Source organism: Pseudomonas sp. NPDC088322 (genome assembly GCF_044740745.1).
In the GTDB taxonomy this organism is placed as follows: Bacteria; Pseudomonadota; Gammaproteobacteria; order Pseudomonadales; family Pseudomonadaceae; genus Aquipseudomonas; species Aquipseudomonas shirazensis.
Genome location: NZ_JBIURK010000004.1, coordinates 516,343 through 571,563, shown reverse-complemented (window position 1 = coordinate 571,563; position 55,221 = coordinate 516,343). Strand labels below are relative to the sequence as shown.

Annotated in this window: 52 protein-coding genes, 4 tRNA genes and 2 pseudogenes (2 of these 58 cut by a window edge); 23 read left to right on the top strand and 35 right to left on the bottom strand. The window is 62.0% G+C overall.

The window, feature by feature from the left end:
- The 4 genes from acnD to ACIOAU_RS13380 all read right to left on the bottom strand — a co-directional run.
- Window positions 1-294, bottom strand: the 5' portion of a protein-coding gene (gene acnD, locus ACIOAU_RS13395; RefSeq protein ID WP_150569850.1) for a Fe/S-dependent 2-methylisocitrate dehydratase AcnD. Its footprint begins 2,295 nt before the window's first position; the window shows 294 of its 2,589 coding nt (coding positions 1-294); its start codon is at window positions 292-294; its stop codon lies off the left edge, out of view.
- Window positions 295-449: 155 nt separating this feature from the next.
- Window positions 450-1,577 (bottom strand): 2-methylcitrate synthase, encoded by a 1,128-nt coding sequence (gene prpC / locus ACIOAU_RS13390; RefSeq protein WP_401182442.1) that lies wholly within the window; start codon window positions 1,575-1,577, stop codon window positions 450-452.
- A gap of 66 nt (window positions 1,578-1,643) precedes the next feature.
- Window positions 1,644-2,534: a methylisocitrate lyase gene (prpB, locus tag ACIOAU_RS13385; protein ID WP_401182439.1), complete on the bottom strand. Its 891-nt coding sequence runs from the start codon at window positions 2,532-2,534 to the stop codon at window positions 1,644-1,646.
- The gene (locus ACIOAU_RS13380; RefSeq protein WP_101321020.1) at window positions 2,531-3,247 is read right to left on the bottom strand and encodes a GntR family transcriptional regulator; all 717 of its coding nucleotides are present in this window, start codon (window positions 3,245-3,247) and stop codon (window positions 2,531-2,533) included. The genes prpB and ACIOAU_RS13380 overlap by 4 nt, the downstream gene beginning before the upstream one ends.
- Window positions 3,248-3,553: 306 nt before the next feature.
- On the opposite strand from ACIOAU_RS13380, the gene ACIOAU_RS13375 reads away from it, so the two are divergent.
- The 5 genes from ACIOAU_RS13375 to ACIOAU_RS13355 all read left to right on the top strand — a co-directional run bounded on the left by ACIOAU_RS13375 (window position 3,554) and on the right by ACIOAU_RS13355 (window position 8,925).
- Window positions 3,554-4,090: an ATP-dependent zinc protease gene (locus tag ACIOAU_RS13375; RefSeq protein WP_101321022.1), complete on the top strand. Its 537-nt coding sequence runs from the start codon at window positions 3,554-3,556 to the stop codon at window positions 4,088-4,090.
- 5 nt (window positions 4,091-4,095) lie between these two features.
- Complete coding sequence (locus tag ACIOAU_RS13370; RefSeq protein ID WP_101321024.1) at window positions 4,096-5,631, top strand: inactive transglutaminase family protein; 1,536 nt, start codon at window positions 4,096-4,098, stop codon at window positions 5,629-5,631.
- The gene (locus tag ACIOAU_RS13365) at window positions 5,631-6,614 is read left to right on the top strand and encodes an alpha-L-glutamate ligase-like protein (RefSeq protein ID WP_101321026.1); all 984 of its coding nucleotides are present in this window, start codon (window positions 5,631-5,633) and stop codon (window positions 6,612-6,614) included. Before ACIOAU_RS13370 ends, ACIOAU_RS13365 begins: the two co-directional genes overlap by 1 nt.
- A 132-nt stretch (window positions 6,615-6,746) precedes the next feature.
- On the top strand, window positions 6,747-8,090 hold the full coding sequence (pabB, locus tag ACIOAU_RS13360; RefSeq protein WP_181108129.1) for an aminodeoxychorismate synthase component I: 1,344 nt from the start codon (window positions 6,747-6,749) through the stop codon (window positions 8,088-8,090).
- 100 nt (window positions 8,091-8,190) lie between these two features.
- Window positions 8,191-8,925: a phosphoadenylyl-sulfate reductase gene (locus tag ACIOAU_RS13355; protein ID WP_101321028.1), complete on the top strand. Its 735-nt coding sequence runs from the start codon at window positions 8,191-8,193 to the stop codon at window positions 8,923-8,925.
- A 48-nt stretch (window positions 8,926-8,973) separates the two neighbouring features.
- Here the strand turns inward: ACIOAU_RS13355 and cysB are convergent, their stop codons facing one another.
- Window positions 8,974-9,948 carry an HTH-type transcriptional regulator CysB gene (cysB, locus tag ACIOAU_RS13350; protein ID WP_101321031.1) on the bottom strand — a complete coding sequence of 325 codons (975 nt, stop codon included), beginning with the start codon at window positions 9,946-9,948 and terminating at the stop codon, window positions 8,974-8,976.
- 127 nt (window positions 9,949-10,075) lie between these two features.
- On the bottom strand, window positions 10,076-10,573 hold the full coding sequence (locus ACIOAU_RS13345; RefSeq protein ID WP_103437954.1) for a universal stress protein: 498 nt from the start codon (window positions 10,571-10,573) through the stop codon (window positions 10,076-10,078).
- Between the two features lie 285 nt (window positions 10,574-10,858).
- Here ACIOAU_RS13345 and ACIOAU_RS13340 point away from each other — a divergent pair, with 285 nt between their 5' ends.
- The gene (locus tag ACIOAU_RS13340; protein ID WP_401182433.1) at window positions 10,859-11,935 is read left to right on the top strand and encodes a 3-deoxy-7-phosphoheptulonate synthase; all 1,077 of its coding nucleotides are present in this window, start codon (window positions 10,859-10,861) and stop codon (window positions 11,933-11,935) included.
- Between the two features lie 57 nt (window positions 11,936-11,992).
- Here the strand turns inward: ACIOAU_RS13340 and ACIOAU_RS13335 are convergent, their stop codons facing one another.
- Window positions 11,993-12,274: a GNAT family N-acetyltransferase gene (locus ACIOAU_RS13335; RefSeq protein WP_101321037.1), complete on the bottom strand. Its 282-nt coding sequence runs from the start codon at window positions 12,272-12,274 to the stop codon at window positions 11,993-11,995.
- Between the two features lie 507 nt (window positions 12,275-12,781).
- Between ACIOAU_RS13335 and oprI the strand changes: the two genes are divergently transcribed.
- A complete protein-coding gene (gene oprI, locus ACIOAU_RS13330) occupies window positions 12,782-13,033 on the top strand; it encodes an outer membrane lipoprotei OprI (RefSeq protein WP_003259780.1) in 252 nt (83 codons plus the stop codon).
- A 136-nt stretch (window positions 13,034-13,169) separates the two neighbouring features.
- Here the strand turns inward: oprI and ACIOAU_RS13325 are convergent, their stop codons facing one another.
- The 3 genes from ACIOAU_RS13325 to ACIOAU_RS13315 all read right to left on the bottom strand — a co-directional run bounded on the left by ACIOAU_RS13325 (window position 13,170) and on the right by ACIOAU_RS13315 (window position 15,218).
- Window positions 13,170-14,147, bottom strand: coding sequence for a L,D-transpeptidase family protein (locus ACIOAU_RS13325; protein ID WP_101321039.1), 978 nt, complete (start codon window positions 14,145-14,147; stop codon window positions 13,170-13,172).
- Between the two features lie 125 nt (window positions 14,148-14,272).
- Window positions 14,273-14,554: a hypothetical protein gene (locus ACIOAU_RS13320; RefSeq protein WP_101321041.1), complete on the bottom strand. Its 282-nt coding sequence runs from the start codon at window positions 14,552-14,554 to the stop codon at window positions 14,273-14,275.
- A 58-nt stretch (window positions 14,555-14,612) separates the two neighbouring features.
- Window positions 14,613-15,218, bottom strand: a complete 606-nt coding sequence (locus tag ACIOAU_RS13315; protein ID WP_178080780.1) for an arylesterase — start codon at window positions 15,216-15,218, stop codon at window positions 14,613-14,615.
- Between the two features lie 10 nt (window positions 15,219-15,228).
- Between ACIOAU_RS13315 and ACIOAU_RS13310 the strand changes: the two genes are divergently transcribed.
- From ACIOAU_RS13310 to greB, 3 genes are all read left to right on the top strand, one after another.
- Entirely contained in the window at window positions 15,229-15,912 is a 684-nt protein-coding gene (locus ACIOAU_RS13310; RefSeq protein ID WP_103437957.1) for an ABC transporter ATP-binding protein, read from the top strand.
- A complete protein-coding gene (locus tag ACIOAU_RS13305; RefSeq protein ID WP_401182428.1) occupies window positions 15,912-18,419 on the top strand; it encodes an ABC transporter permease in 2,508 nt (835 codons plus the stop codon). Before ACIOAU_RS13310 ends, ACIOAU_RS13305 begins: the two co-directional genes overlap by 1 nt.
- Window positions 18,420-18,588: 169 nt before the next feature.
- Complete coding sequence (gene greB, locus ACIOAU_RS13300) at window positions 18,589-19,065, top strand: transcription elongation factor GreB (RefSeq protein ID WP_101321050.1); 477 nt, start codon at window positions 18,589-18,591, stop codon at window positions 19,063-19,065.
- Window positions 19,066-19,097: 32 nt separating this feature from the next.
- Here greB and ACIOAU_RS13295 read toward each other — a convergent pair whose 3' ends face one another.
- On the bottom strand, window positions 19,098-19,406 hold the full coding sequence (locus ACIOAU_RS13295; RefSeq protein ID WP_101321052.1) for a hypothetical protein: 309 nt from the start codon (window positions 19,404-19,406) through the stop codon (window positions 19,098-19,100).
- A gap of 206 nt (window positions 19,407-19,612) precedes the next feature.
- Window positions 19,613-21,022 (bottom strand): transglycosylase SLT domain-containing protein, encoded by a 1,410-nt coding sequence (locus ACIOAU_RS13290; protein WP_150569843.1) that lies wholly within the window; start codon window positions 21,020-21,022, stop codon window positions 19,613-19,615.
- Window positions 21,023-21,170: 148 nt separating this feature from the next.
- Between ACIOAU_RS13290 and ACIOAU_RS13285 the strand changes: the two genes are divergently transcribed.
- The 3 genes and pseudogenes from ACIOAU_RS13285 to ACIOAU_RS13275 form a co-directional block, all read left to right on the top strand.
- The gene (locus ACIOAU_RS13285; protein ID WP_150572407.1) at window positions 21,171-21,980 is read left to right on the top strand and encodes a TatD family hydrolase; all 810 of its coding nucleotides are present in this window, start codon (window positions 21,171-21,173) and stop codon (window positions 21,978-21,980) included.
- A gap of 108 nt (window positions 21,981-22,088) precedes the next feature.
- Window positions 22,089-23,567: a methyl-accepting chemotaxis protein gene (locus tag ACIOAU_RS13280; RefSeq protein ID WP_150572406.1), complete on the top strand. Its 1,479-nt coding sequence runs from the start codon at window positions 22,089-22,091 to the stop codon at window positions 23,565-23,567.
- A 75-nt stretch (window positions 23,568-23,642) separates the two neighbouring features.
- Window positions 23,643-23,864, top strand: a pseudogene (locus ACIOAU_RS13275) (terminase); the annotation flags it as partial.
- A gap of 2 nt (window positions 23,865-23,866) precedes the next feature.
- Here ACIOAU_RS13275 and ACIOAU_RS13270 read toward each other — a convergent pair.
- The 3 genes from ACIOAU_RS13270 to ACIOAU_RS13260 all read right to left on the bottom strand — a co-directional run bounded on the left by ACIOAU_RS13270 (window position 23,867) and on the right by ACIOAU_RS13260 (window position 25,836).
- The gene (locus ACIOAU_RS13270) at window positions 23,867-24,664 is read right to left on the bottom strand and encodes an acyl-CoA thioesterase II (RefSeq protein ID WP_181108120.1); all 798 of its coding nucleotides are present in this window, start codon (window positions 24,662-24,664) and stop codon (window positions 23,867-23,869) included.
- Between the two features lie 111 nt (window positions 24,665-24,775).
- Complete coding sequence (locus ACIOAU_RS13265; protein WP_150569839.1) at window positions 24,776-25,543, bottom strand: CHAD domain-containing protein; 768 nt, start codon at window positions 25,541-25,543, stop codon at window positions 24,776-24,778.
- 14 nt (window positions 25,544-25,557) lie between these two features.
- Window positions 25,558-25,836 (bottom strand): hypothetical protein, encoded by a 279-nt coding sequence (locus tag ACIOAU_RS13260; RefSeq protein ID WP_101321064.1) that lies wholly within the window; start codon window positions 25,834-25,836, stop codon window positions 25,558-25,560.
- A gap of 154 nt (window positions 25,837-25,990) precedes the next feature.
- Here ACIOAU_RS13260 and ACIOAU_RS13255 point away from each other — a divergent pair, with 154 nt between their 5' ends.
- Entirely contained in the window at window positions 25,991-27,031 is a 1,041-nt protein-coding gene (locus ACIOAU_RS13255) for a patatin-like phospholipase family protein (RefSeq protein WP_101321066.1), read from the top strand.
- A gap of 73 nt (window positions 27,032-27,104) precedes the next feature.
- On the opposite strand, the gene ACIOAU_RS13250 is transcribed toward ACIOAU_RS13255, so the two are convergent.
- The 12 genes from ACIOAU_RS13250 to ACIOAU_RS13195 all read right to left on the bottom strand — a co-directional run bounded on the left by ACIOAU_RS13250 (window position 27,105) and on the right by ACIOAU_RS13195 (window position 37,801).
- On the bottom strand, window positions 27,105-28,976 hold the full coding sequence (locus ACIOAU_RS13250; protein WP_401182420.1) for a SurA N-terminal domain-containing protein: 1,872 nt from the start codon (window positions 28,974-28,976) through the stop codon (window positions 27,105-27,107).
- Window positions 28,977-29,156: 180 nt separating this feature from the next.
- A complete protein-coding gene (locus ACIOAU_RS13245; protein WP_101321070.1) occupies window positions 29,157-29,429 on the bottom strand; it encodes an HU family DNA-binding protein in 273 nt (90 codons plus the stop codon).
- Between the two features lie 170 nt (window positions 29,430-29,599).
- Window positions 29,600-31,996: an endopeptidase La gene (gene lon, locus ACIOAU_RS13240; RefSeq protein WP_101321072.1), complete on the bottom strand. Its 2,397-nt coding sequence runs from the start codon at window positions 31,994-31,996 to the stop codon at window positions 29,600-29,602.
- A gap of 153 nt (window positions 31,997-32,149) precedes the next feature.
- Window positions 32,150-33,433: an ATP-dependent Clp protease ATP-binding subunit ClpX gene (clpX, locus tag ACIOAU_RS13235; RefSeq protein ID WP_101321075.1), complete on the bottom strand. Its 1,284-nt coding sequence runs from the start codon at window positions 33,431-33,433 to the stop codon at window positions 32,150-32,152.
- A gap of 108 nt (window positions 33,434-33,541) precedes the next feature.
- A complete protein-coding gene (clpP, locus tag ACIOAU_RS13230) occupies window positions 33,542-34,183 on the bottom strand; it encodes an ATP-dependent Clp endopeptidase proteolytic subunit ClpP (protein ID WP_101321077.1) in 642 nt (213 codons plus the stop codon).
- A gap of 91 nt (window positions 34,184-34,274) precedes the next feature.
- The gene (gene tig, locus ACIOAU_RS13225) at window positions 34,275-35,588 is read right to left on the bottom strand and encodes a trigger factor (protein WP_103437967.1); all 1,314 of its coding nucleotides are present in this window, start codon (window positions 35,586-35,588) and stop codon (window positions 34,275-34,277) included.
- Window positions 35,589-35,822: 234 nt separating this feature from the next.
- Entirely contained in the window at window positions 35,823-36,128 is a 306-nt protein-coding gene (locus ACIOAU_RS13220) for a DUF6388 family protein (protein WP_150569837.1), read from the bottom strand.
- A 202-nt stretch (window positions 36,129-36,330) separates the two neighbouring features.
- On the bottom strand, window positions 36,331-37,110 hold the full coding sequence (locus ACIOAU_RS13215; protein WP_150572403.1) for a class I SAM-dependent methyltransferase: 780 nt from the start codon (window positions 37,108-37,110) through the stop codon (window positions 36,331-36,333).
- Window positions 37,111-37,347: 237 nt separating this feature from the next.
- A tRNA-His gene (locus ACIOAU_RS13210) sits at window positions 37,348-37,423 on the bottom strand.
- Window positions 37,424-37,456: 33 nt separating this feature from the next.
- Window positions 37,457-37,541: transfer RNA gene (locus ACIOAU_RS13205), tRNA-Leu, on the bottom strand.
- 57 nt (window positions 37,542-37,598) lie between these two features.
- Window positions 37,599-37,674, bottom strand: a tRNA-His gene (locus tag ACIOAU_RS13200).
- 50 nt (window positions 37,675-37,724) lie between these two features.
- A tRNA-Arg gene (locus tag ACIOAU_RS13195) sits at window positions 37,725-37,801 on the bottom strand.
- A gap of 269 nt (window positions 37,802-38,070) precedes the next feature.
- Between ACIOAU_RS13195 and folD the strand changes: the two genes are divergently transcribed.
- A complete protein-coding gene (folD, locus tag ACIOAU_RS13190) occupies window positions 38,071-38,925 on the top strand; it encodes a bifunctional methylenetetrahydrofolate dehydrogenase/methenyltetrahydrofolate cyclohydrolase FolD (RefSeq protein WP_101321083.1) in 855 nt (284 codons plus the stop codon).
- Window positions 38,926-39,003: 78 nt separating this feature from the next.
- On the opposite strand, the gene ACIOAU_RS13185 is transcribed toward folD, so the two are convergent.
- The gene (locus ACIOAU_RS13185) at window positions 39,004-40,707 is read right to left on the bottom strand and encodes a putative bifunctional diguanylate cyclase/phosphodiesterase (RefSeq protein ID WP_401182412.1); all 1,704 of its coding nucleotides are present in this window, start codon (window positions 40,705-40,707) and stop codon (window positions 39,004-39,006) included.
- 401 nt (window positions 40,708-41,108) lie between these two features.
- Between ACIOAU_RS13185 and ACIOAU_RS13180 the strand changes: the two genes are divergently transcribed.
- The 4 genes and pseudogenes from ACIOAU_RS13180 to ACIOAU_RS13165 all read left to right on the top strand — a co-directional run.
- Window positions 41,109-42,419, top strand: a complete 1,311-nt coding sequence (locus tag ACIOAU_RS13180) for a C4-dicarboxylate transporter DctA (RefSeq protein WP_101321087.1) — start codon at window positions 41,109-41,111, stop codon at window positions 42,417-42,419.
- 69 nt (window positions 42,420-42,488) lie between these two features.
- The gene (locus ACIOAU_RS13175; RefSeq protein WP_101323070.1) at window positions 42,489-43,196 is read left to right on the top strand and encodes a FadR/GntR family transcriptional regulator; all 708 of its coding nucleotides are present in this window, start codon (window positions 42,489-42,491) and stop codon (window positions 43,194-43,196) included.
- 16 nt (window positions 43,197-43,212) lie between these two features.
- Window positions 43,213-43,908 carry a GntR family transcriptional regulator gene (locus ACIOAU_RS13170; RefSeq protein ID WP_101321089.1) on the top strand — a complete coding sequence of 232 codons (696 nt, stop codon included), beginning with the start codon at window positions 43,213-43,215 and terminating at the stop codon, window positions 43,906-43,908.
- A 74-nt stretch (window positions 43,909-43,982) separates the two neighbouring features.
- Window positions 43,983-44,957, top strand: a pseudogene (locus tag ACIOAU_RS13165) (hypothetical protein); the annotation flags it as partial.
- Between the two features lies 1 nt (window position 44,958).
- On the opposite strand, the gene ACIOAU_RS13160 reads toward ACIOAU_RS13165, so the two are convergent.
- Window positions 44,959-45,387 carry a PACE efflux transporter gene (locus ACIOAU_RS13160; protein WP_101321091.1) on the bottom strand — a complete coding sequence of 143 codons (429 nt, stop codon included), beginning with the start codon at window positions 45,385-45,387 and terminating at the stop codon, window positions 44,959-44,961.
- 107 nt (window positions 45,388-45,494) lie between these two features.
- Between ACIOAU_RS13160 and ACIOAU_RS13155 the strand changes: the two genes are divergently transcribed.
- From ACIOAU_RS13155 to ACIOAU_RS13145, 3 genes are all read left to right on the top strand, one after another.
- On the top strand, window positions 45,495-46,373 hold the full coding sequence (locus ACIOAU_RS13155) for a LysR family transcriptional regulator (RefSeq protein ID WP_188036398.1): 879 nt from the start codon (window positions 45,495-45,497) through the stop codon (window positions 46,371-46,373).
- A gap of 176 nt (window positions 46,374-46,549) precedes the next feature.
- A complete protein-coding gene (mcpA, locus tag ACIOAU_RS13150) occupies window positions 46,550-48,436 on the top strand; it encodes a methyl-accepting chemotaxis protein McpA (RefSeq protein WP_150570771.1) in 1,887 nt (628 codons plus the stop codon).
- A gap of 168 nt (window positions 48,437-48,604) precedes the next feature.
- Window positions 48,605-49,390, top strand: coding sequence for a sulfite exporter TauE/SafE family protein (locus ACIOAU_RS13145; RefSeq protein WP_101321097.1), 786 nt, complete (start codon window positions 48,605-48,607; stop codon window positions 49,388-49,390).
- 33 nt (window positions 49,391-49,423) lie between these two features.
- On the opposite strand, the gene ACIOAU_RS13140 is transcribed toward ACIOAU_RS13145, so the two are convergent.
- On the bottom strand, window positions 49,424-50,470 hold the full coding sequence (locus tag ACIOAU_RS13140) for a DUF1176 domain-containing protein (protein WP_401182405.1): 1,047 nt from the start codon (window positions 50,468-50,470) through the stop codon (window positions 49,424-49,426).
- A 100-nt stretch (window positions 50,471-50,570) separates the two neighbouring features.
- On the bottom strand, window positions 50,571-51,110 hold the full coding sequence (locus tag ACIOAU_RS13135) for a histidine phosphatase family protein (RefSeq protein ID WP_401182403.1): 540 nt from the start codon (window positions 51,108-51,110) through the stop codon (window positions 50,571-50,573).
- Between the two features lie 104 nt (window positions 51,111-51,214).
- Between ACIOAU_RS13135 and ACIOAU_RS13130 the strand changes: the two genes are divergently transcribed.
- Window positions 51,215-51,784 (top strand): biliverdin-producing heme oxygenase, encoded by a 570-nt coding sequence (locus ACIOAU_RS13130; protein WP_401182400.1) that lies wholly within the window; start codon window positions 51,215-51,217, stop codon window positions 51,782-51,784.
- Here the strand turns inward: ACIOAU_RS13130 and ACIOAU_RS13125 are convergent, their stop codons facing one another.
- The 4 genes in view from ACIOAU_RS13125 to ACIOAU_RS13110 are tightly spaced (at most 23 nt apart) and all read right to left on the bottom strand, a layout consistent with a single transcriptional unit that may run on beyond the window.
- Window positions 51,785-52,117, bottom strand: a complete 333-nt coding sequence (locus tag ACIOAU_RS13125) for a DUF3325 domain-containing protein (RefSeq protein ID WP_220634047.1) — start codon at window positions 52,115-52,117, stop codon at window positions 51,785-51,787. It lies immediately after the preceding gene.
- On the bottom strand, window positions 52,114-53,649 hold the full coding sequence (locus ACIOAU_RS13120; protein ID WP_188036401.1) for a PepSY domain-containing protein: 1,536 nt from the start codon (window positions 53,647-53,649) through the stop codon (window positions 52,114-52,116). Before ACIOAU_RS13120 ends, ACIOAU_RS13125 begins: the two co-directional genes overlap by 4 nt.
- Complete coding sequence (locus ACIOAU_RS13115; protein ID WP_101321110.1) at window positions 53,646-53,933, bottom strand: iron transporter; 288 nt, start codon at window positions 53,931-53,933, stop codon at window positions 53,646-53,648. The genes ACIOAU_RS13120 and ACIOAU_RS13115 overlap by 4 nt, the downstream gene beginning before the upstream one ends.
- A gap of 23 nt (window positions 53,934-53,956) precedes the next feature.
- Window positions 53,957-55,221, bottom strand: partial view of a TonB-dependent siderophore receptor gene (locus ACIOAU_RS13110; protein ID WP_150572396.1) — the 3' portion only. The gene runs 976 nt beyond the window's last position; 1,265 of the gene's 2,241 nt are visible here — the last part of the coding sequence; the start codon falls outside the window, past its right edge; its stop codon occupies window positions 53,957-53,959.

Sequence of the window (55,221 nt, the reverse complement as noted above, 5' to 3'; positions counted from 1 at the left end):
GATCGCGTCGCGCAGGCCTGCCAGGTCGACCAGGGCGGTCTGGCCAAGAATGTCGTGGCACACCACCCGCGCCGGGAACCAGGGGAAGTCGAGATCGCGTTTGCGTTCGATCAACTGCTCCAGCGAGGCATTGAGGGTGGCTGGGTCACAGCGGCGCACCAGGTTTTCGGCCAGTACGCGGGAGGTGTACGGCAGACCTGCGTAGGCGCCGGGCTTGATCGCCTCGACCGCTGCGCGGGCATCGAAATAGTCCAGGCCGGAGCCTGGCAGGGCCTTGCGGAAGGTGCTGTTCATATAGTTATCAGGCTCACGGTATTGGTTGGTAAAGCTGGGGGCGCTGCGCGCCCCTTTCGCGACGCAAGGCCGCTCCTACAAAAGCACCGCAGTCCACTGTAGGAGCGGCCTTGTGTCGCGATAGGGCTGCAGAGCAGCCCCCGACACCCGCAGCCTCAACGCTGCTCTATCGGCACATACTCACGCTGCTCGACCCCGACATACTCCGCACTCGGGCGAATGATCCGGTTGTTGGCACGCTGCTCGAACACATGCGCCGCCCAGCCGGTCAGCCGCGAGCAGACGAAGATCGGCGTGAACAGCTCGGTCGGAATGCCCATGAAGTGATACGCCGAGGCATGGTAGAAGTCGGCGTTGGGGAACAGCTTCTTCTGCTCCCACATGGTCTTGTCGATCGCTTCGGAAACCGGATACAGCACGGTGTCACCGGCTTCATCAGCGAGCTGTTTGGCCCAGCCCTTGATCACCTCGTTGCGCGGGTCGGACTCTTTGTAGATCGCATGGCCAAAGCCCATGATCTTGTCCTTGCGCTCGAGCATCTGCAGCAGCTCGGCGGTCGCTTCCTGCGGGCTCTGGAAGCGCTCGATCAAGGCCATCGCCGCTTCGTTGGCGCCGCCATGCAGTGGGCCGCGCAGCGAGCCGATCGCCGCGGTAACGCAGGAATACAGGTCAGACAAGGTCGAGGCACAGACCCGGGCGGTAAAGGTCGAGGCGTTGAACTCATGCTCGGCGTACAGAATCAGCGAGACGTTCATCACCTTCACATGCAGTTCGCTCGGCTTCTTGCCGTGCAGCAGTTGCAGGAAGTGCCCGCCGAGGGTGTCTTCATCGCTGTTGCAGTCGATGCGCACGCCATGGTGGCTGAAGCGGTACCAGTAGCACATGATCGCCGGGAACAGCGCGAGCAGGCGATCGGTCTTGTCCTGTTGGGTGTCGAAGGTCAGCTCCGGCTCAAGCGTGCCGAGCATCGAGCAGCCGGTGCGCATGACGTCCATCGGGTGGGTATCACGGGGAATGCGCTCAAGCACCTCCTTGAGCGCCTGAGGCAGATCACGCAGCGCCTTGAGCTTGCGCTTGTAGTCGTTGACTTCGGCTTTGCTGGGTAGCTCGCCGTACAGCAGCAGGTAGGCGACCTCTTCAAATTCGGCATGCTTTGCCAGGTCACGCACATCGTAACCACGGTAGGTCAGGCCGGCACCGGCCTGGCCAACGGTCGACAGCGCGGTCTGGCCGGCCACCTGGCCACGCAGGCCTGCGCCACTGAGTACTTTTGCTTCGGCCATGGGGCTTCTCCTTTATTGAACTTGTTATGGAATTGCTGGCTAATCCGGGCGACTGCTAACTGAGTGTCAGCCTTTTTTCTGGGCAAACAGCTCATCGAGGCTCTGCTCGAAGGCGTGGTAGCCGATGGCATCGTAGAGCTCCATGCGAGTCTGCATGGTGTCGATGACGTTTTGCTGAGTGCCATCGCGGCGCAGTGCGGTGTAGACGTTTTCCGCTGCTTTGTTCATGGCGCGGAACGCCGATAGCGGGTACAGCACCAGCGACACGTCGACCGCTGCCAGCTGTTCGGTGGTGTACAGCGGGGTAGCGCCGAACTCGGTGATGTTGGCCAGGATCGGCGCCTGCACGCGCTCGGCAAAGGTCTTGTACATTGCCAGTTCAGTGATCGCCTCGGGGAAGATCATGTCAGCCCCCGCCTCGACACAGGCGGCGGCGCGGTCCAGCGCGGCGTTGAGGCCCTCTACTGCCAGCGCGTCAGTGCGCGCCATGATCACGAAGCTGTCGTCCAGGCGCGCATCGACGGCTGCCTTGATCCGGTCGACCATCTCCTGCTGGGTGACGATCTCCTTGTTAGGCCGGTGGCCGCAACGCTTGGCCCCAACCTGGTCTTCGATATGAATGGCCGCGGCGCCGAACTTGTTCATCGAACGCACGGTGCGCGCCACGTTGAATGCCGAAGCGCCAAAGCCGGTGTCGACATCCACCAGCAACGGCAGGTCGCAGACGTCGGTGATGCGCCGCACGTCGGTGAGTACGTCATCCAGACCGGTGATACCCAGGTCTGGCAGGCCAAGCGAGCCGGCGGCGACGCCACCACCGGACAGGTAGATGGCCTTGAACCCGGCGCGTTTGGCCAGCAACGCGTGGTTGGCGTTGATCGCGCCGACCACCTGCAAAGGATGTTCAGCGGCAACCGCGTCGCGGAAACGTTGGCCTGGCGTGCTCTTCACAGTCATGACTCACCTCGTGGGCTGTTGTTGTCTACGCCTTCATAGTGGCGCGCGATATTGCGTTTGGAGGCGCCGATATGGCGGCGCATCAGCAGTTCGGCCAGCTCGCCGTCGCGGTCGGCAATCGCATCGAGGATGCGGTGATGCTCGGCGAAGGCCTGATGCGGGCGGTTAGGCGTGGCGGAAAACTGGATGCGGTACATGCGCACCAGCTGGTACAGCTCGCCGCAGAGCATCTGCACCAGGGTCTGGTTGCCGCTGCCCTGAATGATGCGGTAGTGGAAGTCATAGTCGCCTTCCTGCTGGTAGTAGCCCACCCCGGCCTGGAACGCGGCATCGCGCTCGTGGGTGTCGAGCACCCGGCGCAGTTCGTCGATCTCGGCCGCACTCATGCGCTCGGCGGCCAGCCGACAGGCCATGCCCTCGAGCGATTCGCGGATCTCGTACAGTTCGATCAGTTCGGCGTGGCTCAGCGATACCACGCGAGCACCAACATGCGGCACCCGCACCAGCAAGCGCTGGCCTTCGAGGCGGTGGATGGCCTCGCGCAATGGGCCCCGGCTGATGCCGTAGGTGCGCGCCAGCTCCGGCTCGGAGATCTTGCTGCCTGGGGCGATTTCGCCTTTGACGATGGCAGCCTGGATACGCCGGAAGACGTTTTCCGAAAGCGTCTCGCTTTCTTCCACTATGGTCGGCGGGGCTTGGCTGAGGTCCAGCATATTGTCGACACCTTGAACTTCAATAGCCACAAAACTAGCTAAACCGACTTGAATAGTCAAAGCCAAAATGCACATTGTCGACAATCGTCTAACGGCGAACTTAAAGCGCGCCAGCACTGTCAGATTGCGACGCGCTGGCGTCAAGACGTCGCCGTGGTAGAATGCCGCGCTTCCCTGAGGGGGCATCAACAGTCCGCCTGTCGTCGTATGTCATTTGTGTAGTCATTTGTATAAGTGTCGACAGATCAAAAGGATGCTTGGCCAGTCGCCTTGCCCTGAACCCAGCACAGCACCGCGCCAGGATTTATGAGACTTACACCCGTTCTATTGTTGTTCTGCCTTGCCCTGCTGCCGACCTTCGGCCACGCAGCCGAGAAGACCGTGTACGGCCTGAACGAGTACGCCCACTTGAATGACCTCGACCTCGAGGTTGCGGCCAAGCTCGATACCGGCGCCAAGACAGCCTCGCTGAGTGCCCGTGATATCAAGCGTTTCAAGCGCAACGGCGAGAGCTGGGTGCGCTTCTACCTGGCCATCGATAGCGCTCACTCGCACCCGATCGAGCGGCCACTGGCCCGGGTCAGCAAGATCAAGCGGCGTGCCGGTGATTACAATGCCGACGAAGGCAAGGCCTACACTGCCCGCCCGGTTATCGAATTGAACATTTGCATGGGCCGAGCCCTGCGCACCATCGAAGTCAACCTTACCGATCGCAGCACGTTCCAGTTCCCGCTGCTGATCGGCTCCGAGGCCTTGAAAGACTTCGACGCGCTGGTCGACCCCAGCCTCAAATACGCGGCCGGCAAACCTGCCTGTGCCACCGACGCTCCCAAAGCAGAGTAATCCCGATGCGCTCTCTCACCCTTCACCTCAAAGTCCTCATCACCGTGCTGGTGTTGCTGGGCGTGGCGGTCACGGCCTATCAGATCTTCTTCCTCGGCATCCCGATGACCGAAGACGAAACCGACGACTTGTGGAACATCGACGCCAAGGTCGAGTTCGTCGCCAGTGCCAAGGATCCAGTCAAGGTGCAGATGTTCGTGCCGCCGCTGAGCCGCGATTACGTCAGCCTCAACGAGAGCTTCATCTCCAACAACTACGGCGTCAGCGTCAACCGCGCCGATGGCAACCGCAAGGTGACCTGGTCGGCGCGCCGCGCCAATGGCAATCAGACCCTGTACTACCGCCTGGTGCTGACCAAGCGCTACAGCAACGAGAAGATCGCCATCAAAGGCCCGACCTTCCGTGACAGCAAAGCTGTCGAGGGGCCTGAGAAGATTGCTGCCGAAGCGTTGATGGCGCCGATTCGCCAGCACTCGGCCGACGTCGAAACCTTTGTCGGCGAGACCATCAAGCGGGTCAACAACCTCAACGACGACAACGTCAAGCTGCTGTTGGCCGGCGACACCTCGGCCATGAACAAGGCCAAGGTCATCGACCTGCTGCTGTCCATCGCCCACGTACCGATGGAAAAGGTCCACACCATTCGCCTGATTGCCGACACCCCGCAATCGCCTGAACTGTGGCTGCGCAGCTTCAACGGCAACGACTGGCTGTACTTCAACCCGGACACCGGCGAGCAAGGCCTGCCCAGCGATCGCCTGCTGTGGTGGACCGGCGATGACAACCTGATCACCGTCGATGGCGGCAAGAAGGCCAACGTCACCTTCAGCATGAACAACAGCGAGATGAATGCCATCCGCCTGGCCAAGCTGACCGACGAAAACACCGACGCCGACTTCCTCGAATACTCGCTGTACAGCCTGCCGCTGCAAACCCAGCAGACCTTCATGATCATGGTCATGATCCCGATTGGCGTGCTGGTGATCCTGGTGCTGCGCAACCTGATCGGCCTCCAGACCCTGGGTACCTTTACCCCGGTGCTGATCGCCCTGGCCTTCCGCGAGACTCAGCTGGGCTTCGGCATCATCCTGTTTACCGTGATTACCGCCCTGGGCCTGTCGTTGCGCTCATACCTTGAGCACCTCAAGTTGCAGATGCTGCCGCGGCTGTCGGTGGTGCTGACCTTTGTCGTGGTATTGATCGCTGCCATCAGCCTGTTCAGCCACAAGCTGGGGCTTGAGCGCGGCCTGTCGGTGGCGCTGTTCCCGATGGTGATTTTGACCATGACTATCGAACGCCTGTCGATTACCTGGGAAGAACGTGGCGGTGGCCATGCCATGAAAGTTGCCATCGGCACCCTGTTCGCCGCCTCGCTGGCGCACCTGCTGATGATGGTGCCGGAGCTGGTGTACTTCGTCTTCACCTTCCCTGCGGTGCTGTTGATTCTGGTGGGCTTCATGCTGGCGATGGGTCGCTACCGCGGCTACCGCCTGACCGAGCTGGTGCGCTTCAAGGCATTCCTGAAGAAGGCTGACGCCTGATGTTCGGACTGATCAAGACGTGGAAAGCCCTGGAGGCCCGGGGCATCATGGGTATCAATCGGCGCAACGCGGACTACGTCCTCAAGTACAACAAGCGCAACCTGTACCCGATCGTCGACGACAAGATCATCACCAAGGAACGCGCCATCGCGGCCGGCATCCATGTGCCGGAAATGTATGGCGTGATCGAGACCGAAAAGCAGATCGACAAGCTGCACGAGATCATCGGCGGGCGTAGTGACTTCGTCATCAAGCCCGCTCAGGGCGCGGGCGGTGACGGCATCCTGGTCATCGCCGACCGCTTCGAGGACCGCTACCGCACAGTGTCGGGCAAGATCATGAGCCACGAGGAAATCGAACACCAGGTGTCGAGCATCCTCACGGGCTTGTACTCGCTTGGCGGCCACCGTGACCGGGCGCTGATCGAGTACCGGGTAACGCCGGACCAGATCTTCAAGAGCATCAGTTACGAAGGCGTGCCTGACATCCGCATCATCGTCCTGATGGGCTACCCGGTGATGGCCATGCTGCGCCTGCCTACCCGCCAGTCGGGCGGCAAGGCCAACCTGCACCAGGGCGCCATCGGCGTCGGTGTCGACCTCGCCACCGGCGTCACCCTGCGCGGTACCTGGCTGAACAACATCATCAGCAAGCACCCGGACACCACCAACTCGGTAGACGGCGTGCAGCTGCCCAACTGGGACGGTTTCATGAAGCTCGCCGCCGGCTGCTACGAGCTGTGCGGGCTGGGTTACATCGGCGTCGACATGGTGCTGGATCAGGACAAGGGGCCGTTGATTCTCGAGCTCAACGCCCGCCCGGGCCTGAATATCCAGATCGCCAACGACTGCGGCCTGACCCAGCGTACCCATGCCATCGAAGCGCATATCGAAGCGCTGGCCAAAGACGGCATCAGCGAAGATGCCGAGCAGCGCGTGCGGGTTGCGCAAAGCTTGTTTGGCCACGTCCCTTCGCACAACTGAGTAGTGCCTGCGCATGGGGCTGCGAGCAGCTCCACTGCGCTACCCAGGCTGCGGATGTCGCAGCCGGGACTAGGCCGCTCGGCATCAGCAGCCTACAATCGCCTCCTCGTTTTTTCAGCGCTGTTCATTCGCATGCCGACCTGTACGCTTCACCCCCTGCCCTATCAGGCCGACCCGGCCGTGTGGTTCGCTCGCCTGCGCCAGGCGCCGGGCGCGATCCTGCTGGACAGCGCCCGCCCCGGTGCTGAGCGCGGCCGCTACGATCTGCTCAGCGCCTGGCCAGTCGAGCAGCTGCAAATCCAAGCCGATGAAGATGGCCGGGCGTATCTGCAACGGCTGCGCGCCAGCCTCAGCCGGCTAGGCCGCGCCGAGCTGCCGGACGACGTCGAACTGCCCTTCGCTGGCGGCCTGATCGGCTACCTCAGCTATGATTTTGGCCGCCGCCTCGAGCAGCTACCGAACCAGGCTCGCGACGACCTCGGCCTGGCTGACGCGCAACTGGGTTTGTACGCCTGGGCCTTGGTCAGCGATCACCTGCTGGGCACCAGCCAACTGGTGTTTCATCCAAGCCTTGCGCCAGGCGAGCAGCAGCGGCTGATCGCGCTGTTCAGCACCGCGGCCGAGGCTGCGCCCGGCACGTTCAGCCTGCTCGCGCCGATGCGCGGCGATCTGCAGCCCGACGACTATCGCCAGGCGTTTGATCGCGTGCAGCAGTACATCAAAGCCGGCGACTGCTACCAGATCAACCTGACCCAACGTTTTCGTGCGCCCTGCCAGGGTGACCCGTGGGCCGCTTATCAAGCGCTGCGCAAGGCTTGCCCTACGCCGTTCTCTGGCTACCAGCAGTTGGCAGATGGCAGTGCCCTGCTGAGCTTCTCGCCGGAACGGTTTGTGCGAGTGAGCCAGGGCGAAGTGGAAACCCGCCCGATCAAGGGCACCCGGCCGCGCTCCAGCGACCCGACGGAAGACGCACGCAACGCCGCCGAGCTGCTTGCCAGCAGCAAGGACCGCTCAGAGAATCTGATGATCGTCGACTTGCTGCGCAACGACCTGGGGCGCACCTGCGAGACCGGCACGGTCAAGGTACCCGAGCTGTTCAGCCTGGAGAGCTACCCCAACGTGCACCACCTGGTCAGCAGCATCACTGGCCGCCTGGCCGCAGGCAAGGACTCGCTCGACCTGCTCGGCGATAGTTTCCCTGGCGGCTCGATCACTGGCGCACCGAAGATCCGCGCCATGCAGATCATCGACGAACTGGAACCCACCCGCCGCGCACTGTACTGCGGCTCGCTGCTGTACATCGATGTACGCGGCGAAATGGACAGCTCGATCGCCATTCGCAGCGTGCTGATCAAGGATGGTCAGGCCTGCTGCTGGGGCGGCGGCGCGGTGGTGGCGGACTCGCACTGGGAGGCGGAATACGAAGAATCGATCGCCAAGGTGCGGGTATTGCTGCAGACCCTGCAAAGGCTCTGAGCTGCGGCGCGGGGCATCACAAGCAGTCCGTCCTGCCAATTTTTGTTACCATTTGCCGATTACGAGCGCACAGCGCCATAAACCCGATGGAAACCGCCTGATGAGCCAAGCCTTCGACGTTGCCACCCTGGCTGCAAGTTACGCCAGCAAGTCCCCCCAGGACATTCTCAAACTCGCCTTCGAGCACTTTGGCGATGACCTGTGGATCTCTTTCAGCGGCGCCGAAGACGTGGTGCTGGTGGACATGGCCTGGAAGCTCAACAAGCAGGTCAAGGTGTTCAGCCTGGATACCGGTCGGCTGCACCCGGAGACCTACCGCTTTATCGATCAGGTCCGCGAGCAGTACAACCTGCCGATCGAAATCCTCAGCCCCGACCGGGCCAAGCTCGAGCCGCTGGTCAAAGAGAAAGGCCTGTTCAGTTTCTACAAGGACGGCCATGGCGAGTGCTGCGGGATTCGCAAGATCGAACCGCTGCGCCGCAAGCTGGCCACAGTCAGCGCCTGGGCCACTGGCCAGCGTCGCGACCAGAGCCCTGGCACCCGCAGCCAGGTTGCCGCACTGGAAATCGACACCGCGTTTTCAACGCCCGAGCACACTCTGTACAAGTTCAATCCGCTGGCGCAGATGAGCAGTGAAGAAGTGTGGGGTTATATTCGCATGCTCGAGCTGCCGTACAACAGCCTGCATGAGCGCGGCTTCATCAGCATTGGTTGCGAGCCGTGCACACGGCCGGTACTGCCCAACCAGCATGAGCGCGAAGGCCGCTGGTGGTGGGAAGAGGCAACGCAGAAGGAGTGCGGGTTGCATGCGGGGAATATCATTTCCAAGGCGTAGTGCACGGCGCCTGGATCGGGGCTGCTTGGCAGCCCCTGATAGCGCAGATCAATGCACCGGCAGCTCAACCCCGTTGAACAGCTCTTCAAGCTCTTGCTTGTTATGGCACTGAATCGCCTTGGCCATCACTTCACGGGTCAGGTGCGGGGCGAACTTCTCGATGAAGTCGCACATGAAGCCACGCAGGAAGGTCCCGCGGCGGAAACCGATCTTGGTCACGCTGGCTTCGAACAGCTCGCTGGCATCCAGTGCCACCAGGTCGCTGTCGAGCTTGGCATCGACCGCCATGCCAGCCACGATGCCCACACCCAACCCCAGGCGCACGTAAGTCTTGATCACGTCGGCATCGGCTGCGGTGAACACCACTTTCGGGGTGAGGCCGCGATGGTTGAACGCCTCGTCCAGCTTGGAGCGGCCAGTGAATCCAAACACGTAGGTCACGATCGGGTATTCGGCAACCGCTTCCAGGGTCAGCTTCGGCAGCTTGGCCAGCGGATGTCCCTGCGGCACCACCACGCAGCGGTTCCACTTGTAGCAAGGCATCATGATCAGATCGCCGAACAGCTCCAGCGCCTCGGTGGCGATGGCGAAATCGACGGTACCGTCAGCGGCCATTTCAGCGATCTGCATCGGCGAGCCCTGGTGCATGTGCAGGGACACATCCGGATATTGCTTGATGAAGCTGCTGATCACCGGCGGCAGCGCGTAACGCGCCTGGGTGTGGGTCGTGGCGATCGACAGCGTGCCCTTCTTCTCGTTGGAGAATTCCTGAGCGATCTGCTTGATGCTTTCAACCTTGCGCAGGATCTCGCCAGCGGTGTTGATGATGCGCTCGCCGGCTGGAGTAACGCGGGTCAGGTGCTTGCCGCTGCGTGCAAAAACTTCGACGCCCAACTCATCCTCGAGCAGACGGATCTGCTTGCTGATCCCCGGCTGCGAGGTATACAGGCTCTGCGCTGTTGCGGAGACGTTGAGGTCGTGGTGCGCCACTTCCCAGATGTAGCGCAGTTGTTGAAGCTTCATAGGTTTCCCTCGGTTCTGCGGTAAGTCACCAGCAGCAGGCAGCGACGATATATAACTATATTAGTGGCTAATGTAATAAATCTAGAACTATTTTGTTACATGAGCAGGAAATGTCCTACGCCGCATTTCACAATTTCCTACGCCCCAGATGCTGGGCCAGAGGCACCATGTAGACCGGCACCGACGACAACTGCAACAGCCGCACCGCTGTGCGTCCGATGGGCACATCGACCCCTGCCCCGTGGGTATGGCTGCCGAAGATCAGCAGGTCAACGCTCAAGCGCTGGGCCTGCTCGAGAATGACCTGCGCAGGGTCGCCCTGACGCACCCTGACCGCTTGAATCACCGCCAGGTCGGCGTCCTCGCCGAGCTCCTCACGAAAACTGGCCAGCACCTTCTGCTCGATGTTGGCCATGACCGTGTTGACGCCCTGACTGTGCAACTGATCCAGGGTTTGCTCATCCAGATAACTCTGTAGCAACGACTCGGCAAACTGGCCCATCGGCTCGACTGCATGAATCACATAAAGCTGCGCATTGAAGGTTCGCGCCAGCGCCAGGGCATGCTGCATGACAAACGGCGCATAAACCCCAAGGTCAGTGGCGTACAGCATGGAACGAATCATTCGGCCTCCTGCCCTGCCGCCAAGGCAGAGCAACTTCAGCTTAGCAGCGCCGCGCCCGGACGCCGTGCCGTCCAGCTACGCCGCTGCCATAGTTGCCCGCGCATGCCGCTATCTTGTGGCACCAGCTGTCATCTGATTGCACTCGCACCCTTTATTACCTGGGCTCAGCCCATTGTCGCGCCCCCTGTAACGCGCTAAGGTTCGGCCTCCCCGCTGCGAACAATCTGCTGCTGGGCCGCACGGGGATTGTTGGCGGCCGGCACCCGTGACCTGACGAGTAACACGATGGCTGATTTACCGATCGATGACCTAAACGTTGCCTCCAACGAGACCTTGATCACCCCTGATCAGCTCAAGAAGGAAATCCCTCTCAGCGCCAAGGCCCTGCAGACCGTTACTGCCGGCCGCGAAGTGGTGCGCAATATTCTCGACGGCAAGGACCACCGCCTGTTCGTGGTGATCGGCCCCTGCTCGATTCACGACATCAAAGCCGCCCACGAATACGCCGAACGCCTCAAGGTGCTCGCTGCTGAAGTCTCCGACACCTTGTACCTGGTGATGCGCGTGTACTTCGAGAAGCCGCGTACCACTGTCGGCTGGAAAGGCCTGATCAACGACCCGTACCTGGATGACTCGTTCAAGATCCAGGATGGCCTGCACATTGGCCGCAAGCTGCTGCTGGACCTCGCGGAAATGGGCCTGCCAACGGCTACCGAAGCGCTCGACCCGATCTCGCCGCAGTACCTGCAGGATTTGATCAGCTGGTCGGCGATCGGCGCACGCACCACCGAATCCCAGACCCACCGCGAAATGGCCTCGGGCCTGTCTTCGGCAGTCGGCTTCAAGAACGGCACCGATGGCGGCCTGACCGTGGCCATCAACGCCCTGCAGTCGGTCTCCAAGCCGCACCGCTTCCTTGGCATCAACCAGGAAGGCGGCGTGTCCATCGTCACCACCAAAGGCAACGCCTATGGTCACGTGGTGCTGCGTGGTGGCAATGGCAAGCCCAACTACGACTCGGTCAGCGTTGCGCTGTGCGAGCAGGATCTGGCCAAGGCCAAGATCAAGGCCAATATCATGGTCGACTGCAGCCACGCCAACTCCAACAAGGACCCGGGACTGCAGCCACTGGTCATGGAAAACGTCGCCAACCAGATCCTTGAGGGCAACCAGTCGATCATCGGCCTGATGGTCGAGAGCCACCTGAACTGGGGCTGCCAGTCAATTCCCAAAGACCTCGCCGACCTGCAGTACGGTGTTTCGGTGACCGACTCGTGCATTGACTGGAGCGCGACCGAGAAGGCCGTGCGCAGCATGCACAGCAAGCTCAAGGATGTGCTGCCGCAGCGTAAACGCGGCTGACGCCAGACAGCAAAACGCCGGGCATTGCCCGGCGTTTTTGTGTCCGCAGTCAGCGACTCAAGCCTTGCTCGAGTGGCGCTGCTGACGCTCCATGTAGCGCTCGACATACGAGCAGGACGGGATGACCGTATAGCCCATCTGTTCGGCATACTGCAGTGCCTGCTGGGTCAGCGCCGCTGCGATACCGCGACCGCGCAGGGCGTTGGGTACGAAGGTACGGTAGATATCCAGCGTTTGCTTACCCAGATCCATGTAGGTGAGGTAGGCACGATGACCGTCCACATTGGTCTCGAACTGATGACCGGCCTGGTCATGGTGGATGGTCAGCGCTTCGCTCATCACTACTCCTCGCAGGTCTCGTCGGCAGACCCATACCTTACCCGATTGATGTATCCGGCGGAGAAACTCTACGCCCCCTCATGCCCCCTTCGACCACAGGGTTCCCTGCACGTTCGGCATTTCTGGCACCTACAAATAGTAGGCGCCCGTGGCAGGATTGCTCAAGTTTTCAGCGCGCTTAGTCAGCGATGAGCAAACAGCGGTACACACCGCTGGCCCACTCACAAGAGCATCCGGATGATGTTCTGGTATGACGCTGAAAGACCGCTGAAGTCACCTTTAGTTCAACAAAAAAGTTCTGGTGCTACAAGTGCTTGCATGCGCCGGCGGCCATATTGGGGAAAACCCCGAGATGCGCCGCCAAGCCCCTATAAAGCGGCATTTTTTTCACAGTTCTTGCGCTCCGTCAGTTTACTTACTACAAGTAATGGGTACTATGTACGCCGGCCAGTTTCTCTTTTTTGAGAGATGGCTCTTTTGACTAGAAGATCCTTGAAGGGGAACACGATGAACAACGTTCTGAAATTCTCTGCTCTCGCCCTGGCCGCTGTTCTGGCTACCGGTTGCAGCAGCGTATCCAAAGAAACCGAAGCTCGCCTGACTGCTACCGAAGACGCAGCCGCTCGCGCTCAAGCCCGTGCCGATGAAGCCTACCGTAAGGCTGACGACGCTCTGGCTGCTGCTCAGAAGGCTCAGCAAACTGCTGACGAAGCCAATGAGCGCGCTCTGCGTATGCTGGACAAAGCCAGCCGCAAGTAATAATCCTCACGGATTGTTGTGAAGCCGACCCACTCGTGGGTCGGCTTTTTTATTGCCCAGGTTTTTCTGGGGAAACAAAAGTCTCAGGCAACAAAAAGACCTGCACGCGGCAGGCCTTCGGGCAACGCACTACGAGTTACTGCAGCTCTTCGGGAATGCTCGACACCATCGGTGCGCCAGCCTGCCCTGCCACCGGCACGGCAATTTCCACCGGCATGCCATCTTCGGCGGCGACAACATCGCGAACCATGTCCCAGTTCATGCGCAGGTTGTTGGCCAGGTCTTCGCGCTTGAGCAGGGCATTGATCACTGCGGTGTGCTTGTCGACCACCGACGGATCACCATGATCATCCAGCGGCGTGTGCGCTTCCAGATACACCTTGCCGGCACTAACACCGAACTTGTACGGCTCGTTGATGATGCGCACCGGGGTACCCACCGGAACCATCTTCGACAGCTCCAGCACATTGTTGTTGAACATGCGGAAGCAACCGTGGCTGGTGCGCATGCCAATGCCGAACTTCTTGTTGGAACCGTGGATCAGGTAACCCGGCACGCCCAGGGTGAACTTGAACGGACCAAGCGGGTTATCTGGCCCGGCCGGCACCACGGTTGGCAGAATGTCGCCATCGGCGGCATGCTCGGCGCGGATCGAGGCCGGCGGCGTCCAGGTCGGGTTCGGCGTCTTGGCGGTGATCTTGGTGTTGGCGATCGGCGAGCCCCAGCCTTCGCGACCGATACCCAGCGGATAGGTATGCACCACGTTCTGCCCTTTCGGGTAGTAGTACAGGCGATATTCGGCCAGGTTGATCACCACCCCTTCACGGGGGCCAGGCGGCAGCACATAACGCGTAGGCAGGATGATCTCGGTGCCGGCACCCGGCAGCCACGGGTCGACACCCGGGTTGGCCGCGATCATCTCGAGGTAGCCGAGGTCGTTGGCGGTGCCGATGTCGGCGAAGGTGTCTTCGTACTTGGCTTTGATGGTCTGCACCTGACCAACGACGTCCTCACCAGGCGGCGGCAGCGGCAGTTCCAGCGCGCAGGCGGGGCCCGCTACCAGCAGGGCAGCCAGGGACAGGCGACGGGTGACGGCGGGAATGCGCGGCAACATCCGGAGAATCCTTCGAAGGTAGATCAAGACGGTCGATTGTACACCCGCCCCGGCGCAAGCGGGAGACGGGCAGTGGCTGCATACATTTCAGATGATGAAAGGCTGCTACGGTTCCACGCGGCCTTTCACAGCTGTGGCCAGACGGGACGAGTTCCGCGCCGCTGAGCATCGAGGATGGCCCGGCACAATGTACACAGGCGGTTATCGCGCTGGATCGAGCGCGGCACCACCGACCAGCGCGGCTGAGCCGGCAGTAAACCACCACACAGGGTGCGGTCTACCGGCGCGCCCAACTCAAGTTGGCGAGCTACCAGGTGCACGCGGACTTCCTGACACGCGAACAGGTCCAGCTGATCATCAGGCTCGATCAGTTGATAGGCATACAGGGACCAGGCAGGACGCGGCATCGGGGGGTCTCGAAACGGGGGGCGCAACATTATCCGAAAGCGGCCCCCGTTTAAAGCGTCACAGCAAGGGTTTTATCACCGGCCAGGCATTTTCCAGCAGACGCTCCTGCGCGGCCTGCGCCGGATGAATGCCATCTGCCTGCATCAGCTCGGGTACCCCGCCCACGCCTTCAAGAAAGAACGGCACCAACGGCACCTTTTTATCAGCACCCAACTCTTCGAACACCTGGGCAAAGGCCGTGGTGTAGCGCAGGCCGTAATTGGGCGGCAAGCGCATGCCCAACAGCACCACCTTGGCCCCGCTGGCCTGGGAACGCTCGATCATCGACGCAAGATTTTGTTTCAATTGCGCTGGGGGCTGCCCACGCAGGCCATCGTTGCCGCCCAACTCGATGATCACCAGCTCTGGCTTGTGCGCTGCGAGCAGCGCTGGTAGCCGCGCCTGGCCGCCTGCGCTGGTATCGCCACTGATCGACGCATTGACCACTTTGGCGTCGTTGCCCTGGGCCTCGAGCCGCTGCTGCAACAGGGAAACCCAACCCTGGCGGGTATCCAGGCCAAAACCGGCACTGATACTATCGCCGACAACCAGCAGTGTCCCCGCCGTCGCGCTCTGAGCCAGGCAACACAAGGCCAGACCCGCACTCAACCACCACGCTCGCATTGGATTCTCCATGGATCAAAGCATTCTCGTTGCGCAGAACCTTAGCAAAGTGGTCCCCAGCACGGAAGGCGACCTGACCATCCTGCACGCGTTGGACCTGGATCTGGCCAAAGGCGACAGCCTGGCCATCGTCGGTGCGTCCGGTTCGGGCAAATCCACCCTGCTCGGCTTGCTCGCCGGCCTCGACCGGCCCAGCGCAGGCAACGTAATCCTGGCCGGGCAGGATCTCGGCCCGCTGGATGAAGACCAGCGCGCGCGAGTACGGGCCGAGCACGTCGGCTTTGTGTTCCAGTCGTTCCAGTTGCTCGACAGCCTCAACGCGCTGGAGAACGTCATGCTGCCGCTGGAGCTCGATGGCCGTCGTGATGCCCGCGAGGTGGCACGCAGCCTGCTCGAGCGGGTCGGCCTGGGCCAGCGCCTGACCCACACCCCGCGCCAGCTTTCCGGCGGCGAACAGCAACGGGTGGCGATTGCCCGCGCGTTCGCCGCGCAGCCGGCGGTGCTGTTCGCCGACGAGCCAACCGGCAATCTCGACAGCCACACCGGCGAACGCATCAGCGACCTGCTGTTCGAACTGAACAAGGAGCGCGGCACCACCCTGGTGCTGGTCACCCATGACGAGCGTCTGGCCAAACGTTGCCGCCGCCTGATCCGCCTGGACGCTGGCCGTCTGGTCGCGCCCCTGGAGCCGTGATGAGACGATTGTCGTTGCTGCGCCTGTGCAGCCTGGCCCTGCGCCAGCTGCTGCGCGATGTTCGCGCCAGTGAAGTGCGTGTGCTGTTCTTCGCCCTGCTGGTGGCAGTGGCGGCAAGCACCGCCATCGGCTACTTCGGCGCCCGCCTCAACGGCGCCATGCAACTGCGCGCCAGCGAATTCCTCGGCGCCGACCTGGTCTTGCAAGGCAGCTCGGCGGCAAGCGATCCGCAGATCAGTGCCGGCACAGAGCTGGGCTTGCGCCATGCGCGGGTCGTGGAGTTCACCAGCGTGGTCGGCACCGACGCCGGTATCCAGCTGTCGAGCATCAAAGCCGCTGATGCCGCCTACCCACTGCGCGGCGAACTGCGCAGCGCCGCCGCGCCGTTTGCCGAAGAACGCCCAGGCGGCGGCCCGGCGCCTGGCGAGGCCTGGGTCGAACCGCGCCTGCTGGTAGCCTTGGGCCTGGCCATGGGTGACAGCATCGACGTCGGCATGAAGAGCTTGCGCATCAGCCGGGTACTGACCTACGAGCCCGACCGCGCCAACAACTTCTACAGCCTGACGCCGCGGGTGCTGATCAACTTCGACGACCTGCAGGCCACTGGCGTGATCCAGCCTGGCAGCCGAGTGACCTACCGCGACCTGTGGCGTGGCGAGGCCGAGACGCTGAGCCGCTATCGCCAGACCGTGGAGCCAACCCTGGCGGCCAACCAGAGCCTGCGCGACACCCGCGATGGCAATCGCCAGATCGGCGGCGCACTGGGCAAGGCCGAGCGGTATCTGAACATGGCCAGCCTGGTCGCGGTGTTGCTCGCTGGGGTAGCCGTGGCGCTGTCGGCCAGCCGTTATGCCGCACGCCGCCTCGACGCCAGCGCCCTGCTGCGCTGCCTGGGCTTGTCCAGGCGCCAGGCCTTGGGCCTGTACTGTGTGCAACTGGCAGCCCTGGGCCTGGTGGCGGCATTGGCCGGGGCGGTTATTGGCTGGCTGGCACAGCTGGGCTTGTTCCGCCTGCTGGATGGGCTGATGCCGAGCACCATCCCGCCGGGTGGCCTCACTCCAGCGTTGGCCGGTATCGCCACCGGGCTGGTGGCACTGGCCGGCTTCGCCTTGCCGCCGCTGGCCGCGCTGGGCCGAGTGCCACCGCTGCGAGTATTGCGCCGTGACCTGCTGCCCGTGCCAGCCAGCAGTTGGCTGGTGTATGGCACAGCGCTGTTCGCCCTTGGCCTGATCATGTGGCGGCTGAGCCTGGACCTGTTGCTGACCTTTGCCCTGCTCGGTGGCGGCCTGATTGCCGCCCTGCTCCTCGGCGGCCTGCTCTTGCTCGGCCTGCGCAGTCTGCGCCGCTTGCTGGCCGGTGCGCCGCTGACCTGGCGACTGGGCCTTGGCCAGTTGCTGCGTCACCCGTTGGCCGCTGCCGGCCAGGCGCTGGCGTTCGGCCTGATCTTGCTGGCGATGGGCCTGGTCGCGCTGCTGCGGGCCGAGTTGCTGGACAACTGGCAAGCGCAGCTGCCAAAGGATGCGCCGAATCATTTCGCCCTGAATATCCTGCCGGATGACCGCGAGCCGTTCGCCCAGCGTCTGCGTGAAGCAAACGCCATCTCCGCGCCGTTGTACCCGGTCATCCCCGGCCGGCTGACCCATATCAACGATGAGCCGGTGCGCCAGCTGGTGAGCAAGGAGTCCACCGGCGAACGCGCTGTGCAGCGCGACCTGAGCCTGACCTGGGCGGCCGATCTGCCGCAGGGTAATGCGCTGGTCAGCGGTGAGTGGTGGCAGGCAGCCCCAGCGAGTGACGGCATCCCCGGGGTATCGGTGGAAACCGAACTGGCTGCCAGCCTGCACCTCAAACTCGGCGACCTGCTCAACTTCGACATTGCCGGCCAGCAACGCCAGGCCCGCGTCAGCAGCCTGCGCAGCGTGCACTGGGACAGCTTCCAGCCAAACTTCTACATGATCTTCCAGCCGGGCACCCTGCAAGGCCTGCCTACCACCTACCTGACCAGCTTCTATCTGGCCCCAGGGCATGATCAGGAAGTGGTGGCGCTATCACGTGCGTTCCCGGCAGCCAGCATCCTCCAGGTAGACGCCCTGCTCGAACAGCTGCGCAGTATCCTCGCCCAGGTCACCCTGGCGGTCGAATACGTGCTGCTGTTCGTGCTCGCAGCAGGCCTGGCAGTGCTGTTCGCCGGGCTGCAGGCCACCCTTGATGAGCGCATCCGCCAAGGCGCATTGCTGCGTGCACTGGGCGCCGGTCGGCCATTGCTGGTGCGGGCGCGACGGATCGAGTTCGGCCTGCTCGGCGCCGCCAGCGGTGTGCTCGCGGCAGTGGGCTGCGAGTTGATCAGCTGGGCGCTGTATCGCTACGCCTTCGATCTGCAGTGGGGCCCACATCCATGGCTGCTGTTGCTGCCGTTGATTGGCGCCCTGCTAGTTGGCGGTGCTGGGGTGTTTGGTACTCGCCGGGCGCTGAATGCGAGCCCGCTGACAGTGCTGCGCGAGGGCTGACGAGAAGCGCTCGACACCCGGTGTGACCGAGGCCAGCCTTGCGTGCTAGCCTCGGCTCCGTGACTGTTGGGCGTCTGCCCAATTCTGTATTGAATTCGACGTTTGCACGCCTGGCAACGCTAGCCTTGCCTTGTGCAAGCAGTCAGCTCGACCGTGCTTGGAGTCAGCATTGCCAACCAACATCATCACCCGCGCAGGCCATACTGCGCTGAAAGCAGAGCTGGATCATCTGTGGCAAACCTATCGCCCGGAAATCACGCAAAAGGTCGCCTGGGCGGCATCGCTTGGCGATCGCAGTGAAAACGCCGATTACCAGTACAACAAGAAGCTGCTGCGCGAAATCGACCGCAGAATCCGCTACCTGCGCAAGCGTCTGGAGGATATCCGCGTTGTCGACTATGCCCCCGAACAAGAGGGCAAAGTGTTCTTCGGTGCCTGGGTAGAAATTGACAACGAGGCCGGCGAGGTCAAACGCTTCAGAGTGGTCGGCTACGACGAAATTTACGGACGTAACGACTACATCTCCATCGACTCACCGATGGCGCGGGCGCTGTTGAAGAAGTCGGAAGGAGACGAGGTGATCGTGCAAACGCCGACCGGCGAAGCGGTGTGGTTCATTGCCAGTATCGAATATGAGGTGGGATGACGATTTGGGGGCTGTTCTGCAGCCCCACTCGCTCAACGCCGGGTAATCAACCCCTGCCGAGCAATCCGCGTCAGGTGACCGATCACCTCGCCGGCCTCCTCCGCCGTAGGCGACTGAATTACTGCCAGATCAAAACGATCACTTCCGTACTGCTTGAGCAAGGCACAGGTTTCAGCGAACTGGATCAGAAACGCGCGAGCCTGGCCCTTGCGCCGCGAAAAGCCGTCAAGGTGGCGCAACAAGGTAGGTTGGTGCTGACCGCTGAGTAGAATGCGCGGGGTGCGCGATACCTGGCCGGCAGGCAGAGGGGTCAGACAGACACTGGTACGTGGACAACTCATGGAGTAATTCTCCGCCTCGCGAATCCCGCTGGGCTGCGGTGGGAGGCGTCACCGAACCAGCGTTTTAGCGGTATTTCAGAGTGCCCTGGCATGGGGCTGCCTCCTGCGCCCCGCAAGTAGCTGTTTAAATCGGCGCAAGGGTTATGCTAGAGCTACACGCGACAACTTACAAGCTGTACGTGTAGTCCTTGTGACAGCCAGATTGCTCAACGCCTGGCGACGCGCTCGAGGCTGGCGCGCTCGCGATTGAAGGCGAGGAAGTACTTGTTGACGCTGTTGACGAAATTGACCGGGCCCATGCCGACCTGCTCCATGGCGATGCGCTCGGTCTGGAAGAACCACTGATTACCATTGAGCCCGCGCCTGCGCGCTTCGGCACGCATCGCCTGGACCCGCTCCGGGCCGAGGTTGTACGCCGCCAGCACAAACGCCATGCGCTCGCGCTCGTTGAGCTGGGGGCTGGCGAAAAACTTGCGACGGATCAACGCCAGATATCGCGCGCTGGCCTGGACATTGCCATCCACGTTCGCCGTGTTGCTCACCCCTACCCGCTGCGCCGCCGACGGCGTGATCTGCATCAGCCCATGGGCGCCGCCGACGCCGCGCGCGGCGGGATTGAGGGTCGATTCCTTGAACGCCAGCGCGGCCAGATTGAGCCAGTCGATCTGCTGCGCCTCGCCGTGCTTCTGCAACACCCCACGCACCGCCTGCAAGCGCTGGCGCTCCTGGCGGGCCAGCGGATTGTGCACGCGGTACTGGCGCCGGTAGATACGCTCGAATGCGGCGTCCTGGTTTTCCGGGGCGCGGTAGCCGGCCAGAAAGCGGTCGACAGTTGCCAGCAACTGATCAGCGCCTTTACCGACGTACCAGCGCACAGCCTGCGGTTGGCCGATCTGTACCTTGCTGTCGACGCGCAGCCGCGGCATCACCCGCGCCCAGCGCAGCGCGATCGGCCGCTCCACCACGGTCAGGTGATAGATGCCGGCCTGGACCATCTCCAGCACATCCTCGACCGCCAGCGTTGGGTCTACCCATTCGATCTTGATCGGTGCGCGCTTGCGCAATGCCAGCTGCTGATTGATAGCCTGGATCGCAGCGCCCGCACCGCTGGCGGTGGTCAGGGCGATGGTGCGCCCGGACAACTGCTCGACCCGACTGAAGCTGCGCTCGCCCTTGCGTCCAACCAGCAGCAGCGGCACCTTGTCCAGCACTGGCGCACTCACCCCGACGCCACTGACCTGGGCCGGGTCGAGCAGCTCGCCCGGCGCTGCCAGGTCACCCTCCCCGCGCTGCAAGGCGCCGAGCAGTTGCTCCTTGGCCCGCGGGATCAATTTGACTTGAATCAGATCACCCTGGCGTTCGCGGCCATTGAGAAAATGCTCCAGCGCGCGCAGCCGATGGTATTCGATGCCGACCGGCTCGCCCTTGATTTCCCCGGAGCTGTTGCGGCTCTGGTTGACCAGCACCCGCAGTACCTTGCTGCTGCGCACCTGCGCCAGATCGCGCGGCTGCTTGCTGGTTGAGCTGGCCTGCGCCGGCCCGGACACTGCCGCATGCGCGGCGGCCGCCGTGAGCAGGCTGAACATCAGCGAAACAATCAGCAGGAATCGCTGCATCGGCAAACATGTCCATGGTGTGGGAAGAGGCCTCTGCGGCGGCGCCAGCAGAGACTGAAAGACCTTGGCAATCCATTGAAGTTCTTGGCTTTTTCGCGATGTTCGGGGGATTTGCTATGCTGGCCGCCCCGCAGCACGAGGTAGCACCATGCAACTGATCGATATCGGCGTCAACCTGACCAACAACAGCTTTCACGGCAAAGAGGCTGACATCGTCGAGCGCGCGCAGCAGGCAGGCGTCGTGCAAATGGTCGTGACCGGTACCAGCCTGGAAGGCAGCGAACAGGCGCTGGAGCTGTGCCAGCAACTGGATGAACCGGGGCATCGACTGTTCACCACCGCTGGCGTGCACCCTCACGACGCCAAGAGCTGGGGTGTCGACAGCGAGCGGCAACTGCGCCACCTGCTCGCTCAGTCTCGGGTAAAGGCAGTCGGCGAGTGCGGTCTGGACTTCAATCGCGATTTCTCGCCGCGGCCTGAGCAGGAGAAAGCCCTGCACGCACATCTGGCCCTGGCAGTAGAAACCCAGCTGCCGGTGTTTTTGCATGAGCGCGATGCCAGCGAGCGCCTGCTGGCGATCCTGAAGGACTACCGTGACCAGTTACCAGCCGCCGTGGTGCATTGCTTCACCGGCGAGCGCGCGGCGCTGTTCGCCTATCTCGATCTGGACCTGCACATCGGCATCACTGGCTGGATCTGTGACGAGCGCCGTGGCACGCACCTGCATCCCTTGGTCAGCAGCATCCCCGTGGGTCGCCTGATGCTCGAGAGCGATGCACCGTACCTGCTGCCGCGCAGCTTGCGGCCGAAACCGAAAAGCGGCCGCAACGAGCCTGCGTTCTTGCCCGAGGTGCTGCGTGAGGTCGCCTTGCACCGCGGCGAGAGCCTGGAATACACGGCAAGGCACACCACCGAGTGCGCGCGCCAGTTCTTCGCCCTGGCGCCGGCAGAGGCATAAGTCGACCGGGATTCGTTGACACACATCAAGACTCACTCTGAAGCAATCGGAAACAATGATGGCACCTTGCCAATACTGTTTCCGCTCAACTCAGAGAAGACCTATACGATGGGTGCCTGGCTTAGCAATATTTCCTTGAAGTACAAATTCTGGGCCGTCAACGCAGTGGCCTTTGTCACCACCCTGCTGCTGGTGCTGTACGCCGTGCAGCTCGAGCAGCAGGCCCGGGCCGAAGGTGCGCGAGCAACCGCCCAGGCGCAGGCTCGTCTGCTTGCGGCCTGGCCGGCCGGGCAAGCGCTGCCTGAAATGGCCAACCTGATCAGCTGGCAAGCCGGGCAAACGCCAAGTTTCGCCGGCCAACCACTGCCCGCGCTGAACAACGCCCAGGGCTGGGTCGAGCTGGCCAATCGCTCGCTATTGGGTGACAACCCGCTGCGCGGCGCTCAGGTCGTGAGCCATGGCCAACAGCAACTGGCGCTGCTGGCGCACTCGCCAAGCCTGCGCCAGGTGTTTATTGATCGCTTCGCCAATTACGCGGTGTGCGTGATGGTACTGATGCTGGCCATGCTCGGTGCGTCGCAGCTGCTGATCCGCTTTCTGCTCAGCCAGCTCAACACGCTCAAGGACGTCATGCTCCACGTCGAGAAGACCGGCGACCTGTCGGCGCGTGTGCCGCTGGCCTGCGGCGATGAGGTCGGGCAAATGGCCGGCGCGTTCAACGCCATGCAGTCGACCTATCACCGGGTAGTCAGCACCGTAGCGCGCACTGCAGCGCAACTCGACTCCGGCGCCGCGCGCCTGGCAGCGAGCATGAGCGATGTACGCCACGGCATGCTCGGCCAGCAAAGCGAGACTGACCAGGCCGCTACCGCCATCAACGAAATGACCGCGACTGTGCACCACATCGCCCAACATGCCGGTGCCACCCGTGATTTGTCGCAAACTGCGGACAACCTTGCCGGCAGCGGGCAGGCAGTTGTCGGTCGCGTGCAGGATTCAATTTCCGGGCTGTCCAGCGGCGTGCAGCAGACCGCCGAAATGATCCGTCAGCTGGCGGAAGACAGCCAGAAGATCAACGGCGTAGTTGGGGTGATTCATAGTATTGCCGAGCAAACCAATCTGCTTGCCCTGAACGCCGCCATCGAAGCGGCGCGGGCGGGCGATCTGGGCCGTGGTTTTGCCGTGGTCGCCGACGAGGTGCGCAACCTGGCCAAGCGGGTACAGAGCTCCACCGACGAAATCACCGACATGGTCTGCGCCCTGCAGTCCGGCACCCGCGATGCGGTGGAGTTCATGCAAGAGAGTTCATACAAGGCCGATGACTGCGTCAAGCAAGCCCGCGAGGCCGGTGAGTCGCTGGCGGAGATCACCAGCGCGGTTGCGCAGATGCGCGAGAGCAACACCCAGATTGCCGTGGCTGCCGAACAGCAAAGCCAGGTGGCCGAAGAAATGAACCGCGCGGTGGTAAGCATCCGCGATGTCACCGAGCAGACCGTGCAGCAGACCGTCGGCTCGGCGACCACCAGCAGCGAGCTGGCAACCCTCGCCGGTGAGCTGAACAAGGCGATCGGTCAGCTCAAGCTATAGTCACCATAGCCAGCTTCGATTGGCCGCAATGATCGCGCAGCACTAAGCTTTGGGCATGACTGTGAGGAAATGCCCATGAGCAAGCGCCTGTTCAACCTTCACCCCAGCCAATGGCGTGGCGCCCACCACGCCCACCGCCAACCGGCCGAGCTGGCACTGTTGCTGCTAGCCGTAGCGTTGGGCGTTCTTGGAGCATTGCTGGTCCTGTCCGGCGTGTTCAGTATGGACCTGAGCCAGATTGCGGTAGGCCTGATCGCCTTGATCGCGGGTCTGGGCCTGCAACGCCACGGCTATCGTCGCTAGGCAAATACGGTGACGGTTTGGCGGCTGAGGGCAAGCAGCTCGCCGTCAGCCGTCCACAACGCCGCGCGGGCATGGCCGTAGCCATCCTTGGCGTATTCCGTGTCCACGCAATACCGGCACCAGTCATGGGTGCTCAGTTGCGGCCGGGGCTGAATGAATTCGATGGTCCAGGTCAGGGTGCTGCCCGCCGCAGGCTGTTTCAGGTGCGGCAGCAGGCTCGGCGGCCAGGCGTCGACCAAGGCCAGCAGATGCGCTTCGGTCGCGGCTTCCTCAGGCACATCCCGCAGACGCACCCAGCCGCCCATTTGCCGTGAAGTGTTGCCACTGAAGGGCAGCCCGCCGAGCGTCCAGCGTAAGGCCACATTGCGCATGAACTCTGGCGTCACACCTTTGATATAAGGCAGTTCCGGCGCTGCTTCGGCGAGCGCCTTCATCTCGACCGGGGGCTGCGCAGGAACATCTATCAGCGAGGAGCGGCCCGCGCCAAAGCTGCCCTGCACGATCGTCACTACCTGGCCTTGCTGCACAGCACGCCCAAGCAGGGTGCTGACGGCTTTACCCTCGCGCAGCACCTCTACGTCGAAGCTGATCGGGATATCTGCCGCGGCGGGAGCAACGAAGGTGATGGCCAGCGAGCGCACCGGACGCTCGTCGACAAGTTGCAGGCGCATGCGCTCATAGACCATGGCAGCCATCAGCCCGCCGAAAACTGCACGCCCCTGCGCCCAGGTGGCAGGCACCGTGACGGCTTCTGGTGATTGTTGTACCGCGGCCAGCAATTGGGTGAAGGTCATGGCGATCTCGCAGGCTTGGCTATCGAATCGGGGCGGCCAGGCGCCCCAGCTGCAGCCGATCTTAACCAGCTGCGCTCGCCGATGCAGGCTTCATATCGGTCAATCCAGCGCCTAGCGGCGTGACACTGCCTTGTGCAGGCGCTTCAAGGTCAGGTCGCCTTGCCGCTCAGCGGCCTCAAGCTCAGCCTGCCAGGCCGCCTGGCAGGGCCGTAGCGCTGCGTCGAGCGGTACCTGCACCAACCACTGCAGACGGTCGTGCCAATCGCCCAGATCGCCTTGTGCGCGCTTGAGCAGGCGCTGCAACTTGTCGCCGGCATGATCAAGCTGTGGGTAGGCCTCATCGCCATAGCGCACCCGCTTGATCAGCAGGCGCAAACGGTGCCGATCGTGGGCTGGGTCGAGTAACCCCTGCTGTAGTTTGTGCCACTGTTTGCCGAGGCGTTTGTCGACGCGTTTTTGCAGGCCTTTGACCAGGCCTTCGCGATCCGCTGCCCGCAGAAACGCCGGAAACGCGTCGATGATCGCCAGCATGCGCGTCAACTCGGGACTCGCGGCCACAGTGGCAAAGGTCTGCGCCCTGCCCCGCAGGCGCCGCTCGGCAGCGTCCTGTTGACCACGCTCGCGCAACTCGGCAGCGAGCACCTCACGGTCACGCAGCGGCGTGGTCAGGGCGCCCAGTGCCCGCGCGGCATCTTCCAACTGATCGACTGCAGGCAAGCCCCGCAGCGGCCGCAGCAAACTGCGCAGGCGCCGCGTGGTGGTGCGCAGGTCGTGCAGGGCTTCACTGTCGACATCAGCCGCCAGCCGCTCGCGGCAGGCGAGCAAGCGCACCTGCAGGGTCAGCACCTGGGCAACCACGTGATCAAGCATGGCAGACATACAACGCTCCTTGTTCAACGCCCGGCGCGGGACTCACGAATGTAGAAGCGGGCCTTCTCGGATTTTTTCGCACAGCCTTCGAAGCCTTCGAACTGCTGCTGGGTCTTGGCCCCGGTCAACAGCGACAATGCCTTGGAATAACTGACGGTGCCCGCAAACCCTTCGGCCTTGGCCAGGTCGAGCTCCTTCCAGGCGGCGTCCAGCTGGGTTGCGCAGCTATCACGATAGGCCGTCTTGCCGGCGCAGCCAGCGAGCGCCACAACCATCAATGGCAGGCAGATCCATGCTTTCATCAGTAATACCTCAAAGTGCACAAGGGAGTGGCCGTTCGACGCTCGGCCAAGCGAAAAGTGCCCTCATCAGCGTAGTCCAGCAAGGCTTGCATTGAAGCCGAGGGCGCAATGGGTGCATTGTTCGGGGATGGTTGCACAGCCACGAGGGAATGACATGAGTAAACGCGTTGCATTGGTGCTGGGTTCGGGCGGTGCACGAGGCTATGCGCACATCGGGGTGATCGAAGAAATCGAGCGCCGCGGCTACGAGATATCCTGCATTGCCGGCTGCTCGATGGGCGCGGTGGTCGGCGGTATCTATGCGGCAGGCAAGCTCGATGACTATCGCCACTGGATCGAGAGCCTGGATTACCTGGATGTACTGCGGCTGGTCGATGTGAGCTTTCGTCTCGGCGCTATTCGCGGTGACAAGGTGTTTGGCCAGATACGCAAGATTGTCGGTGAAATCAACATCGAACAGCTGCGCATTCCCTATACGGCGGTGGCCACCGACCTCACCAATCAGCAGGAAATCTGGTTTCAGGAAGGCTGCCTGCACCAGGCCATGCGCGCCTCGGCGGCAATACCAAGCCTGTTCACCCCCGTCGTGCAGGGCAACCGCATGCTGGTCGACGGCGGCATTCTCAACCCGCTGCCGATCGTGCCGGTGGTTTCCAGCCACTGTGACCTGATCATCGCGGTCAACCTCAACGCCACCAACCAGAACCAGTACCAGTTGCCGGTGATCGAGCGCCCCGCCGCGTTCAAGAAGCGCTTCGACGCGCTGATGAGCTCGGTGGGTTCGCGCCTGCCGTTCCGCCGCAAGCCGGCAGAGCAGCTCAGCCGCATCGACCAGGCAGTGCTTGCCGAGAACCTGATCGCAAGCAATCCGTGGCTGGGTGAAGCGGCCAACCCCGAAGGCCAGCAACCCGCTGCGGCGCCCGAGAGCGGCGGCGCACCGCGCTCAGCAGCGGGCTCGTTCATCATCGACAACGTCGGCCCGGCGTCCCTGCTCGACCTGATCAACCAGAGCTTCGAGGTCATGCAGACGTCGCTGGCGCAGTACAAGATTGCCGGCTACCCGCCAGATGTACTGATCAACGTGCCCAAGCGGGTGTGCCAGTTCTTCGAGTTCTACAAGGCACCGGAGCTGATCGCCCTGGGCCGGGAAATCGCCCGCGACACGCTGGACATCTACGAGGGCAAGCGGCGCTGATTACCGCGCATTTGCAGGCTGCAGAAACCAGACAGGCCGCATAAGCGGCCTGTCTGGTTTTGGGCAGATCAACTCAGTAGCGAGTGATCTCGGCATTAGCTGCCAACTGCTTGCGGTAGGCCGCGAAGTCCTGCTGACCGGCACGCGAAGCGAGGTAGCGGCGGATCTGCTGCTTCTCTTCGTCGGTGGCCGCAGCGCCTTCGTTGACGCCGCGCAGTTGGACCACCACCAGGCTGCCATCGGCGAGCACGGCACTGGCGTATTCAGGGTTGTCCTTGCCGGCAGGCTTGGCCAGGCGGAACACTGCCTGCAGCTCGACTGGATCGATACCTTCCTGGCCGCGGCTGACCGCTTCCTGGACTTTCCAGGTCTGACCGTCATGGCCAGCACCGGCGGCGATCGAACCGTCACGCAGACCGGCAATCAGTTTGTCAGCCTTGGCTTTGAGTTCGGCAGTCGCCTTCTCTTTGGCCAGGTGCTCACTGATCCGTTGCGCGACTGCTTCCAGTGGCAGTTGCTCGGGCTTGCGGTGTTCTTTGACACGCAGCACCAGCACGGTCTCTGGATCCAGCTCGATGGCGCTGCTGTTGGCGCCTTCGTCGATCACTTCCTCGCTGAACGCGGCCTGGACGACCTGGCGGTTAGCTGTAATGCCGTCGCCACCTTCACGCCCGAACGGCGCCGAAGTCTGCACTTTCAAACCCAGGTCCTGAGCCGGCTGGGCCAGGTCGGAGGCTTCGAAGGCGGAGTCTTCCAGTTGCTTGGTCACTTCAACGAAGCGCTGCTCGACCTGCTGGGTTTTCAGCTCGCGGGTCAGCTTGTCTTTCAGGCTGGCGAAGGTCGGCACTTGCGGCGCCTCGACACCCAGCAGCTTGATCAGGTGATAACCAAACTCGCTGCGAACCGGCTGCGACACCTGGTCCTTGTTCAGCTTGTACAGGGCATCTTCAAACTCGGCGTCGTAAGCACCAGGGCCGGCGAAGCCAAGATCACCACCGCTGGCAGCGGAACCGGCGTCCTGCGAGAACTCCTTGGCCAGGGCGGCGAAGTCTTCACCTTTGGCCAGACGCTGCTGGATCTCTTCGATCTTGGCCTTGGCCTGGGCATCGCTGACCTTGTCGTTGACATCGATGAGGATGTGCGCGGCATGGCGTTGCTCGGCCAGGTTGGCGATCTCTTTCTCGTACAGCGCTTGCAGCTCGGCCGGATCGACCTTGACCTGGTCGAAGAACGCCGACTTCTTCAGCTCGATGTAGTCGATGACGACCTGATCCGGCGTCATGAACTCCTTGGCGTGCTGGTCGTAGTGCGCCTTGACCTCTTCATCACTGACCTTGACCGCCGCCGGGTTGGCCTTGAAGGTCAACGAGGCGAAGTCGCGGGTCTGTTTTTCCAGACGCGCAAACGCCTCGACCTGTTTGTCGGTGACAAAGCTGCTGCCGGCAAGCCCGGTGCGCAGCTGGCCGATGAGCATTTCTTCGGCGAGCATCTCGCGGAACTGCAGGCGCCCGTAGCCCATCTGGCGAATGACCTGGTCGAAGCGGTTTGCATCGAACTTGCCATCAACCTGGAACTCAGGCGTTTGCAGGATCACTTGATCCAGCGCCGCCTCGGAGAATGCAAATTTCGCGTCCTTGGCACCTTCCAACAGCAATTTGCGATCGATCAAGCCTTTGAGCGCTGCTTCACGCAGCATCTTTTCGTCCAGCAGAGCAGGATCGAAGTCCTTGCCCAGCTGTTGCATCAGCTGGCGGCGCTGCATATCGACAGCCTGGCTCAGCTCGTTCTGGCTGATGGTTTCACCGTTTACCTTGGCGGCGTCCTGGCTATGGCTGGCGGCCTGAAAAATCGCCTCGAAGCCCGTCAATGCCATCAGCACGACGATAAGGCCGATGATGGTCTTGGCAATCCAACCCTGTGAATTGTCCCTGATATTCTGCAGCATGCGTCCCCCAGAAACGGTTGTACCACTGCGTCGTCAACCGCGGAGCGTGGGTAGAGTCCTGATAGAAGAAAGGCGCATCCGAAGATGCGCCTTCTCGAAGCGAGCGTGACGGCGGGAACGTTTGCGTCCCGCCGTCACGCGATTGGCCACGGTAGCGCCGCGGCCGGCTGAACAGACGACTTAGTTGACAGCGTCTTTCAGGCCTTTGCCAGGCTTGAAGCCAGGAACCTTGGCGGCGGCGATCTTGATCGCAGCACCGGTTTGCGGGTTACGGCCAGTGCGCTCGGCACGGTCTTTGACCGTGAAAGTACCGAAACCTACCAGAACCACGTCGTCGCCTTTTTGCAGAGCGCCCTGTACGGAGTCGATCACTGCATCCAGAGCCTTACCGGCGGTGGCTTTCGAAATATCAGCAGATGTGGCGATAGCGTCAATCAGTTCCGACTTGTTCACTCTAAGTCCCCTTATATCTCTAATTTAAGTATGTTTCTAAGTATGTAATTAGTGCGTGTAAAAATTAGTGCGTGCAAAACGAGCGCTGGGTGGCCTGTTGACACGAGCGTGCCGCTTTATAGCAAGGGCCCGAAAAAACTGTCAAGGAAAGCCCCCCAGCGTGAGACGTATTAGTGCGTGCTGATTCTTTCCTTGGCATCGCTGTCGCGCTTGTCATCCTTCGCGACGATCTCCGGAGCCACATCTGGCAAGGGCTCGGGGGCGTATTGCAGCGCAATTTGGAGGACTTCGTCAATCCATTTGACCGGTTTGATCTGAAGATCCTGCTTGATGTTGTCCGGAATCTCTTTCAGGTCACGAACGTTCTCTTCGGGAATGATCACCGTCTTGATCCCACCCCGGTGCGCTGCAAGGAGCTTTTCCTTGAGCCCGCCGATGGCCAGAACCTGACCACGCAAGGTGATCTCGCCGGTCATGGCCACGTCGGCGCGTACCGGGATCTGGGTCAGTGCCGAGACCAATGCGGTGCACATGCCAACGCCTGCGCTCGGGCCATCCTTCGGCGTCGCGCCTTCAGGCATGTGGATGTGAACGTCGCGCTTCTCGTGGAAGTCAGCGGCGATCCCCAGACTACGGGCACGGCTGCGAACCACGGTTTGCGCCGCCGTGATCGACTCGACCATGACGTCACCGAGCGAACCGGTCTTGATCAACTGGCCCTTGCCAGGGATCACTACCGCCTCGATGGTGAGCAATTCCCCGCCCACCTGGGTCCATGCCAGGCCGGTCACTTGACCGATCTGATCCTGCTGCTCAGCCAGGCCGTAACGGAACTTGCGTACGCCCAGGTGATGCTCGAGCTGCTCGCTGGTGACCTTGACCTTCACCGATTTCTGCCCGCTGTGCTCCTTGACCACCTTGCGGCAGATCTTCGCAATCTGACGTTCGAGGCCACGAACACCGGCTTCGCGGGTATAGAAGCGGATGATGTCGCGGATCGCCGAGACATCGATGTCCAGCTCGTCCTTCTTCAGGCCGTTGGCCTTGACCTGCTTGGGCACCAGGTACTTGACCGCGATGTTGATCTTCTCGTCTTCGGTGTAACCCGGCAGACGGATGACTTCCATTCGGTCGAGCAGCGCCGGCGGGATGTTCATCGAGTTCGAGGTGCACAGGAACATTACGTCGGACAGGTCGTAATCGACCTCCAGGTAATGGTCGTTGAAATTGTGGTTCTGCTCGGGATCGAGTACTTCCAGCAGTGCCGAGGCCGGATCGCCGCGCATGTCGCTGCCCATCTTGTCGATCTCGTCAAGCAGGAACAGCGGGTTACGTACGCCAACCTTGGTCATTTTCTGGATCAGGCGGCCCGGCATGGAGCCGATGTAGGTACGCCGGTGACCACGAATCTCGGCCTCGTCACGCACGCCGCCAAGGGCCATCCGGACGAACTTGCGATTGGTAGCAGTGGCGATCGACTCGGCCAGCGAGGTCTTGCCGACGCCAGGCGGGCCAACCAGGCACAGCACAGGACCACGGATCTTTTTCACCCGCTTCTGTACGGCGAGATACTCAAGGATGCGCTCCTTGACCTCGTCCAGGCCATAGTGGTCGGCGTCGAGAATTTCTTCAGCCTTGGCCAGGTCCAGGCGGACCTTGCTCTGGGCTTTCCATGGCACCTGCACCAGCCAGTCGAGGTAGGTCCGCACCACGGTAGCTTCAGCCGACATAGGCGACATCTGCTTGAGTTTGTTCAGCTCAGCCTGAGCCTTGGTCAGGGCATCTTTGGGCAGGCCAGCGGCATCGATGCGCTTTTTCAGCTCTTCGACTTCGTTGTGGCCTTCATCGCCATCACCAAGCTCCTTCTGAATGGCCTTCATCTGCTCATTCAGGTAGTACTCGCGCTGGCTGCGCTCCATCTGCTTCTTGACCCGGCCGCGGATGCGTTTTTCAACCTGCAGCAGGTCGATCTCGCCATCCAGCAAGGCCAGCACGTGCTCGACCCGCGCCTGCAGGTCGACAATCTCGAGGATCTCTTGCTTCTGCTCGATCTTCAGCGCCATATGCGCGGCCATGGTATCGACCAGGCGACCCGGCTCTTCGATGCTGTTGAGCGAGGACAGTACTTCAGCCGGGACTTTCTTGCCCAACTGCACATACTGCTCGAACTGCGACAGCAAGCTGCGCACGAACACTTCCGACTCACGCTCTGGGGCGTCGGTTTCATCGATCAGGCTGACGTCGGCACGGACATGCCCATCAACCTCGTTGAAACGCTCGACAGCGCCGCGCTGCTCACCCTCGACCAGGACCTTGACGGTGCCATCGGGCAGTTTCAGCAGCTGCAGGACAGTGGCGATGGTGCCGACGCGGTACAGGGCGTCTTCACCTGGATCATCATCGGCAGGGTTTTTCTGGGCAAGCAGCAGGATCTGCTTTTCGCCCGTCATCGCCGCCTCGAGGGCTTCGATGGATTTTTCGCGCCCCACAAACAGCGGGATAACCATGTGCGGGTAAACGACGACATCGCGCAATGGCAAAAGAGGCAAGTCGAGGGTTGTCTTCATGATTTCGCCTCTACAGCGGCCTTATGGCCGAATCCGGTGGAAATAGTGCTTGGACCTAATGTGGGGGTAGGTCCTTCAAATTACAAGCACTTAAGCGGGAAAAGCAGAAAGGGGCCCGAAGGCCCCTTTCATTTTTCACAACGGCTGCCTGGATCAGGCGTCCGGTGCGGCTTTGGCCTGCGGCTCGTTGTTCTCGTAAATGAGCAACGGCTGCGAGGTACCTTCGATGACGCTCTCGTCGATCACCACCTTGCTGACTTCCTTCTGCGAAGGAATCTCGTACATGGTGTCGAGCAACACGCCTTCGAGAATCGAACGCAGGCCACGGGCGCCGGTCTTGCGCTCCAGGGCCTTGCGCGCGACGGCCTTGAGAGCGTCGCTGCGGAACTCGAGGTCCACGCTTTCCATCTCGAACAGCTTGGCGTACTGCTTGGTGAGAGCGTTCTTCGGCTCGGTGAGAATCTGCATCAGCGCAGCTTCGTCGAGCTCGTCGAGGGTAGCCAACACCGGCAGACGGCCAACGAACTCAGGGATCAGACCGAACTTGACCAGATCGTCAGGCTCGACTTCACGCAGGGATTCACCAACCTTCTTGCCTTCTTCCTTGCTGCGCACTTCTGCACCAAAACCGATGCCACCTTTGGTGGAACGGCCCTGGATGACCTTCTCGAGGCCAGAGAATGCGCCACCGCAAATGAACAGGATATTGCGGGTATCAACCTGCAGGAATTCCTGTTGCGGGTGCTTGCGACCACCTTGCGGCGGCACGGAAGCCACGGTGCCTTCAATCAACTTCAACAGCGCTTGCTGCACGCCCTCACCCGAAACGTCACGGGTGATCGACGGGTTGTCCGACTTGCGCGAAATCTTGTCGATTTCGTCGATGTAGACAATGCCCATCTGGGCCTTCTCCACGTCGTAGTCGCACTTTTGCAGCAGCTTCTGAATGATGTTCTCGACGTCCTCACCAACATAACCGGCTTCGGTCAGGGTGGTGGCGTCGGCAATGGTAAACGGTACGTTCAAAAGGCGTGCCAGGGTTTCGGCGAGCAGCGTCTTGCCCGAGCCAGTCGGCCCGATCAGGAGAATGTTGCTCTTGCCGAGTTCGACTTCGTCGCCCTTCTTGTCACGCTGATTCAGGCGCTTGTAGTGGTTGTACACCGCTACCGCGAGCACCTTCTTCGCGCGCTCCTGACCAATCACGTACTGGTCAAGGATGCCGCTGATTTCTTTCGGCGAAGGCAATTTGTGCGCATTGCTTTCGGCCTGGGCTTCCTGCACCTCCTCTCGGATGATGTCGTTGCACAGGTCGACGCACTCGTCGCAGATAAATACCGAGGGCCCAGCAATCAATTTGCGCACTTCGTGCTGGCTTTTGCCGCAGAAGGAGCAATAAAGCAATTTGCCGCTGTCCTCGCCGTTACGGGTGTCAGTCATTCGATCGATCCAATCCGGTAGGCTTGCAACACAAGATGAAGGCAATTGCGGGCTTTTTCAAGTCCGCAGGCAGGCGCTTTTGACGCCTGCCTGCTCTGGCCCTGAGGATCAGGACGCCAGTTGCCGCTTGTCGTATACCGAGTCGACCAGGCCGTACTCGGCCGCGCGCTGCGCGCTCATGAAGTTGTCACGCTCAGTATCACGCTGGATCGTCTCCAGATCCTGGCCAGTGTGGTAGGCCAGCAGCTCGTTGAGACGGGCCTTGATGCTGAGGATTTCCTGGGCGTGGATCTGGATGTCGGTGGCCTGACCCTGGAAGCCGCCAAGCGGCTGGTGGATCATGACGCGCGAGTTCGGCAGGCAGTGACGCTTGCCCTTGGCACCCGCGGTCAACAGGAAGGCACCCATGCTGCAGGCTTGGCCGATGCAGATGGTGGAGACATCCGGCTTGATGAACTGCATGGTGTCGTAGATCGACATGCCCGCAGTCACCGAACCGCCCGGTGAGTTGATGTAGAGATGGATATCCTTGTCCGGGTTTTCCGCTTCGAGGAACAACATCTGTGCCACTACCAGGTTGGCCATGTAGTCTTCTACAGGACCTACCAGGAAGATCACCCGCTCTTTCAAGAGGCGCGAGTAGATGTCATAGGCGCGTTCGCCGCGGGCGGACTGCTCGACAACCATCGGGACCAGACCGCCTGCGGCCTGGATGTCAGAGCTCTGCTGAATATAAGAATTGCGGGACATGTCCTGCACTCACTCCCAAATAGTCATGGCTTGAATACGCACAAGCCAGCGCGAAGGCTGGCTTGTGGTGGTTTCCTACGAGAGTTGCAGATTACTCAGCTTCGGCAGGAGCCTGTGCTGGTTTTACTGCTTCTTCGTACGAGACCGATTTGTCGGTCACAGTCGCTTTCTGCAGGACAGTATCTACAACTTGCTCTTCCAGCACAACCGAACGCACTTCGTTCAGCTGCTGGTCGTTTTTGTAGTACCAGCTGATGACCTGCTCTGGCTCCTGGTAAGCGGAAGCCATTTCTTCGATCATCTCGCGAACCTTGCCTTCGTCAGGCTTGAGGTCGAACTGCTTGACCACTTCAGCCACGATCAGACCCAGCACGACGCGGCGCTTGGCTTGTTCTTCGAACAGCTCGGCCGGCAGTTGCTCAGGCTTGATGTTGCCACCGAACTGCTGAACAGCCTGTACGCGCAGACGGTTGACTTCGTTTTCCAGCAGCGCTTTTGGCACTTCGATCGGGTTGGCGGCCAGCAGACCGTCCATGACCTGGTTTTTTACCTTGGTCTTGATCGCCTGGCGCAGCTCACGCTCCATGTTCTTGCGAACTTCGGTGCGGAAGCCTTCCAGAGTGGTTTCCTTGATGCCGAACTGGGCGAAGAACTCTTCGTTCAGCTCAGGCAGCTGGGGAGCCGAAACGCTGTTCACGGTGATGGTGAACTCAGCAGCTTTGCCAGCCAGGTCGAGGTTCTGGTAGTCCTCTGGGAAGGTCACGTTGACAACGCGCTCTTCGCCAGCTTTGGCGCCTACCAGGCCATCTTCGAAGCCTGGGATCATGCGGCCGGAGCCCAGTACCAGCTGGGTGCCCTTGGCCGAGCCACCGGCGAACTCTTCACCGTCAACCTTGCCGACGAAGTCGATGTTGACCTGGTCGTCGATCTGCGCAGCGCGCTCGACAGTTTCAAAGCGGGTGTTCTGCTTGCGCAGGACTTCCAGCATGTTGTCCAGGTCAGCATCAGCCACTTCGGCGCTCAGACGCTCGACGTTGATCGAGTCGAAGCCGGCAACGGTGAACTCTGGGAACACTTCGAAGATGGCAACGAATTCCAGGTCCTTGCCTTTTTCGAAGGACTTTGGCTCAACGGCCGGGGCGCCAGCCGGGTTCAGCTTCTGCTCAACCACAGCCTCGTAGAAGGACGACTGAACCAGGTCACCGAAGGCTTCCTGACGGGCAGCTTCTTCGTAACGCTGGCGGATCACGCTCATTGGCACCTTGCCAGGGCGGAAGCCCGCAACCTTGGCGCGACGGGCAGTCTGCTGCAGACGCTTGTTGACTTCGGTCTCGACGCGCTCGGCCGGGACGGCGATGGTCATGCGGCGCTCGAGAGCGGAAGTGTTTTCAACCGAAACTTGCATGGATATTCCTCGTTGCACAGACGTTAGCCGGCGAAAGCCCGACTCCAGAATCAAGGGCAAGCATTCTAGTGACTCACGCACCAGAAGTCACCCCACTCAAGACGACGGGAAATCTCGCCGATCGATTTCATGGAAAACCCTGCGCAAAATGCGCCAGGCCTCATCTATAAAGGGCTGCACGCAGGCAGCCGCAGCCCCTGACTGAAAAACCTTGTCAAACAAACACGGCGGCAATCAGCCGTGCTCGGGGTCGATCTCGTTGAACGCGCAGTACTCATCCCACTCCATGCCCAACGCCTCGGCCACCTCACGGTGCACCTCAAGACGCATGGCGTGCAGTTCCTCAGGGCTCTGAGCGACCAATTGCAGGGTCAGTTCCCAGGGCTCGATGCCCTGCTCCTGCGCTGCATCATCAAAGGCCCACTGGATCTGCTGAGCCTGCTCGCGCGGGCTCAATTCGCGGATCTCTTCGAGCATCTGCGGATTGGCCTCGGCAAAGCGTTGCAGTGCCAGCGCCTGGCGAGCTTCTTTGGCTATCATCGGGTATTTCCTCTGGCGGCAGCTGGCCGCAATTCAACCAGCTGAAATCTATCAGCTTTTACTGAATTGTCACCAGCGCAGCGTGCCAAAGCGCGTCCAGAGGCTACAGACGCCGAGCACGAGTGGCCCGACGAGGTGCACCTGCGGGCTAGCCCCAATCAGCAGGGGCCGCCCAAGACCTTTGCGGCAATAATGGTCGCGATCAGACGAAACTGATGTTATGACGCTGCGCGCCGTAGACTACACGTGCCGCTGTAATCAGCTGATGTGGGATCTCTACATAGGGCACGTCGGAGTTGGTCAGCGCCACATCGAACAATTGCACCAGCTTGGAATTGCGGCGCACAAGAATCACGTCCGACCAATCCGTATTGGTGACTGCGACAGGGATGAAGTCGGTGCGCTTCATGAAACTGCCCAACGCCTCGAGAACACCCAGATTCTGCTTGGTGCCCATGACGCTGTGGCAGCAATCATTGAGCATCATGATGCCATCTTCACCGAGAAACTCCTGATAGCGCATCATATCGCGCAGGACGTATTCGTACTGATGATTGGCATCGACATACACCAGGTCAAACTGATGAATGCCGGTTTGTTGGCGGACCTTGTCGATGGCACTGATGGTATCGGCGCGGATCATGCTCACTTCCGGCTTGTCGACGAACTTCGCTGCGCACTCGTCATAGAGCGCATCCCAGGTCGCCGGGTCGTGCATAGAGCCGCCATAGTAGTACTCGTAGGCATCAACCGGTGCGACCCACTCCGGCAGCTCGTCGAATGGGCTGTAGGCATCGTTGGCCGCAGCGCTCCAGCTGTCAATCAGGACCATACGTTCCGGCTCCATGGCCGCATACATCTTCAATGCGTTTTCCCCGCGGAGCACACCCAGCTCCGCCACCAATGGGCGCTTTTCAAGCGACTGGAATACTGCACCCAGCAAACGATAAAAGTTGTCTCGATTGGTATGGCAGACTTTCATGGTTGATCCTTGTATGCACGAGAGTGGCGCGCCAGTAGACCAGCGGCAGGCCTCCCACCTAGCAAGAAACCGACCAACAAGAATAAAAAACCAATAGAATCAGCAGGTTATTCGCGCAAGCCACCCCCGACAGCCTGCATCATGCGAAGGCGGCGCCAGCCAAATGACGGACCACCTCGAAAAGAAGGCAAAAAAAAGGCGCCTGATCATTCGATCGAGGCGCCTTTAATATAAATATGGGGTGGACGATGGGAATCGAACCCACGACAACCGGAATCACAATCCGGCGCTCTACCAACTGAGCTACGCCCACCATAGTGCGGTACTGCGTTGAAACCTTGAAGCATGGTGCGGATGAAGAGACTCGAACTCTTACAGCTTGCGCCGCTGGAACCTAAATCCAGTGTGTCTACCAATTCCACCACATCCGCATGCAACACTTAAATCAAAGGCGCCAGATCGTTCAATCAAGGCGCCTTCGAAAAATATGGGGTGGACGATGGGAATCGAACCCACGACAACCGGAATCACAATCCGGCGCTCTACCAACTGAGCTACGCCCACCATATAGCGGCATTACGTTACTGCATCACTTGCGTGCCTAAGCTGCCTAATGGCGCACCCGGCAGGACTCGAACCTGCGACCATCCGCTTAGAAGGCGGATGCTCTATCCAGCTGAGCTACGGGCACATAAGCAATCTGCCTAACCTCACAGGGGCTGGCAGCAACGCTGCGAACCACCCATTCTGCCCGACTTCGCCAACCAGTGATAGGCTGTGCCCGACAAGTGCGCCGAATGTTATAGACGAGCTGTAAAAGCGTCAACACCTTTCTCTAAAAAATCGAAATTATTGAAGGAGTTAGAGGATTTGCCCGACCACCCGCCTTTGCCCTCGGGCCGTGTCGTGCGAGAATGCGCCATTCTATCTGTTTCTTTCTCGATGGTTAATCACGCGTCTATGACTGCACACCTTATCGATGGCAAGGCGATCGCCGCCAACCTGCGCCAGCAGATCGCTCAACAGGTCGTGGAGCGCCGCCAGCAAGGCCTGCGCACGCCAGGCCTGGCAGTGATCCTGGTCGGCACCGATCCCGCCTCCCAAGTCTATGTATCGCACAAGCGCAAGGACTGCGAAGAGGTCGGCTTTATCTCCCAGGCGTTCGACCTGCCCAGCGAAACCTCCCAGCAAGCGCTGACCGACCTGATCGACCAGCTCAATGAGGACGCCGCAGTCGACGGCATCCTCCTGCAGCTGCCGTTGCCAGCGCACCTCGACGCTTCGCTGCTGCTCGAGCGGATTCGCCCGGACAAGGACGTCGACGGTTTCCATCCGTATAACGTCGGCCGCCTCGCCCAGCGCATCCCGCTACTGCGCCCATGCACCCCGAAAGGCATCATGGCCCTGCTGGAAAGCACCGGCCAGGACCTGTACGGGATGGACGCTGTGGTCGTCGGCGCCTCGAATATCGTTGGCCGGCCGATGGCCATGGAGCTGCTGCTGGCTGGCTGCACCGTGACCGTCACTCACCGCTTCACCAAGGATCTGGCCGAACACGTCGGCCGTGCCGATCTGGTCGTGGTTGCGGCGGGCAAGCCGGGCCTGGTCAAGGGTGAATGGATCAAGCCGGGCGCAATCGTCATCGACGTCGGCATCAACCGCCAGGAAGACGGCAAGCTGGTCGGCGATGTGGTCTACGAGACCGCCCTGCCCCGTGCCGGCTGGATTACGCCGGTACCAGGCGGCGTTGGGCCGATGACTCGCGCCTGCCTGCTGGAAAACACCTTGTATGCGGCGCAAGAGCTGCATAAATAAGGTCAACGCCAACGGTGGCCAAGGCTGCTACAGCGTAAAAAACGGCACTCATGTGCCGTTTTTTTTGAGCCCAGCTCGTCAGATGCGCTTGAGCACTCCACCAGGCCACTGCTCTGGCTGCACGTAGCCGTGCGCCCACACCAGCACATCCGCCGCCGGCATGGGCCGCGCAATCGCATACCCCTGAGCCAGATCACAGCCCAGCGCCATCAATACCAGGCCGTGCTCGTGAGTCTCAAGACCCTCGGCGATGACCTCGCGGCCAAAGGCCCGAGCCAGGCCGATCACCGCCCGGGTCAGAGCCAGGTCATCCTGATCATGCAAAATGTCCCGCACGAACGACTTGTCGATCTTGATCGTCTGCGCCTGCAATCGCTTCAGGTAGCTGAGCGAGGAATAGCCGGTACCGAAGTCGTCCAGCGAGAAACGCACCCCAAGGCCCTGACAAGCCGCCAGGCATTGGCTAACGTGCTGGATATTCTCGATGGCGACCGACTCGACGATCTCCAGGTCCAGCAGCGCCGGATCGACCGAGGCATGGCGCGCCAGCAATTGCTCCAGACGCTCGGCAAAATCAGCGCGCTGCAAATGACGCGCAGCGATGTTGACGCTGACCGACCATTGATGACCTTGCGTGTGCCAGCTTTGCAATTGCCTCAAGGCCTGCTCGATCACCCATTCGCCCAGTTCGACGATCAGGTCGGTCTGCTCGACCAATGGCAGAAAATCTCCAGGCATCACCATTCCGTTGAGCGAGTGCTGCCAGCGCAGCAGCCCTTCAAAGCCCAGCACTTCCCCGCTGCGCATATTCACCTTGGGCTGGTAATGCAGGCACAGCTCACCGTCATGCAGGGCCTGGCGAACCCGCGCCACGGTCTGGTGAGTGGCCTTGAGTTCAAGCTCCTGCGTCACGTCGAACAGGTGATAACGGTTGCGCCCGCGCTGCTTGGCGACATACATGGCCTGATCGGCATGGCGCACCAGAGTGTCGGCATCCTCGTCATCCTGCGGAAACAGGGTAACGCCGATGCTCGCACTGACGATCACGGTCTGCTCGCGTAACGGATAAGGCGCCGCCAGGGCATCGAGGATGCGCTGCAGGCCTGCATGCAGCTGGTCACTGTCCTTTACATGGCGCAGGATCAGCACAAACTCATCCCCTGACAGACGCGCCACCGAGTCCCCTGCGCGCAAGATCTTTTGCAGACGGCTCGCCACTTCCACCAGCAACCGGTCACCCGCGGCATGCCCGTAGCCGTCGTTGACCGCCTTGAACCGGTCCAGATCAAGCATGCACACGGCCAACGGAATGTCCTCTCTGCGAGAAAAAGCCAGGGCCTGATTGAGCAGATCGGACAGGTAGGCGCGATTGGGCAGCCCGGTCAACACATCGTGTCCGACCCGCCACTGCAGGGTGTGCAGCAGTTGGCGCTTTTCGGTCACGTCGAAGCGGATCGAAACGTACTTGCGAACCTTACCCGACGCCGGATCAATCAACGGCACCATGGTGCTGTCGACCCAATACAACGAACCGTCCTTGGCACGGTTGCAGATCTCGCCTTTCCAGACCTGCCCGGCCACCAGCGCGCGCCACATGTCGAGGAAGAACTCAGGCTCGTGCAGGCCCGAATTGAGGATCCGGTGGTTGGCGCCGAGCAGTTCCTCCCGGCTGTAGCCGGAGATGCTGCAAAACTGCTGGTTGACGTAGGTGATACGCCCGCTCAGGTCGGCTTCGGAAAAAATCGCGGCCGCGTCCACGGCCGCGCGGTAGTTATCGTCCATATGCCATCCTGGCCCAGCGCTTGAACCGCTTCATCCATACAGATCAGGCGGCCGCTCAAGCAAAAGCGGCGGATTCTACGTGTCCATGCCGAGAATGGAAATGAGGCCAAAGCATCAGCGCACTGGCTAGCGCCGTTTGGGTTCAAGCGGCATCTGCCGCACCCTGCACAGCAAATTGCTCTGGCTCGAGCGCTTGCACAGGTAATTTCCCGCGCCAGAGCGGCCAGATGCAATAGCTCGCAACTGGTCAGACCGGTCAGGCCAAATTCACTTGCAATGTAGGAAATTTCGCGGTTTTATGATCGGGCACTGAACAAACCGGTAAGACCACAATAATTAAGTCCTGCGCTCTTTGGCCCGCTGCTCCATCGAAGCAAGGACACCGATCTGAGACTCCTCCCATGCTTAAGTGGTGCTCGCGTTCGATTTTCCTTCAGGTGGTGCTAGGGCTGGTCCTTGGTATCGTTTGCGGCCTCAGCTTCCCTGAGGTCTCCCTCCAGTTGAAACCCCTCGGCGACGGCTTTATCAAGCTGATCAAGATGCTCATCGGCCTGATCGTGTTCTGCGTGGTGGTCAGTGGCATTTCCGGTGCCGGCGACCTGAAAAAGGTCGGGCGCATCGGCCTCAAGTCGGTGATCTACTTCGAGGTACTGACAACTATTGCCCTGGTCATCGGCCTGGTGTTCGCCTTCAGTACCGGCATCGGTAGCGGCGCCAACATCCATCTGGATCAACTGTCTGTTGCCGACGCCAATGGCCTCGCCGACCGCGGCCAGCAGGTGCACAGCACCGCCACCTTCCTCATGGGCCTGATCCCGACCTCGGTCATCGGCGCCTTCGCCGACAACAACATCCTGCAGGTGCTGCTGTTCTCGGTGCTGTTCGGCAGTGCCCTGAACCTGGTTGGTGAAGCCGCGTCAGGCATTTCGCGCCTGATCAACGAACTCAGCCACGTGATCTTCCGCATCATGGGCATGATCGTGCGCCTGGCACCGATTGGCGTGTTCGGCGCGATCGCTTTCACTACCAGCAAATATGGCCTGGAGTCGCTGCACCACCTGGGCGGCCTGGTCGCGCTGTTCTACCTGACCTGCGCCGGCTTCGTGCTGGTCGTGCTCGGCACCGTGATGCGCCTGTCGGGCCTGCGCCTGCTGCCACTGATCAAGTACCTGCGTGAAGAGCTGACCATCGTCATGGGCACCGCTTCGTCCGACGCTGTACTGCCGCAGATCATGCGCAAGCTCGAGCACCTCGGTATCGGCAGCTCGACGGTTGGCCTGGTGATCCCTACCGGCTACTCGTTCAACCTCGACGGTTTCTCGATCTACCTGACGTTGGCCATCGTGTTCATCGCCAATGCCACCGGCACGCCGCTGGCCATGACTGACCTGATGACCATCTTGCTGGTATCGCTGGTCACCTCCAAAGGCGCCCACGGCATCCCCGGCTCGGCACTGGTGATCCTCGCAGCCACGCTGACCGCAGTGCCGGCGATCCCGGTGGTTGGCCTGGTGCTGGTGCTGGCAGTGGACTGGTTCATGGGTATCGGTCGCGCCCTGACCAACCTGATCGGCAACTGCGTCGCCACCGTGGCCATCGCCCGCTGGGAAAAAGACATCGACCTGGAGCGCGCCAACAACGTGCTCAGCGGCAAACCGGGCTTTGCCCACCAGCCGCGCAAACAACCCATTGCCCATCAACAGGAGTTCTGATTGATACAGGCCGGCAGCGATGCCGGCCTGTTTCAGGAGCGTTATGCAACTTTTATCAGGAAACGACCCATGATCAGTTCATCGACCGTGGTCACATCAGTAGTGGAAAAACTGCGCCAGGCGCTGGCCCGCGGCCAGTGGCGCAGCGGTGAAATGCTGCCCGGCCAGCGCGAGCTGGCCGAACAGATGGGCATCAGCCGGCCGAGCCTGCGCGAAGCGGTAACCGTCCTCGAAACCCTCGGCCTGGTGCGCTCGCTACCGGGCAAAGGGGTGCTGGTCCTGGACGCTGACGCCGCCGCAGCGCAGGAGCCGGTCGGCGACGCCGTCGGCGCTGCCAGCCTGGCCGACGTGCTCGAACTGCGTTACACCCTTGAGCCGTTTATCGTCGGCCTGGTCGCGCAGTCGGCTAACAGCCAGGACATAGGCCAACTGCGCCTGACCCTGATGGACATGCGCGAGGCGCTAGACGCCAGCGACAGCGAAGCTGGCGTCAACGCCTACATCGCCTTCCATCAGGAGCTGTTTGCCCTGACCACCAACCCGATTTTCCAGAGCGTGGTGCAACAGACCGGCAATGCCCTCAAGCAAAGCGCCGACATGCTGCGCAATTCGCCCGAGCACCTGGCTGCGCGCCTGCGTGAGAACGAAGCCGTGGTGCGTGCCATCCGTGACAAGAACAGCGCCCAGGCCAGTGCCCAGATGCGTCGGCACATCCTCCAGGAAGGCCTGCGCATGGGTATCGAACTGAATATCCCGGACGAACACCCCGGCCCATGACTCCAGGAGAGCGACCATGACCGCTTGCGCCCACGCCGCCCAGCCCCTGCCTGCCCTGCTCGGCGCCGGCGAGACCCGCCTCTCTGCCGAGCAGATCTACCCACGCTTGTTCGACGCCATCCTCGAACAGCGCCTGCCACCTGGCAGTGCACTGCCGGAACAGGCCCTGGGCGACGCCTTTGGCGTCAGCCGCACGGTGATCCGGCGGGTGCTTGGGCGCTTGTCCGATCAGCAAGTGGTGGTGCAGCGTCCAAGCCATACCGCGCACCTGGCCGCACCCGACCCGCAACAGGCGCGGCAAGTGCTCAGCGCCCGCCGCCTGGCCGAAACCACCCTGATCACCCTGGCGACCCAACGGGCCCGCCCCAATCAGATCCGGCAACTACGGCAACTGGTCGAGCGCGAGCGCCAGCACCATGAACAGGGCGAGCGCTGCACGGCGATCCGCCTCGGCGGCGAGTTCCACCTGAAGCTTGCGCAGATGGCCGCCAACGCACCCTTGGCGCGCTTCCTCAATGGCCTGGTGCCGATGACTTCGTTGATCATCGCCCGCTATGAGTCACCCTGCTGCGACCACTGCGCCTGGGAAGAACACGCCGCGATCATCGATGCCGTCGAAAGTGGCGACAGCAGCGCGGCGCTGACCTTGATGCACGAGCATCTGGACCGGCTCGAAGCCAAGCTCGATCTCGGCCAGGACCACAGCCTTTAGCAAAAACTGCCGCGGGGCCGCTGCCTACCTATAATCAGCTGATCCCCTCAGCCTCTTCACAAGGAGGCGCCGGCATGAATGCGCGTGGTGGCTTGCTCTTGCTCTGCCTGGTGCTGGCGGTAGGCGGCTGTGCCGGCAAGCGGCCCACTGCGCCGCCCCCGGTCGCTCTGAGTGTCGCCGCCTGGCAGCAGGTCGATCGCGAACTGATCAACGCCTCGCTGGCTGCCACCGGCTCGGCCAACGACTATGCGCGGCGCTCGATGCGAGTATGGAAGGACGAGGTGCAGAAACGCACCGAAAGCGACTTCATCCCGTGGTTCACCGGCTACTGGACGCAGCAGTGGCTGACCCTAAAAGTCGCCTGGTACAAGATGAACAGCGGCAACGGTGCCGAGCCACCCGAGAAGCGCCTGGCGTTGTATCTGCAGGAGCAGTATCACCAGCGCGTACTCGAGCCGGTGGCACGGGAGATCAACCCCGAAGCCATCCGTGACCGCGCCAGCGAGCTGTACCTGCAACTGTTTGCCCAGCAACTGACGGCCATCATCCAGCGCTACAACGCCCCGCCCGACCAGCTCAGCCAACGCCTCACGCGGGTCAAGGCAATCGCACTGGGCCCACCCGCTGCGCGGGATGCCAGCCTCTATCAACTGCTCAGAGCCAAACCCCTGGCGCAGCAACCAGCCTGGCTAGCGCTGCGCCAGCACCTCAATCAACAGGCAGCCAAACTCGCCAGCCAGACCCAGCTCGGCCTGTCGTCGGTGGCCACTCGCGCCAGTGAAAAGCTCAGCGCCACGCTCGCCCCACGCGGTATTGCCAGTGCGGTGGCAGCGGCGGTGGGCAAGGCCGCCGGGGCGTTGATCTCGGTAGCCGCTACCGGCATCGCGATGATCAGCCACGACCAAGAGCAACCGCAGATGGTCGAGCAACTGCGGGTGATCCTCAACGTTGCCCTCAACCAGGAGTGGCGCGAGCTGATGGACAACCGCCAGAGTGGGGCGATGTCCGGGGTGTATTACCTGTCGGGGCAGATCGAGGATGGCCTGCTGCTCAAGCAGTAGCCATGGCCGAGGTGGGCAGGCCGAACAGGCGATCGAATGCCCAGTTGTAGGCAAAGGTGTAGCACGGCACCAAGATAATGAACGCGAGATCCACCACCAGTGCTTCGAGCAAGGTCATGTCCAGCCACCAGGCAATCAGCGGGATCAGGTATATCACCAGGGTCAGCTGAAAACCGATGGCATGCGCTAGCCGCCGCGCCACGCTGCGCCCGCGCTTGCTCTGGCGCGCCTCCCAGTACTCGAACAGGCTGTTGTAGATCAGGTTCCAGAGCATCGCGATGGTGGTGATCATCACCGCCAGCGGCCCGGTATGTGACGCCTGGGTGTCGGACAGATAAGCCAGCCCAAGTGTCGACATGCACAGGCCGATCAGCTCATAGAAAGTCACGTAGACCAGTTTGCGTTTGACACCTTGCACAGCGTTACCTCACGTCTTGCGTTCACCGAAGGCGCGCAGGATGCTTCAGTAGACTTGACAGGAAAAGTCAGCTGCTATCAGCTTTGCTGACAGGAGCCTGACCGACCATGAATTTTTCCAGCGACACGATCCAGCTGTTTCTCGCCGTCCTCGACCACGGCTCGTTCTCGGCCGCCGCCCGCGCCTTGCGCCGGGTGCCATCGGCGGTGAGCATGGCAATCGGCAATCTCGAAGCCGAGCTTGGCTACCCGCTGTTTCAGCGAGGCCCGCGTGAGGCCCGCCCTACCCCGCAAGCACTGGCACTCGAGCCTCATGCACGGCTGATCGGCGACCAGCTGGGCCGCTTGCAGGTGCATGCGCTGGAGCTGTCCAGAGGGCTGGAAAGCAGCCTGGCCATTGCGGTGGTGCCGGACATCGACCACCAACCCCTGCTGCAAGCCATTGCGACCTTGAGCGCACGCTACCCGCTGCTCGACGTCGAGCTGATCAGCGCGCCGCAGGATGAGGCCCTGCACTTGCTCGACAGTGCACGGGTGAGCCTGTGCCTGGCGTTTGCCGAGCTCAAGGTCGACTCGCGTCGCAGCTTTCACAACATCGGCAAGGAGTCGCTACTGGCAACCCTGGCACCGCATCATCCGGCCCTGAACGGCAAGCGCATCCGCTACCTCGAAGACCTGGTCAATGTGCGCCAGATTCTGGTCTGCAGCAGCGAGCTGCCGCTGGCTGATCCACGCACGCTGATCGGCGCCGCACACTGGCGCAGCAACAGCCTCGATCTGGCCCTGCAGCTGGTCGAGGCAGGCTTGGGCTGGGGTGACTTCCCGGCCTCTCGAGTCACCCCACTGGTCGCCGCCGGGCGCTTGCTGCAGCTGGATTTCGGCAATACCCAGAACGCCCTGGAGCTGCCCGTGCATGCTTATTGGAGCAAACAGCAGCCGCTGGCGCAGGGCGCGCGAATGCTGGTCGAGCTGCTGACTGAGCGTTAGCCGCAAGGCACTGCAGCATGGGCAAACCAGCCGACGCTCACCGTCCGTCGCCGTGCACTAAATAAAGCCGCACTGGCCTATCAGTTTTGTCCGGCTTGAGCCGATAGAAATCAAGTAAGCCGTCATCGCGTCACAAGCGCCCGGCGTCCTCTCAACATGGCTCAAGGTCTCGAAACATGAACCTGAAGTTCCGCCACAAGATTCTCCTCAGTGCCTGCGGTGTCGTGGTGCTGGCATTTGCCCTGTTTACCCTCTACAACGACTACCTGCAGCGCAGTACGATTCGCCAGAACCTGGAATCGTCGGTGCAGCAGGCCGGCGCATTGACTGCCAGCAGCGTGCAAAACTGGATGAGTGGACGCATCCTGGTGCTGGAAAACCTCGCTGAAGACATTGCCGAGCAAGGTGCTGGCAATAACCTGGCCGGACTGATCGGCCAGCCTTCGTACACCCGCAACTTCCTCTTCACCTACCTGGGCCAGACCAATGGCGTATTCACCCAGCGCCCTGACGAGAAGATGCCCGACACCTACGACCCGCGTCAGCGCCCCTGGTACAGCGCCGCTGTCAGCGCCGGCCAGACCCTGCTGACGCCGCCCTACCAGAGCGCGGTCGGCGGCCTGGTGGTGACCATTGCCACCCCGGTCAAAGCCAAGGCCGACGGCCAACTGCTCGGTGTAATCGGCGGTGACCTGTCGCTCGACACCCTGGTCGAGATCATCAACTCGGTCGACTTCGGCGGCATCGGCCATGCGTTTCTGGCCGACCGCGACGGCCAGGTGATCGTCAGCCCGGACAAGACCCAGGTGATGAAAAACCTCAAGGACATCTACCCTGCCGCCAACCTGCGCGTCGAGCCGGGCATGCAGGACGTGGTGCTCGATGGCCAGGAGCGGCTGATCTCGTTCGCCCCGATCAACGGCCTGCCGTCGGCCAAGTGGTACATCGGCCTGTCCATCGACAAGGACAAGGCCTATGCCGCGCTGAGCCAGTTCCGCACCTCGGCAATCATTGCCATGCTGGTTGCCGTAGCGGCCATCGCCGGTCTGCTCGGTTTGCTGATCCCGGTATTGATGCGCCCGCTGACCACCATGGGCCGCGCCATGCGCGACATCGCCGAAGGCGAAGGCGACCTGACCCGCCGCCTCACCGTGCAGAACCAGGACGAATTCGGCGAACTGGCGACCTCGTTCAACCGCTTCGTCGAGCGCATCCATGCTTCCATCAGCGAGGTGTCCTCGGCGACCCGCCTGGTCCATGACCTCTCGGAAAAAGTCGTCAGTGCCTCCAATGCCTCGATCAGCGGCTCGGAAGAGCAAAGCATGCGCACCAACAGCGTCGCGGCAGCGATCAATCAGCTCGGTGCCGCGACCCAGGAAATTGCCCGCAACGCCGCCGACGCCTCGCAACATGCCAGCGGCGCCAGCGACCAGGCCCATGACGGCCGCCAGGTGGTCGACGATGCCATCACGGCGATGACCGCACTGTCGCTGAAAATCAGTGAGTCGTGCGAGCAGATCGAAATCCTCAACACCAGCACTGACGACATCGGCAAGATCCTTGATGTGATCAAGGGGATTTCCCAGCAGACCAACCTGCTCGCGCTCAACGCGGCCATCGAAGCTGCCCGCGCCGGTGAAGCCGGCCGTGGCTTTGCCGTGGTTGCCGACGAGGTGCGCAACCTTGCCCACCGTACGCAGGAGTCGGCAGAAGAGATTCACCGCATGATCACCAGCCTGCAGGTCGGTTCGCGTGAGGCGGTGCACACCATGAACGCCAGCCAGGTGTCGAGTGAGCAGACCGTGCAGGTCGCCAACAAGGCCGGTGAGCGGCTGGCCAGCGTCACGCAGCGGATCGGTGAAATCGACGGTATGAACCAGTCGGTGGCCACCGCCACCGAAGAGCAGACCGCCGTGGTCGAGAGCCTCAACCTGGATATCACCCAGATCAACACCCTCAACCAGCAAGGCGTGCAGAACCTCAACGAGACCCTGCAGCACTGCGATGCGCTGAGCCAGCAGGCTGGGCGTCTGAAGCAGCTGGTCGGCAGTTTCCGTATCTGATCCAGCCCCGCCTAACAAAGCCCCGCGCCAGTTACGGCGCGGGGCTTGCCCGCAACACCCTCCCGCACCCGGTTATAACCTAATAACCAACAAATCTATTTGGCTATATCAACTACCTATATGCTTGCGCTCATCCGATCACGGGCAAGTTGGGCAGTCGAGTAACGTATGGATGTAGGTTCTTTCGGTTTCACCATTGCAGGGCTAATCGTAGGTTTCATCGTTGGCATGACTGGCGTTGGCGGCGGGTCGTTGATGACGCCGATCCTGCTCTGGTTTGGCGTCAACCCTGCAACTGCCGTGGGCACCGACCTGCTCTATGCTGCTATTACCAAGGCCAGTGGCGTCTGGGTGCACGGGCGCAACAAGAACATCGACTGGAAGATCACCGGCTGGCTCAGCCTGGGCAGTGTGCCTGCGGCGGCGCTAACCCTGTGGTTCCTCAGCACGCTGCATGCCGACACCTCGGCGCTGAATGCGGTGATCAAGCAAGGCCTGGCTGTGGTGCTGATCCTGACCGCGCTGGCGCTGCTGTTCAAATCGCGCCTGCAGGCCTTTGCCAGCCGCCATGCCGGCGACCACTATCACCTCAGCGATCGCACCCTCAACGGCCTGACCGTGTTCACCGGGGTGATCCTCGGCGTGATGGTGACCCTGACCTCGATCGGCGCCGGTGCCCTGGGTACGGTAGCGTTGTTCCTGCTGTACCCGTTCCTGGTTACCCGCCGCCTGGTCGGCACCGAGATCGCTCACGCCGTGCCGCTGACGCTGGTCGCGGGCCTTGGCCATGCCGGCATGGGCAACATGGACTGGTCGCTGCTCGGTTATCTGTTGCTGGGTTCGCTGCCGGGCATCTACCTGGGCAGCCACCTCAGCGGGCGCATCTCCGACAACGTCCTGCGCCCATGCCTGGCGGCGATGCTGCTGCTGATCGGTTACAAGCTGGCGTTCTGACCTTCTTCCGGGGCTGCAGCGCAGCCCTTGCCGTTACTTGCCGGCACGCCACAGCACCGGCCAATACTCTGAAGAAACCTGCGCACAGCGGTCCATCTTGGCCAGGCTGAGCAAGCGCATGCGCTCACCGTCGTAGCGCCAGATCTCGTTGACACCGCAGTCGCCAATCCCGCGGCCCTTGTCGAAGCCGTACAGCTCGCCGCTGTTCGAATCGAACGCGACATAGCCGGTCAAGCGGCTGTCGACCACCTCACTTGCCGGCGCCTCGAACGGTAGCTCGCTGATCACGTAAGGCGCTGCGCGGCCAACCCGGTACAGCGTGTACGAACAGTTGTAGGCGCCGCATTCCGAACTGATCAGGGCCAGCGCGTGCTGGCTGTCAAGTGGCTGCAGCTCGAGGCTACGCACACCCTCTTGATCAAATACATCGCCATCGGCCTTGGCTTTGGCCATGACCGCGCTACGCATCTGCGTAGCCTGCTCAGGGTCCAGCGCGGGCGCTGCGGTGAACGGCGGCAGCTTGGCCATGGTGGGTGCTGGCGGCACACTGGCATCTGCGGCGGTGCCGGGGCGCACCAGCGCGCTGGCGTGGCCGATACGGCCCTGCACCGAGTCGATCAGCAGCAGCGCCGCACTGATGCCCTGCAGCGATGCCTGCAACTCGCCGTCGCTGCTGGCCGCTGTCAGGCGCTCGCCGTTGCGCAACTGGCGCACGAGCGCGGCGCCGGCCTCACCGTCCACCTGCAGGACGGTCTGATACTCGTCGCGCTGCTTGTGCCAGCTCGCCGTCAATGGCTGGCCGTCGAGCAGCGGCGGCGAATCCCAGGAAGCGCCGCCGACCACGCGCAGGCTCAGCGCACCGTTCAGACCAGCCTCGCGGTGCACCACCAGCCACAGCGAATTGGCATCTTCCTGCGCTGCGGCGACGGCGGTACAGGCGCGGGCGTTGTCGCAGCCAACGATCCAGTCCTTGATCTGCCGATATACCGGTACCGGCTCCGGGCCAGCCGCTACGGCCAGGCTCGGCAGCAACGCGAGGCCGAGCAGGGCTGCCCGGCATGGGAGGGTTACGTGCATCATGCTGATTCCTGTGCAGTCCTTGAGGTGCCCTGAACGGGCCTGACGATCATTGCAGATGCGCCGCCAAGTGCAACCGGGCGTTGCCAGGATTTGCGTCAGGTCACAGCAGACGCACCCGCCACTGCCCGTTGAAGCTCAGCTGCAGTTTTGCCAGGGGTAGGACATCGATGCGCTGAAAAGCAGCCAGCGGGCAGTCGAGCAGTTGCCCAAGCACAGCCCTGATCACCTGAGGATGAGTCACTGCCAAGGTCGAGCCTGGGCTGTTGAACGCCGCAAGCCAGGCGGCCACTCGTTCGCCCAGCTGAGCCAGGGATTCGCCGCCGTGGGGGGCACTGTAGGGATCGCTCAGCCACTGCGCCAGCGCATCCGGCTGCTCGCGCTGCAACTGCTTCAGCGTCAATCCCTGCCAGCGACCCAGATCAGCGTCGGCCAAGGCCGGCTCGCTCATCACCTGATCGCCCAGCACACCGGCGGTGTCGAGGGTGCGGCTCTCGGGCGCTGACAATACCTGCGTGTAATCAGCCATCAGTTCAGCGGCAGAAGGCAGCGCCAGCAGCGCATCATCAGGGCAGGCCATACGGCCGAGCCGCTGGGCATCGGTCAGTCCATGGCAGATCAAGGTCAAGCGAACAGCTTTCACCGGTGTCCTCCAACGCAGGCTTCAGGCGCGCTGATACTACGCTGCCACCGCTACCTTGCGGTAGGATGCTGTCTAGATGCCATACCCTTCTACCCGAGCCGCCAATGCCCCACACCCCCAGTCCGCTTCTGCTCGCACTGCGCGCAGGTACCCAAGCCTGTCACCAGCGTCTGGAAGCCCGCTTGCCGTTTTTCCGTGATGACTTCGACCTGCCTGCCTATCGACGGCTGATGCAGGCTTACTATGGCTTCCATGCCCCGCTACAAGCGCTACTGACAGACCATCAAGGCAGCGAGCGGGCCAAGACCACAGTGCTCGAATATGACCTTCAGGCATTGGGCCTGAGCCGCGCAGAGGTTGCCGCCCTGCCCCGCTGCGAGGCGCTGCCGGCAACTGCCGATGAAGCCAGCGTGCTCGGCGTGATGTATGTGATCGAAGGCTCGACCCTCGGCGGTCAGGTGCTCAAGCGGGCGATGGCCGAGCGCCTGGGGATCGACGGCGACCACGGCGCGCGCTTTCTCGACGTGTACGGGCCGCTGACCGGCGCGCATTGGCGCAGTTTCCTGCAGCGCCTCGACCAGCCTGCCGCCAGTCACCCGCAGACGGTGGCCGCCGCCATCGCTACGTTTGAGTGCTTCGAGCACTGGCTGCAGGACTGCGGCGTGCTGGCCTGATCAACCGAACAGGTGCAGCACGCCCCACGCCGGTATTGCCGCCACCAGCGCTACGGCGAACCTGGGCCAGTACGGCAGCAGCAGCACCAGCACCACCGCTGCCAGCGAGATCACCCCAAACCAGGCCACCGCGCCCATCGCCCAGCCCCAGGCCTGCGCGCACAGCAGCAAGCTCAACAGCAGCCCCAGCCAGCCCAGCGCGCGCAGGCTCAGGCGCAGCGCTGGCGACGGTGACCGTTGCCACACCTGCTTGTAATGGCGCTCCAGCCCCTGACACAAACCGAGCATGCCGGCATAGGCAAACAGCAGGCTACCCGTCACCAGACTGATCATGCCTTGGCCTCCATTGTGCGCGCCGCGCGCGGCTTGACCACCACCGGTTTGGGGCACGCCACACGCCATGCCGCCAAGGCCAGGCCAATACCCAACACCAGGCCCGTGACCTCGACACCCAGGCGCAGGTGGTCGACGCCGCCGGCAAAGATACCCAGCACACCCAGACCACCGCACAGCACGGCGCAAAGTGCCAACTGCTCGACCCATGCCTGTTTGGCAGGGCGCACGCCGGCATGCAGCAACGCCAGCAGCCACAGGCCAAAGAACGCCCGCACTTCCCACGCCTCACGTTGCGCCAGCTCCGCTGGCAACAGTCGGCTGGCCCACAGCAAGCCGACACAGGCGACCATCAGGCCGCTGATAAAGCCGACGTTGCACACTTCAGCCACGCGATACCAACGTCGCGCCGCCGCATCGGCACGGCTGTCGGCAGCGGCATATTTGCGCCCACGCTTGACGCAGAACAGCACCAGCCCGCTGGCGATCATTGCGCAGCTGATCAAGCCGCAGATGAAGTACAGCCAGCGCATCGGGTAGCCACCAAACTGCGCAAAATGCAGCCCGGCCATGACCCGCTGAGTCAGCGGCGCCGGGCGCAGTTCAGGGACGTCGCTGAGCAGCTTGCCGCTGACACCGTCGAACACCATTGCATTGCCTTTGGTCAGCGCGATGCGGTTACCCAGCACCGGCCGCACTTCGATCAGCGCCGCGGCGGTGTTCGGGTTACGGATGCCAATGCTGCCAATTGGTCCGAGACGAGCTTCGGCCTGGGCCAGCAGCGGCGCCAGTTCGACCAGCTCGGCGGGCGTCTTGGCCAGCCGTCGCGGTTGTTCCACACGGGCATTGCCCTGGGCCTGGAAGTACGCCCGGCTGTCGCCCTCGAACACGGCGTCCACGCCTGCGGGGATGTAGATCATCATGAAAATCACCAGGCCGGTGTAGGTGATCATCAAGTGAAACGGCAGCAGCAACACCGCGCTGGCGTTGTGAAAGTCCAGCCACGAGCGCTGGCCTTTGTCGGGGCGGAAGGTAAAGAACTCCTTGAAGATCTTCTTGTGAATGACGATGCCGGTGATCAACCCCGCAAGCATCACCAGCGCCAGCGCGCCGACCACGAAGATGCCCCAGTTGCGCGGCAGGTCGAGGGTGAAGTGGAAGCGGAAGAAGAAGTTGCCGCCGACGCTGTCACGCACGGCAAGCGGCTCGCCGCTGTTCGGGTCGAGCGGCACCACCACGCCGTGGCGGCGATCGCCGGTGGAGACGCTCAAGCCCGGCGAGCGTTCGGTCGGCAAGCTGATACCCCAGTTGCCGGCGTTGGCTTGGTGCTGTTGCAGGTAGCTGATCGCGCGCTTGGCGGCATCGGCCTGGGACACTGTACTTGCCGGGATTTCTGGCTGCATCCAGTGGTTGAGCTCTTTGTCGAACACCGCCAGGGTGCCGGTGACAAAGATTGCGAACAGCAGCCAGCCAAAGATCAGCCCGGCCCAGGTGTGCAGCCAGGCCATCGATTGAGTGAAGGTGTTTTTCATGCCAGCCACCGCAGCGCCTGCGGCCAGAAGCCAATCAACGCCAACGGCACCGCCAGCGCCAGTGGCGCCCAGGCCCGCAGCGCGTCACGGCTGGCGAAGGCCCAGAGGATCGCCAGGGTATAGAAGACGAACGCCGGCAGCGTGGCGACGATCACCGCGTCCGCCGGCGCCAGCGGCAGGATCCGCGCCAGGCAGGCGGTGCTGGCGTAACTGAAGGCGTAGCCACCCAACAGGGCTGCGCCGCTGCGCGAGAGGATGCGCAGCCAGGTTGGGGTTTCGCTCATCAGAAGGTCCTTGTGCCGATCGATCAGAACGAAATGTTCAACGAGGCAAACACGGCGCGCCCAGGCTGGTTATAGGTGTTGGCGCCGGAGCTGCTGGCGTTGCCGCCGCGCAGGATCTGCTTGTCGAAGACGTTGTTCACGCCCACGCGCACATCGTAGTTCTGGTTGAATTTGTAGCCGGTGCTGATATCCACCAGCCCGTAGGCTTCCACATCCTGCTGTGCTTCCAGGTCGTAGTCCTGCTGGGTGCGGTAGTTGTAGCTTGGCGATTTCTGCTTGCCGAAGTAGGTGCCGGCAAGCTGGAACGACAGCTTGTCGGTGGCGCGCCAGTCGAGGGTGGTATTGACCGTGTACTCGGGGATCACCGACAGCGGCTCGCCGGTTTCACGGTTGTCGTTGTCGAGCATCCAGGTCAGGTTGGTGTTCCAGTCGAGCGCCGGGCTCAGCTCGATGAAGAAGTTGCCCTCGATACCCTCGACCCGCGCTTCGCCGGCGTTTTCCCACTGGGTCACGCGACGACCACTGTTGATCGCATAGATCACGTCGGTGCCACCGATGATCTTGTTCTGGTAGTCGTTACGGAAGTACGTCGCGCTGGTGCGCCAGGTGCCGCGGTCGTACTGCAGGCCGATTTCCTTGTTGACGCTGATTTCCGGCTTGAGGTCGCTGTTGCCCTGCAGGTAGCAGCCACCGGAGTTGGTCTGGCCGACACTGCACCCGTTGCCGCGGCTGTACAGCAGGTAGTTGGAGTTGTACTGGTACAGGTTCGGCGTTTTGTAGGCACGGGCAATGCCGCCTTTGACGGTCAGCGCCTCGGTCAGCTTGTGCGACAGGTTCAGGCTTGGGCTGAGGTTGTCACCGAAGGCTTCGTGGTGATCCAGGCGCAGCCCGGGGGTGACGGTGGTATCGCCGATGATGACGTTGTCTTCGACGAACAGCGCGTAGCTCTTGGCAGTCATCTTCGAGTTGCTGCGATCAAAGCCACTGATCGCATCGCCGCCGTTGCCGCTCGGATCGAAGCTCTGCGGGCGGAACGAGCCCTGGTCGTTGAGGCTCTCGTACAGGTATTCGCCGCCCAGGGTCAGCACGTGTTCGGTGCTGCCCATGGCGAACGGCAGGTTGACCTCACTGGTCAGGCGCGTGTTGCGCAGCCGCGACATAGCCGCGCCACTGTCGTTGATCGCGCCTTCCGGGCCACCGGCGAGGCCTTCGTTGAGGCGCCAGTTGCGCACGTACTCGTAGGCCAGCACGGTCTTGCTGGTGCCCCAGCTGAAGTCGCCCAGGTGGG

Excerpts from the sequence above, each read along its gene's own strand:
- ACIOAU_RS13355 (WP_101321028.1), top strand. The coding sequence starts at position 8,191 with ATGAGCCAAGCCTTCGACGTTGCCACCCTGGCTGCAAGTTACGCCAGC.
- ACIOAU_RS13380 (WP_101321020.1), bottom strand. The coding sequence starts at position 3,247 with ATGCTGGACCTCAGCCAAGCCCCGCCGACCATAGTGGAAGAAAGCGAG.
- ACIOAU_RS13345 (WP_103437954.1), bottom strand. The coding sequence starts at position 10,573 with ATGATTCGTTCCATGCTGTACGCCACTGACCTTGGGGTTTATGCGCCG.
- prpC (WP_401182442.1), bottom strand. The coding sequence starts at position 1,577 with ATGGCCGAAGCAAAAGTACTCAGTGGCGCAGGCCTGCGTGGCCAGGTG.
- prpB (WP_401182439.1), bottom strand. The coding sequence starts at position 2,534 with ATGACTGTGAAGAGCACGCCAGGCCAACGTTTCCGCGACGCGGTTGCC.
- mcpA (WP_150570771.1), top strand. The coding sequence starts at position 46,550 with ATGAACCTGAAGTTCCGCCACAAGATTCTCCTCAGTGCCTGCGGTGTC.
- ACIOAU_RS13115 (WP_101321110.1), bottom strand. The coding sequence starts at position 53,933 with ATGAGCGAAACCCCAACCTGGCTGCGCATCCTCTCGCGCAGCGGCGCA.
- ACIOAU_RS13290 (WP_150569843.1), bottom strand. The coding sequence starts at position 21,022 with ATGCAGCGATTCCTGCTGATTGTTTCGCTGATGTTCAGCCTGCTCACG.
- ACIOAU_RS13280 (WP_150572406.1), top strand. The coding sequence starts at position 22,089 with ATGGGTGCCTGGCTTAGCAATATTTCCTTGAAGTACAAATTCTGGGCC.
- ACIOAU_RS13120 (WP_188036401.1), bottom strand. The coding sequence starts at position 53,649 with ATGAAAAACACCTTCACTCAATCGATGGCCTGGCTGCACACCTGGGCC.
- ACIOAU_RS13310 (WP_103437957.1), top strand. The coding sequence starts at position 15,229 with ATGGATCAAAGCATTCTCGTTGCGCAGAACCTTAGCAAAGTGGTCCCC.
- ACIOAU_RS13270 (WP_181108120.1), bottom strand. The coding sequence starts at position 24,664 with ATGACCTTCACCCAATTGCTGGCCGCGGTACAACAATCACCAGAAGCC.
- ACIOAU_RS13320 (WP_101321041.1), bottom strand. The coding sequence starts at position 14,554 with ATGCCGCGTCCTGCCTGGTCCCTGTATGCCTATCAACTGATCGAGCCT.
- ACIOAU_RS13180 (WP_101321087.1), top strand. The coding sequence starts at position 41,109 with ATGCTTAAGTGGTGCTCGCGTTCGATTTTCCTTCAGGTGGTGCTAGGG.
- ACIOAU_RS13285 (WP_150572407.1), top strand. The coding sequence starts at position 21,171 with ATGCAACTGATCGATATCGGCGTCAACCTGACCAACAACAGCTTTCAC.
- ACIOAU_RS13140 (WP_401182405.1), bottom strand. The coding sequence starts at position 50,470 with ATGATGCACGTAACCCTCCCATGCCGGGCAGCCCTGCTCGGCCTCGCG.
- lon (WP_101321072.1), bottom strand. The coding sequence starts at position 31,996 with ATGAAGACAACCCTCGACTTGCCTCTTTTGCCATTGCGCGATGTCGTC.
- ACIOAU_RS13250 (WP_401182420.1), bottom strand. The coding sequence starts at position 28,976 with ATGCTGCAGAATATCAGGGACAATTCACAGGGTTGGATTGCCAAGACC.
- ACIOAU_RS13185 (WP_401182412.1), bottom strand. The coding sequence starts at position 40,707 with ATGGACGATAACTACCGCGCGGCCGTGGACGCGGCCGCGATTTTTTCC.
- ACIOAU_RS13295 (WP_101321052.1), bottom strand. The coding sequence starts at position 19,406 with ATGAGTTGTCCACGTACCAGTGTCTGTCTGACCCCTCTGCCTGCCGGC.
- ACIOAU_RS13315 (WP_178080780.1), bottom strand. The coding sequence starts at position 15,218 with ATGCGAGCGTGGTGGTTGAGTGCGGGTCTGGCCTTGTGTTGCCTGGCT.
- ACIOAU_RS13340 (WP_401182433.1), top strand. The coding sequence starts at position 10,859 with ATGGCTGATTTACCGATCGATGACCTAAACGTTGCCTCCAACGAGACC.
- folD (WP_101321083.1), top strand. The coding sequence starts at position 38,071 with ATGACTGCACACCTTATCGATGGCAAGGCGATCGCCGCCAACCTGCGC.
- cysB (WP_101321031.1), bottom strand. The coding sequence starts at position 9,948 with ATGAAGCTTCAACAACTGCGCTACATCTGGGAAGTGGCGCACCACGAC.
- ACIOAU_RS13260 (WP_101321064.1), bottom strand. The coding sequence starts at position 25,836 with ATGAAAGCATGGATCTGCCTGCCATTGATGGTTGTGGCGCTCGCTGGC.
- ACIOAU_RS13335 (WP_101321037.1), bottom strand. The coding sequence starts at position 12,274 with ATGAGCGAAGCGCTGACCATCCACCATGACCAGGCCGGTCATCAGTTC.
- ACIOAU_RS13145 (WP_101321097.1), top strand. The coding sequence starts at position 48,605 with ATGGATGTAGGTTCTTTCGGTTTCACCATTGCAGGGCTAATCGTAGGT.
- ACIOAU_RS13220 (WP_150569837.1), bottom strand. The coding sequence starts at position 36,128 with ATGATAGCCAAAGAAGCTCGCCAGGCGCTGGCACTGCAACGCTTTGCC.
- pabB (WP_181108129.1), top strand. The coding sequence starts at position 6,747 with ATGCCGACCTGTACGCTTCACCCCCTGCCCTATCAGGCCGACCCGGCC.
- ACIOAU_RS13175 (WP_101323070.1), top strand. The coding sequence starts at position 42,489 with ATGATCAGTTCATCGACCGTGGTCACATCAGTAGTGGAAAAACTGCGC.
- ACIOAU_RS13255 (WP_101321066.1), top strand. The coding sequence starts at position 25,991 with ATGAGTAAACGCGTTGCATTGGTGCTGGGTTCGGGCGGTGCACGAGGC.
- ACIOAU_RS13155 (WP_188036398.1), top strand. The coding sequence starts at position 45,495 with ATGAATTTTTCCAGCGACACGATCCAGCTGTTTCTCGCCGTCCTCGAC.
- oprI (WP_003259780.1), top strand. The coding sequence starts at position 12,782 with ATGAACAACGTTCTGAAATTCTCTGCTCTCGCCCTGGCCGCTGTTCTG.
- ACIOAU_RS13370 (WP_101321024.1), top strand. The coding sequence starts at position 4,096 with ATGCGCTCTCTCACCCTTCACCTCAAAGTCCTCATCACCGTGCTGGTG.
- ACIOAU_RS13125 (WP_220634047.1), bottom strand. The coding sequence starts at position 52,117 with ATGATCAGTCTGGTGACGGGTAGCCTGCTGTTTGCCTATGCCGGCATG.
- ACIOAU_RS13170 (WP_101321089.1), top strand. The coding sequence starts at position 43,213 with ATGACCGCTTGCGCCCACGCCGCCCAGCCCCTGCCTGCCCTGCTCGGC.
- tig (WP_103437967.1), bottom strand. The coding sequence starts at position 35,588 with ATGCAAGTTTCGGTTGAAAACACTTCCGCTCTCGAGCGCCGCATGACC.
- ACIOAU_RS13130 (WP_401182400.1), top strand. The coding sequence starts at position 51,215 with ATGCCCCACACCCCCAGTCCGCTTCTGCTCGCACTGCGCGCAGGTACC.
- clpX (WP_101321075.1), bottom strand. The coding sequence starts at position 33,433 with ATGACTGACACCCGTAACGGCGAGGACAGCGGCAAATTGCTTTATTGC.
- ACIOAU_RS13375 (WP_101321022.1), top strand. The coding sequence starts at position 3,554 with ATGAGACTTACACCCGTTCTATTGTTGTTCTGCCTTGCCCTGCTGCCG.
- ACIOAU_RS13265 (WP_150569839.1), bottom strand. The coding sequence starts at position 25,543 with ATGTCTGCCATGCTTGATCACGTGGTTGCCCAGGTGCTGACCCTGCAG.
- clpP (WP_101321077.1), bottom strand. The coding sequence starts at position 34,183 with ATGTCCCGCAATTCTTATATTCAGCAGAGCTCTGACATCCAGGCCGCA.
- ACIOAU_RS13325 (WP_101321039.1), bottom strand. The coding sequence starts at position 14,147 with ATGTTGCCGCGCATTCCCGCCGTCACCCGTCGCCTGTCCCTGGCTGCC.
- ACIOAU_RS13215 (WP_150572403.1), bottom strand. The coding sequence starts at position 37,110 with ATGAAAGTCTGCCATACCAATCGAGACAACTTTTATCGTTTGCTGGGT.
- ACIOAU_RS13365 (WP_101321026.1), top strand. The coding sequence starts at position 5,631 with ATGTTCGGACTGATCAAGACGTGGAAAGCCCTGGAGGCCCGGGGCATC.
- ACIOAU_RS13305 (WP_401182428.1), top strand. The coding sequence starts at position 15,912 with ATGAGACGATTGTCGTTGCTGCGCCTGTGCAGCCTGGCCCTGCGCCAG.